This window comes from Rhodoferax sp. GW821-FHT07F03, assembly GCF_059418745.1.
The window spans coordinates 1-57,671 of the sequence record NZ_JBWKQM010000016.1; the positions used below are offsets into that span (position 1 = coordinate 1).

The window sequence follows — 57,671 nt, forward strand, 5'->3', positions numbered from 1 at the left end:
AGCTGGGCGGCTTGCACCACCAGGCCGGTGAAGGGGGTGCGGCTGCCGTCGGACAGGCTGGTCTGCAGGCTGGCGCGCTGGCCCAGCAGCTGGTCGGTGGCGATGTCGGCCTGGGTGCTCAGGGCGATGATGTCGCGGCTGCCTACGCTGTGCAGCGATTCGCTGGCCGCGAAGGCTTCTACCAGCAGGCTGGGGGTCTTACTGGAGGCGGCTTCTGGCGCACCCAGGGTCAACTCGTACAGGCGGCTCGTGCTGGTGAATGCTTGGAGCAGGGCGGTCAAATCGGTGGGCATGGGGTGGACGTGGACCTTGTGGAGGGCCGCAGTTTGCCGCGAAATGCGCCCCTATCCCGTGCTCCCAGGCAATTTACGAAAGCAGCTGTAACCGCTTGTCCCTAAAAAGGGGGAGGTCTGCGCTGTGGCGCTTTCGTTTCCGGGCGGGCATAGGCCGCCGCCTGCGCGCAGTTCAACTACCGGGGTTTTCGCTGGCGTGCCAGCCGCGCAGGGTTCGCTGCGATGCCCAGGCCATGGCGGCGAACAGTGCGATGCCGGTCAATGAGATCAACAGCAGGGCGGCAAACATGCGCGGGATGTTGAGCTGGAAGCCCGCCTGCAGGATTTGGTAGGCCAGGCCGCCGCCGGTGCCGCCGGTGCCGGCCACAAATTCGGCCACCACTGCGCCTATCAACGCCAGGCCGCTGGAGATGCGCAGCCCACCAAAAAAATACGGCAGGGCGCTGGGGATGCGCAGGCGGAACAGGGTCTTCCAGCGGCTGGCATGGTTCAGGCGGAAGTAGCTTTGCAGATCGGGGTCTATGCTGCGCAGGCCCAGCGTGGTGTTGCTGATGATGGGGAACAGGGCCACCAGTGTGGCGCACAACACCATGGACAGCGTGGGGTCCTTTACCCAGATGATGATCAGCGGCGCAATGGCCACGATGGGCGTGACCTGTAGCAGCACGGCGTACGGGAACAGCGCGGTCTCGATGGCCTTGTTCTGCACAAACACAAACGACACCAGCACGCCCAGCACGACGGCCATCAGGAAGGACAGCAGGGTGATCTTCAACGTGACCAGCAGGGCACCGAACAGTACGGCGCTATCGCTCACCAGGGTCTGCAGGGTCAGGAAGGGCGACGGTATCAGGTAGGGCGGCAGCTCCAGCCCCACCACCAGACCCTCCCACAGGGCCAGCACCAGGATGCCGATGATGCCGGGGTACGCAACGCGCTGCACGTTGGCGCGCATGAGCAGGGGCGTGGGTTTCATGCGGTCTCCTCGCTGGCGCGCAGCAGGCTGTGCTGCAGCTGCTGGGCATAGCGGCTGAATTGCGGACTGACCATGAAGTCCGCCTTGCGCGGGTAGGGCTCGTCGATGCGGAATTCCTCCACCACGCGGCCGGGCCGTGCCGCCATCATGACGACGCGGGTGGACAGGAACACGGCTTCGTGGATGGAGTGGGTGACGAACACCACGGTGAGCTTTTTCTTCTGCCACAGCTCCAGCAACTCGGCGTCCAGCTTGTGGCGGGTGATCTCGTCCAGCGCGCCAAAGGGCTCGTCCATCAGCAGCAAGTCGGGCTGGGTGGCCAGGCCGCGCGCGATGGACACGCGCATCTGCATGCCACCCGACAGCGTGCGCGGCAGTGCCTGCGCAAAGCCGCTGAGGCCGACCAAAGCGAGGGCGTCGTCTACCCGCTCTTGCGCCTGGGCGCGCGGCACGTCGGCCAGGTCCAGCGGCAGGCGCACATTGGTGGCCACGCTGGCCCAAGGCATCAGCGTGGGAGACTGGAACACAAAGGCCAGCTTGTGCGCGCTGCCGTGCATCTGGTCCACCGGCTTGCGCCACAGCAACAGGCGGCCATCGCTGGGCTGCAGCAGGCCGGCCACCATTTTCAGCAACGTGCTTTTGCCGCAGCCCGAGGGGCCAAGCAGGGTGACGAATTCACCCTCGGCCACGCTCAGCTGTACCGGCTGCAGGGCCCGCGTACCGTTCGGGTAGACCATCTCGGCGGACAACACTTCGATGGCCGGGATGGCGGGCGTGGGCACGGGTGGTGGCATGTTCGTCATGGTGGGGGCCTGGGGTACTACTGCTACGCCGCTTAGGGCATGACCTTCAGGTCTTTGACGAACTCGGTGGTGTAGGCCTTGGCCAGCGGCACCTTGGCTGGGTCCAGCAGCTTGGCGCCGACCAGGAAGTCGTAGCTGGCCTTGGCGCGCGCATCGGTGATCACGCCTATGCCCAGCGTGGCCGCGTCGCCACCGGTGACCAGGCCGGTTTCCTTCAGCTTGGCCACGCTGTAGCTCAGCTGGTCATCGGTCATGTCAGGGTTTTCTTTCTTGATCAGGGCGTTGCCCAGGGCGGGGTCTTTCAGGTAGTTCTTCCAGCCCTCGGCCGAACCTTTGACGAAGGCGGCCACGGCCTTGTTGCGGTCCTTCAGCGTCTTCTCCATGCAGGAGATGGTGGTGGAGTAAGCGGGGTAGCCAAAGTCGCTGAACAGCAGGGTGGTGGCCTTCACGCCGGCCTTCTGGATGGCATAGGGCTCGGAGGTCAGATAACCCTGCTGGGCCACGTTCTTGTCGGCCAGAAAGGGCTGGATGTTGAAGGTGTAGGGCCGTGTCTGCGCGTCAGTCAGGCCGTATTTGGCTTTGACCCAGGCCCAGTAGTCGCGGCCTGCGGTGGACGAGATCAGCAGGGTCTTGCCCTTCAGGTCTTCCATCTTTTTTACATCGTCATGGGCCACGAAGACCTGCGGGTTCTTCTGGAACATGGCGGCCACTGCCACGATAGGTACGCCGCTTTCGCGGATCTGCATGACCTGGAAGTCGCTGGAGGCCATCACGCAGTCGGCCTGGCCGGCGGCCATGATCTGGATCTGGTTGACCTGCGGGCCACCCATCTTGACGGTCACGTCCAGCCCGTATTTTTTGTAGGTGCCGTCGGCAATCGCCTGGTAGAAGCCGCCGTGCTCGGCCTGGGCAAACCAGTCGGTCATGTAGATGAACTTTTCGGTGCTCTGGGCCTGGGTCAGCCCGGGGGCGCAGGCGATGCAGGCCAGGGCGGTGGCGAATAAGCGGCTTAGGGCGGGTGGGTAGGTGCGGCGTGCGAGGGACATGGGTAAGACTCCGTCGTGGCAGTGGGTTGAGAAACCGGTACAAGCGTCATTCGCGCCAGAGACTGGACGGTTTGACCACTTGGACAAATTACGCAAAACATGTGCCAAGCCACCGCTGATGGCGTGCTACGCCTTCTTGGCGGCTTACAGCGCCGGTAGACCGCAGCCGAGCAAAACCAGGTTTACCAGCTCGTCGGCGATCTGCTCGCGCGGCAGGGCAGCGTTGGCCTCCAGCCCCAGCATCACCCGGGCCTGTACGCCATAGTCGGCATAGTGCTGGGTCATGGCCCAGATGTGCATCAGCAGCAGATGCGGGTCCATGCGGCGCATCAGGCCGCGGTCCATCCAGTGCTGGATGGCGGCGACTGCCTTGTTCGTGTCGCGCACCGCTATTGGCCAGTATTTCTCCAAATTGGTGCCACCGCTGAGCACCTCATTGGTGAACAGGCGCGACAGCTCGGGCTGGTCCAGCGCGTAATCGAGCTTGGTGCGGATGTAGTGGGCCAGGGTGTGGCGCGGGTCTTCGGTATGGTGGTCGAAGGTGAAGGCATCGGTCCATTTTTTCAACAGACCAAACAGCAGCTCTTCGTACAAATGCTCCTTGCCCTTGATGTAGTAGTGCAGCTGCTGCTTGGTGATGCCCGCGCGCTGGGCAATCATCTGGGTGGACACGCCTTTGAAGCCGTGCAGGCTGAACTCGGCAATCGCTGCCTCGCGGATCTGCGCCATGATTTGCGCGCGCCCGGGCCGGGCTGCGGAAGAGGGGGAGGAAGGTGGGCTCATGCGCGGATGACAGCTGTTGAAATCGGTTCGTTCAGGTGGGCCGAGTGTACGTAGGGCGCTGGCCGCAGCGGGGGCCAAATAAATGTGACTGATGAGTTTGACCAATTGGTCTGAAAGTTGCATGGCTGAAGTAAATTGCCCCAAGCCCTTGTTGCACAAAGGATGTAGACGCCCATGCCCAGCCCCACTCTGGCCACTTCTATCGCTGCTTCGTTGACGGCTTTCCTGGCCGATATTGCCGGCATTGAGCAGTCGCAGAACCCCGGCCTGCTTGGCACCAAGAGCAAGGATTACTTCTGGTACAGCCCCTTGCTTCAAGAGGCGCTGGGCGACAAGCTGGGCGAGGTCTGGGTCAAGCCCGCGAACGAGGTCGAGGTCATTCGCGTGGCCAGTGCGGCGGCGCGGCACCGCATCACGCTCACGCTGCGCGGCGGCGGCACTGGCAACTACGGCCAATGTGTGCCGCTGGAGGGTGGGGTGATTCTGGACATGACCGGGCTGAACCGCGTGCTGTCCATCCGCCCCGGCCAGGTGCAGTGCGAGGCCGGCATCCTGATCCTGGACCTGGAGCGGGCCGTGCATGCGGACCCTTGTGTGCCCGGCGGCCAGCAATTGCTGATGTACCCCAGCACGCGTGACATCGCCACCATTGGCGGCTTCATCGGCGGCGGCTACGGCGGCGTGGGCTCGGCGCGCAACGGCATCCTGAAAGACCCCGGCAACGTAACCCAGGTACGCGTGGTGACGGTGGAGGCCGAGCCCCGCGTCGTCACGCTGCAGGGCGCGGACATTCAAAAGGTGCACCACGCCTTTGGTACCAATGGCATCGTCACCACCCTCACGCTGGGCCTGCAGCCCGCCGTGGAATGGGTGCACCACATCGCCCTGTTTGAAAGCTATGGCCAGGCCCTGCGCATGGGTGTGGCCGCGACCGAAGCCCTGGCGCAGACCGTGCCGCTGGACGGCGGGCCACCCCAGGCCGATGTGCTGGACGCCTTTCTCATCACCGCGGTGGAGCGGCGCTTTGCCCCGTACTACGCCGAGGCCTTTGGCGCGCGTTTCCCGGCCGACCGGGACGCCGTGTTCTCCATGGTTCACCCCGACTACCTGGAGCGCTGGCGCGCCATGGTGGCGCAGCACGGTGGCGTGGAAACCATGGCCCTGACCGAAGAGGCGCTGACCGCGCAGAAGCTGATACCGGCATTTGAATGCGGCTGGAACCACACCACGCTGATGGCCTTGCGGCACGACCGCAGCTGGACCAATCTGCAAACCGTCCACGCCTGGCCGCTGGATGTGGCGTTGATCGAGCGCCAGATGCAGCACTGGGACAACGAGGTGCTGATGCACCACGAGTTTGGCCGCGACCGCCACGGCCCTGTGGTGTTCGGCCTGCCGCTGGTGGCCTACTTTGACCGCGAACGGCTGTACGAAATCATTGCCGAATTCGAGGCCGATGGCTGCGCGGTGTTTGACAACCACGTCTACACCATCGAAGACGGCGGCATGAAGGTCATCGACACGGCGCAGATCGACTTCAAGAAAGAAGCTGACCCGCATGGCCTGATGAACCCCGGCAAGACCCGTGGCTGGACGCCCGACATGGCGCGGGCCTGAGTACGTGTTCAATCGACAAAAGGGAATGTCTCTATGCAGCTGAAGTCAGCGTTCTGGGCCGATTTGACGACCCTCGATTTCGCGCACATCCAGGCCTCGGCCGATGTGGGTTCCGTGGTGGCGGTGCTGCCGGTGGCTGCCATTGAGCAGCACGGCCCGCACCTGCCGGTGAGCGTGGACACCACCATTGTGGACAGCGTGATCGCCTCCGCCGTGCCGCGCCTGCCCGCCGATCTGCCGGTGCTGTTCTTGCCCACCCAGCAGGTCGGCAAGAGCAACGAGCACCAGGCTTTTCCGGGCACGCTGACCTTGGGCGTGGAGACGCTGATCCGCGTCTGGATGGAGCTGGGCGACTGCGTGGCGCGCACCGGCATCCGCAAGCTGGTGCTGTTCAACTCGCACGGCGGGCAGATTACGGTGATGGACATCGTGGCGCGCGACCTGCGCGTGCGCCACGGCATGCAGGTGTTCAGCAGCAACTGGTTCAGCCTGCCGCTGCCGGCCGAGGTGGAGTCGCTGTTCAGCCCCGAGGAGCACCGCTTCGGCATCCACGCTGGCGACATGGAAACCTCCATGCTGCTGGCCACCCGCCCCGAATACGTGGACATGGCGCAGGCGCGCGACTTTGTCTCCAGCGCCCAGCAGCGCGCGCGTGATTACCCGCTGGTGGGCGATGGCCGCAGCGCCAAGCTGGCCTGGCAGATCCAGGACTACAACCCCATGGGCGCCGCCGGCAACGCCACGCTGGCCACGGCCGACAAGGGCTTGCGCGTGATCGAGGCCGCCGCCCAGCAGTTGGTGCGCATGCTGCAAGAGGTCTCCAGCCTGCCGCTGGACACCTTGCGCCCACAGCACGGCCTGCCGCTATAGCCCTATGCAGTTCCACAGCCTAGCCATCCCTTTGTGCCTGCGCGGCTTCGCGTCTGATACGCCCGCCGACCAGGCATTTGATATCACCCTCCAGGGCCCGGTAGTGGCTGCGATCACCCCGGTGGCCGGCCCGCCCCAGGGCATGTTGCTCAGCGCCTGCGTTGATGCCCATGTGCATCTGGATAAGAACTACGCGGTCGAGTCCGTAGGCGGCGCCGAGGGTGACCTGATGACCGCCATTACCCGCATGGGCCGCTTCATGGCAGACGAGGGTGTGGCCACGCTGCAGCCGCGCATGGAGCGTGCCCTGCAGGAGGCCTATGCCTGCGGCACCCGTGCCATGCGCACGCACCTGAACTGGGAGCAGGCCGCTGCGCCTGCCGCCTTGCCGGTGTTCGCCCAAGTGCAGGCTGCCTGGCGTGGCCGCGTCGATCTGCAATGGGTGTCGCTGACCCCGCTGGACTTGTTTGCCGATGCCGCCACGGGCGATGCCATCGCCCAGGCGGTGCGCGCGGGCGGCGGTGTGCTGGGCGCTTTTGTCTACCGCAATGCCGATTTGCAGGCCAAGCTGCAGCGCGTGTTCACACTGGCCCGGCAGTACGGCCTGGCGCTGGACTTCCATGTGGACGAAGGTCTGGACGCAGACGCCACCGGCTTGCACAGCATTGCGCAGCTCACGCTGGACTACGGTCTGCAGGGCCGGGTGGTGTGCGGCCATGTGTGTTCCTTGTCCGCCCAGCCCGTGGCCCAGGCGCAGGACACGCTCGCTCTGTGCGCCCAGGCCGGCATCCACATAGTGGCCCTGCCCACCACCAATCTGTACCTGCAAGGCGCCTGGGATGGCACGCCGGTGGAGCGCGGGATTACAAGGTTAAAAGAGGCTGCGGCGCACGGAATACCTGCGTGTATAGCTACAGATAACGTAGCAGACGCGTTTTACCCCTATGGCAGCTACGACCTGCTGGACAGCTTTGCCCTGGGTGTGCAGATGGCTCACCTGGCGCCGGCGCAGGACTGGCTGGCCAGCATCACCACCCACCCGGCCGCCGCCCTGGGCCTGGCCTGGGACGGCCGCATCGCCCCTGGCTGCCCGGCCGACCTGGTGGTGCTGGCCGCGCGCAGCGGCTACGAGCTGCTGACCCCGCGCGCGCGCCAGCGCACGGTGCTGCGTGGCGGGCAGGCGCTGGGCGGCTAAGGTTTTTTTCTTACCGGGTACTGGCCACCTGCCTGGCGATGGGCTGGTACCCGGTTTCTTCACCGCCTCGCCAGGCCTGGCCTGGGCCCCAGCTTGCTGGCCCAGCGTGAATGGTTATCTTGCCGTGCGCACCTTGGTTGTCCATTGCCACCCCAATCCGCAGAGCTTCAACACGGCTCTGTTCCATACCACCTGCCAGGCGCTGAGCGAGGCCGGTCACGAAATGCGCCGTACCGACCTGTATGCCGAGAACTTCCAGCCCGTCATGAGCTGCGAGGAGCGCGTGGCCTATCTGGATAACACCGGCCTGCTGCAGGCGCGGGTGGCCCAGCATGTGGACAACATCCGCTGGGCTGAGCACCTGGTGTTCGTCTTCCCTACCTGGTTTTACGGCCCGCCGGCCATGCTCAAGGGCTGGTTGGAGCGTGTCTGGCTGCCGGGCGTGGCCTTTTTGCCAGCCAAGTCCAGGGGGCTGCCGGCCCAGGCCGGCATGCGCCATATCCGCCGGCTGACAGTGGTGACCACCAGCGGCTCGCCACGCTGGTGGTTGTTCGCCATCGGCAACCCCGGGCGGCGCCTGTTTCTGCGTGGCCTGCGCGCCACCTTTGCCCTGCGCTGCCGCACCACCTGGCTGCAGATGTACAACATGAACCACGTCACCCGCGAGGACTGCAGCCGCTTTCTGCAGCGGGTGGCGCATACCTTGAGAGCCATGCCATGAGCAACACCTCTACATCCAGCCAACCCATAGGCCAGCCGCTGGCCAACTATGCCGCCTGCAAACGCGCGGGTGATTTCATCTTCATGAGCGGCGTGATCGCGGTGGACCCGGTGGCGCGCAAGGTGGTGTCCAGCTATGCCGACGTGCCGCCCGCCGTGCGCGCCCAACTCGGCGAAACCGGCCAGATGTCGGTGGACATCTTCGAGGCGCCCATCCTGACGCAGAGCTGGTTTGTGCTGGAGCGCATCCGCCAACTGATCGAGGCCGAGGGCGGGCAGATGTCCGACGTATTCAAGCTGGTGCAGTACTTCCGCGACCTGCGCGACTACCCCCACTACAACCGCGTGCGCAGCCGGTTTTTCACCGAGCCGCCGGTCAGCACCGTGGTGGAGGTGTCGCGCTTTTTGCCCAGCGACGCGGTGCTGGTGGAGGTGGAGGCCACGGCCTATTTGCCGCAGAAAAAATAATGAAAATAATGGTGTTTGCGCACATCCCGTATGCGCAGGTAGCTATTTAATTTATAGCTATTTGGCTGCTCTTGACCGCTGGGATGCGGGGCATCCTCCTACGGGCATGCACTTGTATGGCTGACGTACATCGGCCGCCAACAGGTCCAAGATGGACTCCATGGGCCGAGTCGGTCCTATGTGTTCCATTTCCCTAAGGAGTCAAGTATGCAAACCACATCCGATATCGACCAAGCCGTGGTTTCCACGCTCAACGAGCTGTTGGAGACATGTCGCGACGGTGAATACGGCTTTAACGCCTGTGCCAGTCGCACGTCAAACCCCGAGCTGAAAGCCATTTTTGAGCAGCGTTCCAAGGAGTGCACGTCGGCGGCGCTGGAGCTGTATGCGCAGGTGCTGGACCTCGGTGGCACGCCGGAAGAAGGCGGTACCGCCGGTGGTGCGGTGCAGCGGGGCTGGGCCGCTGTGCGTGGCCTGCTCAGCGGTAATAGCGACTACGCGATCCTGGACGAGTGCGAGCGCGGCGAGGACATGGCTCTGGCGCACTACCGCAAGGCCATGAAGCACGTGTTGCCGAACGACGTGCGCGTACTGGTTGAGCGCCAGATGAGGGGTACCCAGGCAAACCACGACCAGATCAAGGCCCTGCGCGACCAGTACAAGGAACGCGCCTAAGTTGGTTGGCTCAGGCTTGAGCGGGTAGTGACTGCGCAGCCGCCATGCCGCTGCGCACTGCGCCCTCTAGCGTTGCGGGGTAGGGCCCGTCCACGTAGTCGCCGCAGGCGTTCAGGCCAGGCGCAATATGTTGCGCCGGGCGTTGCAGACCGGGCGTGCAGGCAAAGGTGGCGCGCTTTTCCACCACGGTGCGCAGGGGGCGCAGATCGCGCAGACCCAGCTGCGCCTTGCCCTGGGCGATGACCGCATCCTCCAGCGCTTGCCGGTCGCCCTGGCTGGCGCTGGCCACAAAGGCCAGCAGGCCGGCCGGGCCGCCAAGCTGGCCGCGGTCAAACACAAACTGGGCAGGGTTTGAAGCATCGCCGCGCAGCGACAGCATGGGTTGGGCCAGCCGCGTGCCGCTATGGGCGTAGACGGTGGCTATCGCCTCAAACTGCAGGGCCTGGGTGTGCTGCAGCCAGGCATCGGCCGCTGTACCCGCGATACCGCTGGCCGCGACCAGGCGTGCGGCCTCCCAGGGTGGGCAAGCCAGCAGCAGGTGGTCGAAGGCGGCGCCATCCACCCACCATTGGCTGCCTTCGGGGGCAATGTGGTGCACGCGCTGCCCGGTTTTAACGCTGGCGCCATGCCGCTGCAGCCAGTCCACGGCGGGCAGGGGGAACAGGGCGCCCAGGTCCACCCGGGGCAGCAGCAGGTTCGATCCACCCGGTGCGCCAAACAGCGAATCCTTGATCACCCGCAGAAACACCTGGCCGCTGGATTGCGCGGCCGGGGTGTTGAGCGCGGCCACGCACAGCGGTTCGATCAGCTCGGCCGTGACGCGCGGCGTGAGTGGTGCGCACAGATCAGCCACCGACTGTTCTGCCCGGCAGCGGAAGCCGGTTAACTGCCAGCCTACGGCGGTACGCAGCAGAGTTGCCTTGTCGGCCCAGCCCCAGCCGCGTGCGCACAGGATGCCCGCCATGGCGTCGAAGGGCGCGGGCAGACTGGGCAGGCGCAGGCCCTGGCCGTCGGGGAACAGCAGGGTCAGCGGCAGGCGCAGCAGGGCTTGGTCAGCATCCACGCCCACGATTTCCATCAGCCGCAGGGTTTCGGCGTAAGCGCCAATGAGGATGTGTTGGCCATTGTCCAGGTCGTCCGGGTTTTCTGTGTCAAACAGGGCTCTGGCGCGCCCACCTAGTGCGCGAGATGCTTCGAAAACTGTAGCGTGGTGGCCCGCTTGGGTGGCGGTGACGGCGGCGGCCAAGCCGGCCCAGCCTGCGCCGACGATGGCGATCTTCACAGTCTAAAAGTCGGTAAAAGCTGCGCCTGGCCCATTCGCGAGATACCGCAGAACCGGCTTTGCCGGGCTGCTGGTATCGCCCCCTGCAAGGGGGTTGGAGGCCACACGCAGTGGGCAAGCCTGGGGGTGTTCATAGACTCATAATTTGTTGAGCGCCTGGACTTTCCACGCCAGCCATAGCTTGCGCAGCGGCGTCAGGCTGACGCGCTGGTGCAGCACCTGGAAGTTGTCGGCCTCGATCTCGCGCAGCAGGGTGCGGTAGATGCTGGCCATCATCAGGCCGGGCTTTTGGGCGCGGCGGTCGGCGGCGGGCAGCATGGCGAAGGCCTGTTCGTATAGGCCGTGGGCGCGTTCGGCCTGGAAGCGCATCAGGGCGACGAAGCGCTCGGAATAGGTGCGCTTGAGGATTTCATGCGCCTTCACGTCGAACTGCTGCAGCTCGTTCACCGGCAGGTAGATGCGGCCCATCAGGGCGTCTTCACCCACGTCGCGGATGATGTTGGTCATCTGGAAGGCCAGGCCCAGGGTGTGGGCGTACTGGGTGGTAGCGGGGTCGGTCTGGCCAAATATTTGCGCCGACACCTCACCCACCACGCCGGCCACCAGGTGGCAGTAGCGCTGCAGGCCGGGGAAGTCCAGGTAGCGGGTCTGCTCCAGGTCCATCTGGCAGCCATCGATGATGGCGTGCAAGTGGCGCGGTTCGATCTTGAACTCGGCCGCCAGCGGCATCAGGGCCTGCATCACCGGGTGGGTGGGTTTGCCGGCAAAGGCGCTGCTCACTTCGGTCTGCCACCAGGCCAGCTTGGTGGCGGCGACGCCGGGGTCGGTGGTTTCGTCGACCACATCATCCACCTCGCGGCAGAAGGCATAGAAAGCGGTGATGGCGGCCCGCCGCTGCTTAGGCAGGAACAGGAAGGCGTAATAAAAACTGCTGCCGGACGAGGCGGCTTTTTCTTGGACGTATTGCTCGGGGGTCATATATAGAGGCTGATTGTCACATCCAAACGGCGCGCCAGAGCATCAGCGGCACGTCCCAGCCGCTGACTTTCGGCCGGGTGTGGCGGGTGGCGAAACCCAGGGCCTCGATTTTGTCCAGGATGCGCAGGCCGCCTTGCACCACCAGGCGCAGCTCCCAGCCGGCACGGCCGGGCACGCGGTGCACCAGCGGGGCGCCGCTGGCCATCAGCGCGCGGGCCCAGGCCACGTTCTCGGCGGTCAGGGCGGTGAGCGCGGGGCTTTGCGGGTTTTGTTGCAGGGCTTGCGCGTCCACGCCGTGGTGCAGGCTGCGGTCTTGTGGCAGGTAGTAGCGGCCGCGCGGCAGGTCCAGGCTCAGGTCCTGCCAGAAGTTGATCAGCTGCAGGGCGTTGCAAATGGCATCGCTGTGCTGCAAGGAGGTGGCATCGTTCACACCATACAGATGCAGCAGCAGGCGGCCGACCGGGGCGGCGGAGCGCTGGCAGTAGTCCAGCAGCTCGGCGCGGTCGGCGTAGCCGGCCTGGTCGCGGGTCTTGATGACATCCTGGGTGAAGGCGCTGAGCAGGTCGGCCAGCAGCTGCTCGGGTAGGGCGAATTGCGCCATGGCGGCTTGCAGCGGTACAAACACCCGCTGCCAGCGTGGCGAGGGTGCGCGGCCCGCGGCCACGGCGGCCAGATCGGCGCGGTAGGCGGCCAGGTCGTCCAGGCGCTGCGGTGGCGGGGCCGTGCCTTCATCGGCGATGTCGTCGGCGGTGCGGGCGAACCAGTAGATCGCCGCGATGGGCGGACGCAGCCGGGCTGGGCACAGGATGGACGCTACGGGGAAGTTTTCGTAGTGGCTGGTGGTTTGTGGGGTAGCATTTTGGGATGGGTCTAGGGCTTTCACGGCCCGGATTGTCGCTTGACATGCTGGCCCCATTCCCATAAATTACTAACCAGTCAGTCAGTAATTCAATCCCCCGCAGTTTTCAGTAGGTTTGTTATGCCCCAGCATTCTTCTTCGTCGCATGTTTTGCGTCCGTCGTTCCGCATGGGCGCCATCTGGGTCGCTGCGGCCCTGCTGGTGGCTGCTTGCTCCAAGCCCCAGTCGGCGCCCGAGCCGGTGCGCGCCGTCAAGGTGATGACGGTGGCGCTGGGTGACATGGGGGCCCAGTTTGAATTCGCGGGCGAGGTGCGGCCGCAGGTGGAGTCGGTGCTGGGCTTTCGGGTGGCGGGCAAGATCCTCCAGCGCCAGGCCGAGCTGGGCCAGCGCGTAAAAGTGGGCCAGGTGTTGGCCCAGTTGGACCCGCAGGATTACAAGCTGGCGGCCGATGCCGCCCGCGCCCAGGTGGCTGCGGCCACCACCAACCGCGACCTGGCCAATGCCGACTACAAGCGCTACAAAGAGCTGAAGGACCAGAACTTCATCAGCAGCGCCGAGCTGGAGCGGCGCGACAGCACGCTCAAGGCTGCCCAGGCCCAGGTGGAGCAGGCCCAGGCGCAGCTATCTTCCCAGGGCAATCAGGCGGCCTACACCCGCCTGGTGTCGGATGTGGCTGGCGTGGTGACAGCGGTGTCTGCCGAGCCCGGCCAGGTGGTGGCCGGCGGCGCGCCGGTGCTGAAGGTGGCCCGGGACGGTGCGCGCGACGTGGTGTTCTCGGTGCCGGAGGACCGGGTTGCCAGCGTCAAGCTGGGCTCGGCCGTGGAGGTGCGGGTCTGGTCCTCAGACACCAAGCTGGCCGGTACGGTGCGTGAGGTGGCGGCCAGTGCCGATCCGGCGACCCGGACCTTCCTGGTCAAGGTGGCGATCGATGCGCAGACGGCGCCGCCCCTGGGTACCACGGTATCGGTGGTGCTGGCATCGCTGACCCGCGGTGGCGTGCCGGTGATCAAGCTGCCCACCAGCGCCCTCAAGCAGGAAGCCAATGGCAGCACGGCGGTCTGGGTGCTGGATACCGCCAGCATGACGGTGAAGTCGCAGCCCGTGGTGGTGGCCACGGCCGACGGTAACGAGGTGGTGCTGGCCAGCGGCCTGGCGCCGGGCATGCAGGTGGTGACGGCCGGTGTGCATGTGCTGGCCCCGGGGCAGAAGGTTTCGGTTTACGTGCCAAAAGAGCCTGTAGCGCAGGATATACGTGCGCAAGCAGCTATGAATTCTGCAGCAAGTGCAACTCCTGCGGCCCTGTCGGCTTCAGCGGCCAAGTGAGTTTTTAGATGACACAAGCCGACCATTCCACTCCGGCCAAGCCGGGCTTCAATCTTTCCAAATGGGCGCTGGAGCACGCGGCGCTGACCCGCTACCTGATGGTGGTGCTGATGGTGTTGGGCTTTGCCTCCTATTTCCAGCTGGGGCAAGATGAGGACCCGCCTTTTACTTTCCGTGCAATGGTGGTGCGCACCTATTGGCCCGGGGCGACGACCCAGCAGGTGGCCGAGCAGGTGACGGACAAGTTGGAGCGCACCCTGCAGGGGGTGCCGTATGCCGACAAGATTCGCAGCTATTCCAAGCCGGGCGAGTCGCAGATCATCTTTTATGTGAAGGAGGCAATCCGCGGCAATGACGTCACCAACAGCTGGTACGTCGTGCGCAAGATGATCGGCGACATGCGTTACACCTTGCCGCCCGGTGTGCAGGGGCCGTTTTTCAATGACGATTTTGGTGACGTGTATGGCGTGATTTACGCGCTGGAGTCGGACGGCTTCAGTAGCGCCGAGGTGAAGGATTTTGCCGACGATGTGCGCCAGCAACTGCTGCGCGTACCGGACGTGGCCAAGGTGGATCTCTTCGGTGTGCAGGATGAGAAGGTCTACATCGAGATATCCCAAAAGCGCCTGGCCCAGTTGGGGCTGGATTTGAACCAGGTGCTGGCCCAGCTGGGCCAGCAGAACGCGGTGGAGAGCGCCGGCACGGTACAGACCCCACTGGACGTGGTGCAGGTGCGCGTGGCCGGGCAGTTTGCATCGTTGGACCAGTTACGCGCCATGCCTATCCGGCCGGCCGTGGCGTCCGGTCGCCAGTTCCGCCTGGGGGATCTTGCCGATGTTCGTCGTGGCTATATAGATCCGCCGAGCGTCAAGGTGCGCCACCAGGGCAAGGAGGTGATTACCGTGGGTGTGTCCATGGCCAAGGGTGGGGACATCATTGCCATGGGCAAGGCCTTGGACCTTGCCGTCAAGAAGATTGGTGCAAATTTGCCCGCTGGCGTGTTGCTGGCCCAGGTGCAGGACCAACCCAAGACGGTGAGTACTTCGGTCAACGAGTTCATCCACGTATTGGTCGAAGCCGTGGTGATCGTGCTGGCGGTCAGCTTCATCAGCCTGGGCCTGCACAAGCGTCCTGGCAGCCACCCATTCTGGCGTAGCTACACCCTGGACATACGGCCAGGCCTGGTGGTGGCCATCACCATTCCGCTGGTGCTGGGCGTGACCTTTCTGGGCATGTGGTACTGGGGAATCGGTCTGCACAAGATTTCGCTGGGCTCGCTGATCATTGCGCTGGGTCTGCTGGTGGACGACGCCATCATTGCCGTGGAGATGATGGTGCGCAAGATGGAGGAGGGCTACGACAAGGTGCGCGCGGCCACCTTCGCGTACGAGATTACCGCCATGCCCATGCTGACAGGCACGTTGATTACGGCGGCCGGCTTTTTGCCCATTGGCATCGCCAAGTCCACCACGGGTGAATACACCTTTGCCATTTTTGCCGTGACCGTGCTGGCTTTGCTGATCAGCTGGGTGGTGTCGGTGTACTTCGTGCCCTACCTGGGGGTGTTGCTGCTCAAGGCCCCGCCGCATATCCAAGCTGCACAGTCGGGTGAGGAGCCTGTCGTTCATGAAACGTTCAACTCGCCCTTTTACAACCGTTTTCGCCGCCTGGTGCATTGGTGCGTGCTGCACCGCTGGCTCACGATCGCGGCCACCCTGCTGATTTTTGCCCTGGGTATTGTGGGCATGGGGCGGGTGCAACAGCAGTTCTTTCCGGATTCCAGCCGGCCGGAGATATTGATCGACATCTGGTTCCCCGAGGGCACCTCTTTCGCGGCCAACGAGGCGACCACCAAGCGCCTGGAAGCCCGTTTGCTCAAGGAGCCGGGTGTGAGCACGGTGACCGAATGGGTAGGTTCGGGCTTGCCGCGCTTCTTCTTGCCGCTGGACCAGATATTTCCCCAGACGAACGTGACGCAGTTCCTTCTTATGTCCAAGGACCTGCAGCAGCGCGAAATTCTGCGCGCCAAGCTGCCGGCTTTGCTGGCCGCCGAATTCCCGGAAGTCCGGGGCCGCACCAAGCTTTTGTCCACCGGCCCACCGGTGTCCTATCCGGTGCAGTTCCGAGTTGTCGGCGCCGACCCCAAGGTTTTGCGCCTGCGCGCGGACGAGGTCAAGGCGGTGATGCGCGAGAGCGCCAATACGCGCGGAGTGAATGACAACTGGAATGAGTCGGTCAAGGTCATGCGTTTGCAGATCGACCAGACCAAGGCTTTGGCGCTGGGTGTGAGCAGCCAGTCCATTGCGCAGGCAGCCAAGACCATTCTGAGCGGCACCACGGTCGGGCAGTTCCGTGAGGGTGACAAGCTGATCGACATTGTCATGCGCCAGCCCTTGGACGAGCGCAGCGTCATCACCGATATTGGCAATGCCTATTTGCCCACGGCGACGGGTCAATCCGTCCCCTTGCTACAGGTGGCCCAGCCCGTGTTCGATTGGGAGCCGGGTGTGATGTGGCGTGAAAACCGCGACTTCGCTATCACGGTGCAGGCAGATATCCCCGAGGGATTGCAGGGTGCCACGGTCACCAACGAGCTGCTGCCGGCATTGAAAAAGCTGGAAGCACAATGGGCGGCCAAGGGCTTGACTGCCTACCGCATTGAGGTGGCAGGTGCAGTGGAGGAGAGTAGCAAGGGCTCGGATTCCATCGTGGCGGGCGTCCCTGTCATGCTGTTTTTGACGTTTACCTTGCTCATGCTGCAACTGCAGAGCTTCAGCCGGGCCATGCTGGTGTTTTTGACCGGTCCGCTGGGCATTGCCGGCGTGGCGGGTGCGCTGCTGGCGCTGGGACGTCCTTTTGGCTTCGTGGCCTTGTTGGGCGTGATCGCGTTGATGGGCATGATCCAGCGAAATTCGGTGATTTTGATCGACCAGATCGAGCATGAGCGGGCCCGTGGCGTGCCGACCTGGGATGCGATCGTCGAGTCCGCCGTGGGGCGTCTGCGGCCAATTGTGCTGACCGCCGCAGCGGCCGTGCTGGCCATGATTCCGTTATCGCGCTCGGTGTTCTGGGGGCCCATGGCGGTCGCCATCATGGGCGGGTTGATTGTGGCAACGGTGCTGACCCTGCTGTCTTTGCCTGCCATGTATGCCGCCTGGTTCCGGGTGAAGCGCCCAGCAAGCCACGAAGGCCGCCCTTGAACCGCCCAACGGCGGTTTCCGGGGTACGCTAAAAATCGGGTTTGAAGCGCGCTAAAATAGAGGGCTGACCGATTTCCAGCAGACGGTTTTATGCGATGCGCTATTGGGTGCCTTGTTTAGTCGTCTGTTTAGTTCTGTATTTGCGCGGGTGGCGAAATTGGTAGACGCACCAGGTTTAGGTCCTGACGCCAGCAATGGTGTGGGGGTTCGAGTCCCCCCCCGCGCACCACACTTTTTTATACGAGACCCTGATGGCAGTTACTGTTGAAACCCTAGAAAAGCTGGAACGTAAGATTACGTTGTCCCTGCCAGTGGAAGTGATCCAGAACGAAGTGGCTACCCGTCTCAAGAAGATGGCGCGCACTGTCAAGATGGACGGCTTCCGTCCAGGCAAAGTGCCCATGAACGTGGTGGCGCAGCGCTATGGTTATTCCGTGCATTACGAAGTGATGAACGACAAGGTGGGCGAGGCTTTTGCTGTTGCTGCCAATGAAGCCAAGTTGCGTGTGGCCGGCCAGCCCCGTATCAGTGAAAACGAACAATCCCCCGAAGGTCAAATGGCTTTTGACGCCATCTTCGAAGTGTTCCCTGAAGTCAAGATCGGTGATCTGGCAACTGCCCAGGTGGAAAAGATTTCCGCCGTTGTGGACGACGGCGCGATCGACAAGACGGTTGAAATTCTGCGCAAACAGCGCCGCACCTTCGCACAGCGCGCGGCCGATGCCCCCGCTGAAGATGGTGACCGCGTGACTGTTGACTTCGAAGGCAAGATCGATGGCGAAACTTTCCAGGGCGGCAAGGCTGAAGCCTTCCAATTCCTGGTTGGCGAAGGCCAGATGCTGAAGGAATTCGAAGACGCCGTGCGTGGCATGAAGTCCGGTGAAAGCCGTACTTTCCCTCTGGCATTCCCTGCCGACTACCATGGCAAGGACGTGGCTGGCAAGCAAGCTGACTTCATGGTCACGGTCAACAAGATCGAAGCTGCCCACCTGCCAGAAGTGAATGAGGCTTTGGCTAAGTCGCTGGGCATCGCCGACGCCACCGTCGAAGGTCTGCGTGCCGATATCCGCAAGAACCTCGAGCGCGAAGTCAAGTTCCGCGTGTTGGCGCGCAACAAGCAAGCCGTGATGGATGCGCTGATTGCCAAGGCTGAACTCGATCTGCCAAACGCCAGCGTGCAGTCGGAACTGAACCGCATGGTCGAGTCCGCACGTGCTGACCTGAAGCAACGCGGCATCAAGGACGCTGACAAGGCGCCGATCCCTGATGACGTGTTCCGTCCCCAGGCGGAGCGTCGCGTGCGTCTGGGCCTGGTGGTTGCAGAACTGGTTCGCAGTAATGCTCTGCAAGCCACGACGGAACAAATCAAGGCCCATATCGAAGAGCTGGCTTCCAGCTACGAGAAGCCAGCCGATGTCGTGCGTTGGTACTACAGCGACAACCAGCGTCTGGCTGAAGTCGAAGCCATCGTGATTGAAAGCAATGTGACCGACTTCGTTCTGGGCAAGGCCCAGGTCGTTGACAAGGCCGTTGCATTTGACGAGCTGATGGGTCAGAACTAGTCTGCTGCCGGATTTGGTACAAAGAGGGCTTGTGTTTCTGGCGCAAGCCCTTATTTATTTGTGATGGCTCTTCAATAAGGTAAATACACCATGTTCATCCGTAATAGCACACAAGAAATTCAAGGCCTTGGCATGGTGCCCATGGTCATCGAGCAGTCGGGGCGTGGTGAACGTTCGTACGATATTTATTCGCGCCTGCTCAAGGAGCGCGTGATTTTCCTGGTCGGCCCGGTCAATGACCAGACCGCCAATCTGGTGGTGGCGCAGCTGCTGTTCCTGGAAAGTGAAAATCCCGACAAGGACATCTCGTTCTACATCAACTCGCCTGGCGGTTCCGTGACGGCTGGTATGGCGATTTACGACACCATGCAGTTCATCAAGCCTGATGTGTCCACTTTGTGCGTCGGCATGGCTGCCAGCATGGGCGCGTTCTTGCTGGCGGCTGGTGCCAAGGGTAAGCGTTTCTCCTTGCCAAATTCGCGTGTGATGATCCATCAACCTTCGGGCGGTGCGCAAGGTCAGGCCACTGATATCGAAATTCATGCGCGTGACATCTTGAAAACCCGGGACCAGTTGAACCGCATCCTGGCGGAGCGCACCGGTCAGCCCATCGAGAAGATCGAGCGCGACACGGAGCGTGACTACTTCATGTTTGCCGATGAAGCCAAGACCTATGGCTTGGTGGACGAGGTGATCAGCAAGCGGCCCTGAGCATAAAACAAGAGGCTTTGCGGCCCCTAACGGCGTTTTCTGGAAAAGAAAGCGCCGTTTTTATTTGGTTATCATTCAGCAACGACTGAAAAGGCATTTCTCCATGGCCGAAAAAAAAGGCTCCTCCAGCGAAAAAACTCTGTACTGCTCCTTCTGTGGCAAAAGCCAGCATGAAGTCAAGAAGCTGATCGCAGGACCGTCGGTATTCATTTGTGACGAATGTATCGACCTGTGCAACGACATCATCCGTGATGAGCTGCCCGCCGGGACCGAGTCTCGCGAGGCCGGAGCTGCGCTGCCTACGCCGCTGGATATCAAGAACAACCTTGATAACTATGTTATTGGCCAGAATGTTGCCAAGCGGACTTTGGCCGTTGCGGTTTACAACCATTACAAGCGCCTGCGCCACAAGGAAAGTGCCAAGAAGGACGATGTCGAGTTGGCCAAGAGCAATATTCTCCTGATAGGCCCTACGGGTTCCGGGAAGACCTTGCTGGCGCAAACATTGGCGCGCATGCTGGATGTGCCGTTTGTGATGGCGGACGCGACCACGCTGACGGAAGCCGGCTATGTGGGTGAAGACGTGGAAAACATCGTGGCCAAGCTGCTGCAAAGCTGCAACTACGAAGTTGAGCGTGCCCAGCGCGGCATTGTGTATATCGACGAAATCGACAAGATTTCACGAAAATCGGACAACCCCTCCATTACCCGAGACGTGTCTGGCGAAGGTGTGCAGCAGGCCTTGTTGAAACTCATCGAAGGTACGATGGCCAGTGTGCCCCCACAGGGTGGGCGCAAACATCCTAACCAGGATTTTTTGCAGGTCGATACGACCAATATTCTGTTTATTCTGGGTGGCGCTTTCTCTGGACTTGAAAAAGTCATTGGTAACCGCACCGAGTCCTCGGGTATTGGCTTTGGCGCTTCTGTCAAAAGCAAGGAGCAACGCAGCCTGACCGAGGTGTTTCGCGAGGTGGAGCCGGAGGATTTGATCAAGTTCGGTTTGATTCCCGAACTGGTCGGGCGTATGCCCGTGGTGGCTACCCTGGCGGAACTAAGTGAAGACGCGCTGGTTCAGATCCTGACGGAGCCCAAGAACGCTTTGGTGAAGCAATACAGCAAGTTGCTGGCCATGGAGGGTGTGGATTTGGAAATTCGCCCATCTGCCTTGAAGGCCATTGCCAAGAAGGCTCTGGCGCGCAAGACGGGGGCGCGTGGTTTGCGCTCGATACTGGAGCAGTCGCTCATCGATACGATGTTTGATTTGCCCACCAACCACAATGTGGACAAGGTTGTTGTGGATGAATCCACAATTGACGAGAACAAGCCGCCGCTCCTGGTGTACCGCGAAGCCGCGAAGAAGGCCTGAGTCGAAGTGTTGCATCCTGGGTGGATGCATTTTTTCTGCCCTGCTGCGGTTTAGGCGGCGAGGGTGGCTTGAAAACTGCCGCTAGAAGTCCATATTCAACAGGTTACATAAAGGATCTTCATGTCCGGACACATTTCCCTACCTGCCGAGCCGATCGACTTGCCCTTGCTGCCTTTGCGCGACGTGGTGGTCTTCCCTCATATGGTGATCCCTCTCTTTGTTGGGCGTCCCAAAAGTATCAAGGCGCTGGAAGCTGCGATGGAGGCCGAACGCCGCATCATGCTGGTGGCGCAGAAGGCTGCAGCGAAAGATGAGCCTTCTGTAGCTGACATGTTTGATGTGGGTTGCATTTCCACAATCTTGCAGATGCTGAAGCTTCCTGATGGCACGGTGAAAGTGCTGGTGGAAGGTCAGCAGCGTGCGACGGTAAATCGTATTGAAGATGGCGAGTCACATTTTGTGGCCAGCATCACGCCGGTGGTTGCGTCGGCGGTTGCACACAAAACGACGGAGATCGAGGCATTGCGCCGTGCTGTGATGCAGCAGTTCGACCAGTACGTCAAGCTCAATAAGAAGATTCCGCCCGAAATTCTGACGTCCATTTCCAGCATTGATGATCCAGGCCGTCTGGCGGACACCATTGCTGCGCATTTGCCGCTCAAGTTGGATAGCAAGCAGGTTGTGTTGGATTTGTCCGACGTGCGCGAACGCTTGGAAAACCTGTATGGTCAGCTTGAGCGTGAAGTGGATATTCTGAACGTTGACAAGAAGATCCGTGGCCGCGTCAAGCGTCAGATGGAGAAGAACCAACGCGACTTCTATTTGAATGAGCAGGTCAAGGCCATTCAAAAGGAGCTAGGCGAAGGGGAAGAGGGCGCAGACATCGACGAGATCGAAAAGAAGATCAAGCTGGCGAAAATGCCCAAGGAGGCATTGAAGAAGGCTGAGAGCGAGCTGAAAAAGCTCAAGCTGATGTCTCCCATGTCGGCTGAAGCGACGGTGGTGCGTAACTACATTGATGTACTGACCGCTTTACCTTGGAGCAAGAAGACCAAGATCAAGCACGATTTGCGTAATGCTGAAGAGGTATTGAACGAAGACCACTTCGGGTTGGACAAGGTCAAGGACCGCATCCTGGAATATTTAGCAGTGCAACAGCGCGTGGACAAAGTCAAGGCTCCGATCTTGTGCTTGGTTGGCCCTCCGGGTGTGGGCAAGACATCTTTGGGGCAATCGATCGCCAAGGCGACAGGGCGAAAGTATGTGCGAATGGCCTTGGGCGGCATGCGTGATGAAGCGGAGATTCGCGGTCATCGGCGCACCTATATCGGTGCACTGCCTGGTAAGGTTTTGCAAAGCCTGAACAAGATTGGTACGCGCAACCCGCTGTTTTTACTGGACGAAATCGACAAGCTGGGGACGGACTTCAGGGGTGATCCGTCCAGCGCCTTGCTCGAAGTGCTGGATCCGGAGCAAAACCATACCTTCGGCGACCACTATGTAGAGGTGGATTTCGATTTGAGCGATGTAATGTTTGTCGCAACGTCGAATTCCATGAATATTCCTTCGGCCTTGCTGGATCGTATGGAAGTCATCCGTCTTGCCGGATACACGGAAGACGAGAAGACGAATATTGCCGTCAAGTACCTGTTGCCCAAGCAGTTGAAGAACAATGGTTTGAAGGAAGAGGAGCTATTGCTCACGCCAGATGCCGTTCGTGACATCGTGCGTTATTACACCCGTGAAGCAGGCGTGCGTTCATTGGAACGCGAACTCTCCAAGATTTGCCGCAAGGTCGTCAAGGGGCTTCTGCTCAAGCAAATGACTGCGCAGGTCAAGGTGACGGCGGACAACCTGAATGAGTACCTGGGTGTGCAAAAGTACACCTATGGCCGTGCTGAAGAAAAGAACCAGATCGGTCAGGTCGTCGGCTTGGCGTGGACCGAGGTAGGTGGCGATTTGCTGACCATTGAAGCCGCTATCATGCCGGGCAAGGGCGTAATCACCCGTACCGGTTCGCTGGGCGATGTGATGAAAGAGTCGGTGGAGGCCGCTCGTACGGTGGTGCGTAGCCGGTCGAAGCGCCTGGGTATCAAGGATGAGGTGTTCGAGAAGAAGGACATCCATATCCATGTGCCTGATGGCGCAACGCCCAAGGATGGCCCTAGTGCGGGAGCTGCAATGACGACGGCTTTTGTGTCTGCATTGACGGGCATCCCGGTCCGTGGCGACGTTGCCATGACCGGTGAAATTACCTTGCGTGGCGAGGTTACTGCTATCGGAGGCCTGAAGGAAAAGCTGTTGGCTGCGCTGCGTGGTGGCATCAAGACGGTGTTAATTCCCGAGGAAAACGCCAAAGACTTGCAAGATATTCCGGCTAACGTAAAGAATGGGCTGGAGATCGTTCCCGTCAAATGGATTGACCAGGTTCTGGAGCTAGCATTGGAGCGCATGCCCCAGGCTTTGCCGGATGAAGAACCTGTGGCCGTGGCTCCTGCGCTGGAAGCTGCCGTAACACCTGTGGTGCCGGTCAAACACTAGACCGTTCAAGGCTGGCGGAGGCCCAGGTTTCCGCCAGTTTTGCACTTTCAAAGCGTGTGCCAATGCACGCTTAAAAAGCGGTTTTTGCGTTTTCAGGGATAATCGAGGTTTGCCCACGTCGCGTGGGTGCAATTTGCTATTGTTTGAATAGCTACTTACCTCTGGATTTGATGAGCGATACCCCCCTGGATTCTTTCTCGCAACTGCAGCTTGCAGAACCCTTGTCACGTGCTGTGGCCGACATGGGCTATACGTCGATGACGCCGATTCAGGCGCAAGCCATTCCTGTGGTTTTGCAGGGGCGCGATGTAATGGGAGCAGCCCAAACCGGAACCGGTAAAACGGCGGCGTTTTCGTTGCCCTTGCTGCAGCGCATGCTGAAGCATGAGAACCCGTCTACTTCGCCTGCACGCCATCCTGTGCGGGCCTTGGTCTTGCTGCCTACGCGCGAGCTCGCCGACCAGGTTGCCCAGGCCGTGAAGTCTTACGCCAAATATACGAATCTGCGTAGTGCGGTTGTATTTGGTGGCATGGACATGAAGCCGCAAACACTGGAATTGAAAAAAGGCGTAGAAATTCTGGTCGCGACCCCAGGCCGTTTGCTTGACCATATCGAGGCCAAGAATGCGGTTCTGAACCAGGTGGAATACGTGGTGCTGGACGAAGCCGACCGTATGCTGGATATCGGCTTCCTGCCGGATCTACAGCGTATCTTGAGCTATCTGCCTAAGCAGCGCACGACCTTGCTGTTTTCGGCAACGTTTTCTTCTGAAATTAAGCGTCTGGCCAGCAGTTATCTGCAGGACCCGGTCACTATTGAAGTGGCCCGCTCCAATGCCACGGCGTCGACCGTGGAGCAGCATTTCTACAGCATCAACGCAGACGATAAGCGCCGTGCCTTGCACCAGGTGTTAAAAACCCGCGGTATGAAGCAGGCCTTTGTCTTTGTGAACAGCAAGCTGGGCTGCGCGCGCCTGGCCCGTTCGCTGGAAAAGGAAGGCTTGAAGACTGCAGCCTTGCATGGCGACAAGAGTCAGGACGAACGCCTGAAAGCCCTGGACTCCTTCAAGAAGGGCGAAGTCGATTTGCTGGTCTGTACCGATGTGGCTGCGCGGGGTCTTGACATCAAGGATGTGCCTGCCGTGTTCAACTTTGATGTGCCTTTCAATGCCGAAGACTATGTGCACCGCATTGGCCGTACTGGTCGTGCAGGTGCATCGGGCCTGGCTGTGAGCTTTGTGTCTGGCAGCGATGCCCGTTTGGTGGCCGACATCGAAAAGCTGGTCAAGACCAAGATTGAACTCGAAGCTATCGAGTTTGAAGAAGACATTCCCAAAATCCGCGTGCAGGGTCGCATCAACGATGGTCGCCGTGCCTGGGGTGGTGATGATCCGCGGGATGTGATGGATACGCCGCGTCCGGCGCCGCGCGCACCCCGCCAAGCGGGAGCACCACGAGATCCATTTTTTGACCGCCCTTATGAGCAAACCGCTGCTAGCGATGCTGCTCCGTCCTGGGAAGCTGCGGCCAAACATGCGACCGTGCGGGGGATATCGGCCAATATCAAGCCCAAGCGTAAAGTCGCCGCCTTGTTCAAGGCGATAGACAACTCTATGTCGGCCTGAGTCTGCTTTCTTAGTTGCCGGGGCGCTGCGTTTGCTCGCAGCGTATTTGGATCAGCTGGTTGTCCGCCGTAGAGTTGCCTAGCTTCAGCGCACTTAGGCATCCTCCCCAAACGCAGCCCGTATCCAGCGACAACACGTCGCTGCGGTCCAGCCAGCCCAACGTGGACCAGTGGCCAAAAGCAACCGTGGTGTTTGCTGTGCGCCGTCCTGGCACGTCAAACCAGGGCATGTAGCCAGCTGGCGCTCCGCCTGCACCTTCTTTGCTTTCAAATTCCATCTGGCCGTCGGCCGAGCAAAAACGCAGCCGTGTGAGCGCATTCACGATGACGCGCAATCGATCCATACCTTGCAGGTCGTCGTTCCACTGGGCCGGCGTGTTGCCATACATCTGACCTAAAAATGTCACCAACTCCGGGCCTCGTAAAACGGCTTCCACTTCGGCGGCCAAAGCCAGGGTTTGATCTGCGCTCCATCCAGGTAGCACGCCGGCGTGCACCATCAGGATTTCTTGTCCTTGCAAGCGCTCCAGCATCGCGAGGCGCTGATGGCGTACCCAGTCGAGCAACGCGGGTCTGTCTGGCGCTTCAAGAATGCCCTGCAGGGTATCCTGGCGATGGGCAGGGCGCATACCGTATGCTGCGGCCAGCAAATGCAGATCATGGTTCCCCAGCAGGCAACGTGCGGCATCGCCGTAGCCCATCAAGCGCCGCAGCACCTGGGCCGAGGCGGGGCCTCGGTTCACCAGATCGCCCAGCAAGTAAAGGGTATCGCGGCTGGGGGAGAAATCCAGCCTGTCCAGCAAGCGTTGCAACGGGGCATCGCAGCCCTGGATGTCGCCAATCAAGTAAAGTGCCATCTCCTCATTCTCACATCTGATCCATGGATTTATTGTTGATCGTGCTGTTGACCTTGCTCAACGGCGTTTTTTCTATGTCTGAATTGGCCTTGGCGTCCAGCCGCAAGGCACGTCTGGCGGCGATGGCCGAGGCGGGGGACAAGGGAGCGCAGGCTGCGCTGGATTTGTTGGACAACCCCACGCAATTCCTGTCTTCGGTACAGGTCGGCATCACATCGATCGGCATGGTCAACGGTATTTTGGGTGAGGCCGCGTTCAGCGATGGCGTGTCGGCCTGGATCCAGCACTGGGGTGTGGCGGCACGGGCGGCGGATGTGTCTGCCACGGTGATTGTGGTGACGGTGATTACCTTTGTGACCATCGTGTTTGGTGAGTTGGTGCCAAAGCGCATTGGCCAGCTACATCCTGAACTGGTGGCGCGCTATGTGTCGCGGCCTATGGCGTGGGTGGCTACGGCTGCCAAGCCGTTTGTGCGTTTGCTGTCCTTCAGCACCCAGGCCGTGTTGAAGCTGCTGCGCATCGACAACGCAGCGGGCCGGTCCGTGACCGAAGAGGAAATCGTTGCCAGCCTGGAAGAGGGCGTGGACGCCGGCGTGATCGAAGAGCATGAGCATCTGATGGTGCAGAACGTGTTTCGCCTGGACGAGCGGCCGTTGACATCCCTGATGGTGCCGCGTACCGATGTGGAGTGGCTGGAAGCCACCCACAGCGTGGCGCAATGCCTGCAGATGGCTAGCAGTGGTGGCGACAAGGGGGCGCACTCCTGGTACCCGGTGTGCCGTGGTTCGTTGGACGATGTGGTGGGTGTGATCAGCGTGGCCCGTCTGCTGGAGCTGGGCGCCGACCAGGCCGGCCCGGTGGAGCCGCATGTACTGCCTGCAGCTTTCCTACCCGAAACCCTGAGTGGCATGGAACTGCTGGAGCAGTTCCGCGCCAAGTCGGGCCGCATGGTGTTCGTGGTGGATGAATACGGTGTGGTGCAGGGCTTGATGACTCCGCGCGACTTGTTGGAGGCGATCACCGGTGAGCTGCAGCCCGGTGCGCAGGCCGATGCCTGGGCCACGCAGCGCGAAGATGGCTCCTGGCTGCTGGACGGCCTGATGCCGGTAACGGAGCTGAAGGTGCGCCTGGACATCAAGGAGCTGCCCGACGAGGCGCGGGGCCGCTACAACACCGTGGCAGGCTTGCTGATGTCGGTGTCGGGCCGGATGCTGGCGACGGCGGAGCGTATCGAGTGCGCGGGCTGGCTGTTCGAAGTTGTGGACCTGGACGGCAAGCGCATAGACAAGGTGCTGGCTATGGCTATTGGGACTGCTGATCCAGCTTAGCCTGGCGCAGGCGGGCCATTTGCTCGTCTTCCATTTGGCGGCGTTTTTGCCGCTGCTTCTCCAGCTCTTCCGCGCGCAGCGCTTCGATTTCTTCTTCGGTCAGTGGTTTGTCGAAGGTCAGCTCCATGCCTGCGGCGGTAGCGGGTTCGCCGCGCGCGCTCTTCAGCTTCAGGTTCAGCCTTAGTTCGTTGGCTGAGTCGGCATTGCGGATGGCTTCTTCGTAGGAGATATCGCCTGCGTTGTACAGCTCGAACAGGGCCCAGTCGAAGGTGCGCATGCCCAGCTCGCGCGACTTGTCCATGATGCTTTTCAGGTCGCCAAACGCGCCCTTGAAAATACGGTCGGCCACGATGGGCGTGTTCAACAGTACCTCTACCGCAGCGCGGCGGCCCTTGCCGTCCTCCATGCGCACCAGGCGTTGCGACACGATGGCGCGCATATTCGCCGACAAATCCATCAGCAGTTGGTTGCGCCGTTCTTCGGGGAAGAAGTTGATGATGCGGTCCAGCGCCTGATTGGCATTGTTGGCGTGCAGCGTGGCTAGGCATAGGTGGCCAGTTTCGGCAAATGCAATCGCGTGCTCCATGGTCTGCGGGTCGCGGATTTCGCCGATCAGGATGACGTCAGGGGCCTGGCGTAGCGTGTTCTTCAGTGCGTGGTGCCAAGAATGCGTGTCCACGCCCACCTCGCGGTGGCTGACCAGCGACATCTTGGATGTGTGCACGTACTCCACCGGGTCTTCCACGGTGATGATGTGGCCGCCGGTGCTGGCATTGCGGTGGTCGATCATGGCGGCCAGCGAGGTGGATTTGCCCGAGCCCGTGCCACCCACCACCAGCACCAGCCCGCGCTTGTGCATGATGACTTCCTTCAGCACCTCGGGCAGGACCAGGCTGGCAAAGCTGGGGATTTCGGCCGCAATGGTGCGTATCACCATGCTGACGTTTTGCTGCTGCACGAAGACGTTGACGCGGAAGCGCGCCACACCGGTCAGAGCCATGGCGAAGTTGCACTCCATTTCCTTGGCGAACTCTTCGCGCTGGCGCTCGTTCATCATGGCATGGGCCAGCATGCGGGTGACGTCGCCGGCCAGCTTTTGGGCCGACAAGGCCTTCATCTGGCCGTGGGCCTTCATGCTCGGGGCGAAGTCGCAGGCGATAAACAGGTCCGAGCCACCCGCCTGGTGCATGGCAGTCAGCAGCTTATGCATATAGCTGCGGGCTTGGTCTTCGGTCAAAGCTGACATGGCGGGTCTCGGTTGGAAGTGGGTGCTATCTTTTAAATAGCTGCTAGCGCAGGTAATGTCTGCGCTAGAGGCCTATTCCTTATAAATTAAAAATAGGCCCGTATTCCGAGTGTCAGGCAACTACAACGGGGGCGCTGTCGCCGCGTGGTGCAATTTTGCCGATTTCAAACACCGCTTCACCCAGGCCGCGCAGGGTGGCTGCGGTGGCTGCGGCGTTTGCCGCGTCCACCACCACTACCATGCCGATGCCGTTGTTGAAGGTGCGGTTCATCTCAAAGTCGTCAATGCCGGCTGTCTTTTGCAGCCAGGCGAACAGCTCGGTTTGGGGCCAGCTGCCCTTCACCAGGTGGGCGGCCGTGCCTTCGGGTAGTACGCGGGGGATATTTTCCAGCAGGCCGCCACCGGTGATGTGGGCTAGGGCCTTGATCGGGTGCGCAGCCAGCGCGGCCAGCACGTTTTTCACATACAGGCGGGTGGGTTCCATCAGGGCTTGCTTGAAGGGCTTGCCGTCCAGCGTGGCGGGTGCGGTGTCGCCGGCGCGCTCGATGCACTTGCGCACCAGGCTGAAGCCATTGGAATGCACGCCGCTGCTGGCCAGGCCCAGTACCACGTCGCCGGGGGCGACTTCCTTGCCGGTCAGGATCTTCGACTTTTCGACGGCGCCGACAGCGAAGCCGGCCAGATCGTATTCGCCCGCCGGGTACATGCCGGGCATTTCAGCGGTTTCGCCGCCAATCAGCGCGCAGCCAGACAGCTCGCAACCCTTGGCGATGCCGCCGACCACGGCTGCAGCGGTATCCACATCCAGCTTGCCGCACGCAAAGTAGTCCAGGAAGAAAAGCGGCTCGGCGCCTTGCACCAGCACGTCGTTGACGCTCATGGCCACCAGGTCGATGCCCACGGTGTCGTGCATATTCCACTCGAACGCCAGGCGCAGCTTGGTGCCCACGCCGTCGGTGCCGCTGACCAGCACCGGCTCTTTGTAGCGCTTGGGTACTTCAAACAACGCGCCAAAGCCGCCAATCCCTGCCAGCACGCCTTCGCGCATGGTCTTTTTGGCCAGAGGCTTGATGCGCTCGACCAGGGCGTCGCCGGCGTCGATATCGACCCCTGCGTCCTTGTACGAGAGGGGAGAAGTGTGGGAAGTGGTCATGGTCGGAGCGTGTAGAAGAGGGCGAAAGATGCGGGCATTACTGCCCAGATAAGCGGGCCGACGGGATTTAGCCGTGTAGCCCTATAGAATTTGGGCAGATTTTAAGGGCTTGCGTGTGCATGTCCGCACAGCCGGCTTCCTGCGCCGCCCTCCTTTTCGACCCCAACCCACCTCCTGATGCAATTTACCCCCACCCAAATGCGCGGTTTCACCTGGATTTCCATTGCGCTGGGCATGGTGCTGGCCCTGTGGTTGCTGGGGCCGGTGTTGACGCCGTTCGCGGTGGCGGCGGTGTTGGCCTATGTGCTCACGCCGCTGGTGGATTCGTTGGACAGCCTGTGCCGGGGGCGAGTCCCGCGTTGGTTGGCGGTGACCGTCGTTGAGCTGGGTTTCGTGCTGGCCTTTTTGATGCTGGCGCTGCTGATCGTGCCGATTGTGCTCAAAGAGGCGCCTCTGATGCGCGAGCAGCTGCCGGGCCTGCTGGACGGCCTGGTGCGCTGGCTGCAGCCCTTGTTAGCCCAGCTGGGACTGAAGATATCGCTGGACCCGGCCAGCATCAAGGCCTTTGCCTTCAAGTACCTGAATGCCAATGTGGAGGAGGCGCTGGGCTCCCTGCTGTCTTCGCTCAAGCTAGGCGGCAGCGTGGCGCTGTCGGTCGTGGGGAATCTGCTGCTGATTCCCGCAGCCTTGTTTTACCTGCTGATGGATTGGGACCGTTTTGTGGCCCTGGTGGTGCAGTTCGTGCCTACCCGCCTGCGCGCGGGCTTTGACCGTTTTGTGGAAGAGGCCGACCAGGTGCTGGGCCAGTATCTGCGTGGTCAGTTGCTGGTGATGCTGATCATGGCGGTTTTCTACGCGGTAGGCCTGAGCCTGTTCGGTCTGGACCTGGGCGTGCCCATCGGCATCTTCACCGGCCTGGCCATGTTCGTACCTTACCTGGGGTTTGGTGTGGGCCTGGTGCTAGCCAGCCTGGCAGGGATATTGCAGTTTGCCTCCATCAAGGCGGTGGTCATGGTGGCTGTCGTATTTGGCTCCGGCCAGGTGCTGGAAAGCCTGTTCCTGACCCCTCGTCTGGTCGGTGAGCGGATAGGTCTGCATCCGCTGGCGGTGATTTTTGCCTTGCTGGCGTTTGGCGAGGTGTTCGGTTTTGTCGGCGTGCTGGTGGCTTTGCCTGTCAGTGCGGTGATGTTGGTGGGCATACGTCGTTTGCGCGTGCGCTACCTGGCCAGCCCGTTCTACCGGGGATGAGCATGCAGCAACTGGTATTGGACATCGGCTTGGCTACCAGTCCTACGCTGGGCAATTTCTTTGCCGGTCAGAACCAGGCTGCGCTGCAGCATGTGCAGCAGGCCGTGGTGGACGCCGGCCGTCCTTTGCAAACCTATCTGTGGGGCGAGCCCGCCACCGGCAAAACCTATTTGCTGCGCGCGGTGCGCGAGGCCTACCGCATGCAGGCCGCCCAGGTGGGCTGGCTGGACCCCAGCGTCTACGAACCGCCCGAGTTTGACGATAGCTGGGCGGCTGTGCTGCTGGACGACGTGCATCTGTACAACCCCGCTCAGCAGCATATGGCCTTCAAGTGGTTTGTGAATGCGCAGACCTGCAACTGCTGGGTGCTGGGTGCGGGTGATGTGCCACCGGCCGACCTGGCGCTGCGGGAAGACCTGCGTACCCGCTTGGGCGGCGGCCACGTGTTCGCGCTGCAAGTGCTGAGTGAAGACGAGCGCCGCGCCGTGCTGCGCCGCGAGGCACAGGCCCGCGGCCTGGTGCTCAGCGACGAGGTGGTGGACTTCATGTTGCGCCGCTTCAGCCGCGACCTGGGCAGCTTGATGCAGTTGCTGGAGCACCTGGACCGTTACGCGCTGCAGACCCAGCGCGCCATCACTATTCCTTTGGTCAAATCCATGCTGGAGACAATTTGAAAGAGCAACCTGTGAAACTGGCGCTGTTCGACCTCGACCACACGCTGATCCCTATGGATTCCGATTACGCCTGGGGCAGCTACACCACCGATATCGGTTGGACCGACCCTGTAGTGTTCAAGCAGCGCAACGACGACTTCTACGCCCACTATAAGGCCGGCACGCTGGATATCCACGAGTACGTGCTCTTTGCCACCGCGGCAGCTCGGCGCCAGGGTGCTACTAAATCCATAGCTGCCCACGCAGACTTCATGCGCACAGTCGTGCAGCCTTCCATTACGCCGCAGGCGCTGGACTTGCTTCAGCAGCACCGCGAGGCGGGTGCACAGCTGGTCATCGTCACCGCCACCAACGCCTTCGTCACCCGGCCTATCGCCCAGGCGCTGGGCGTCGAGGAGTTGATTGCGGTCGATCTGGAGCAGGACGCGAGCGGTTGGATCACCGGCAACATCCAGGGCGTGCCGTCCTTTCGCGAGGGCAAGATCACCCGCGTGGAACAATGGCTGGCCCAACGGGGCCTGGGCTGGCAGGATGTGGACGCCACCTTTTATTCCGACTCCATCAACGACCTGCCACTGCTGGAAAAAGTCCAGCATCCCGTCGCCACCAACCCCGACGCGCGTTTACGCGCAATTGCCCAGGAGCGCGGCTGGCGCATACTGGAGCTGTTTTCCTAATTCCCCATGATCAAGACATTTATCGACAAACTGCTGGGCAAAAAGCCCGCTGCGAAACAGCCGAAATTCGGCAAACGCGCTGAAATCCCAGTCACCGAGCACGGCATCAACCCCTCTTTGGTGGACGAGCGCGCCATCAATGTGGTCAGCACGCTTCAGGCGGCTGGCTTCGAGGCCTATATCGTCGGCGGCGCCGTGCGCGACCTGCTGGTGGGCCTGCGCCCCAAGGACTTTGACGTGGCCACCAATGCCACGCCCGAGCAGGTCAAGGGCCTGTTCCGCCGCGCCTTCATCATTGGCCGTCGCTTTCGCATCGTCCACGTGGTGTATGGGCGGGGTCGTGAAAACGAGGTCATCGAGGTTTCTACCTTCCGCGCCTATATGGACAACGCCGCCGCCGAGCAGGTGGCCGGCAACGAGCGCACCAGCAAGAGCGAGCTGGCGAACATGAAGCACGCGGTCGATTCCAGTGGCCGAGTGCTTCGCGACAACGTCTGGGGCCCGCAAGATGAAGACGCGGCCCGCCGCGACTTCACCATCAACGCCATGTACTACGACCCCAAGAGCCAGATCGTGGTGGACTACCACGGCGGCATCAAGGACACCAAGAACCGCGTCATCCGCATGATTGGCGACCCGGCCACCCGCTACCGCGAAGACCCGGTGCGCATCATTCGCGCCGTACGCTTCTCTGCCAAGTTGGGGGCCCTGGGTTTCACTATCGAGCCTAAAACCGCCGCGCCGCTGGTGCATTCGCAGAAGTTGCTGGCTGATGTGCCGCAAAGCCGCTTGTTCGATGAAATGCTCAAGCTGCTGCAAACTGGCCACGCCGTGGCCACCATCGCGCAGCTACGCAAGCTCGGTATGGCCACCGGTATCTATCCCTTGCTGGACGTGGTGGTGGAGCGCGCCGACCAGCCCTTTGTGCTGGCCGCGCTACAAGACACGGACCGCCGCGTAGGCGAGGGCAAGCCCGTCGCACCCTGCTTCCTGTTGGCGTGTGTGCTGTGGGCCGATGTGCGTGAGGGCTGGGCTGCCCGGACGGGCCGCCAGCCGCCCTTCGTGGCGCTGCAGGATGCTATTGAAGACGTGTTCAACGCCCGCATTGGTGACGTATCCGGTCGCGGCAAGCTGGCTGGTGACATGCGCGAGACCTGGCTGATGCAGCCGCGCTTTGAAAAGCGCGTGGGCAGCGGCCCCTACGGCATGATCGACCAGCCGCGCTTTCGGGCTGCCTTCGACTTCATGCGCTTGCGCGCCGATGCCGGCGAGGTGGATCAATCTATCGCCGATTGGTGGCAGGAGTTCACTACCGGCAGCGATGACCAGCGCGAAGACCTGCTGGCCCAGGCCCGCGAAGAGCAGGGCCGCCGCCAGAAGGTCGTGCGTGTACCCCGTGTGGTCTCACAGCCACGTGTGCCTGCAGACCAGCCAGCCGCCGTGGACGCGGCTTCTGAGTCTGACGTAGCAGCTGCCCCTAAGAAGCGCCGCCGCCGTCGCAAGCCCGGTGCGGGCGGTGCCGCACCCGCGGCCGGCTCCGATGCCTGAGCAGCTACGCGCACCAGTTACCGCCTACATCGCTCTCGGCGCCAACCTGGGGGATGCCGCGGGCACGCTATTGGCGGCCATGGATGCCATCCACGCGCTGCCGCAGACCCAGGTGGCGCAACGTTCCTCGCTGTACCGCACCGCCCCCGTGGACTCGGCTGGTCCAGATTATGTCAATGCGGTTGTTGAAGTAATAACGGGTTTGTGCGCGCCTGATCTGCTGGTGCAGCTACAGAAAATAGAGCAATCGGCAGGGCGCCTGCGCCCGTACCAGAACGCACCACGCACGCTGGACCTGGATATTCTGTTGTTTGGCGCAGCCCGAATCGAGAGCCCGGCGTTGACCGTGCCGCACCCGCGCATGTGGCAGCGTGCTTTTGTATTGCACCCTTTGGCGGAGATTGCACCCGCGCAAGTGGCGTTGGATCAGCTAGATACGGTGCACGATCAGGCTATAGAAAAACTATAAGAAAAGTGCCGCTGGCGCAAATTTATTCTGCGGTGCCAGCTATCTAAAATATAGCAGCCGTCAATACGCTTTTTTATCGTTCAGAACCACCAGCACGGTTTTGACGATGATCCACAAGTCAAATCCCAGAGACCAGTTGCGCAGGTACTCCAGGTCGTATTCGATGCGTTTTTCCATCTTGTCGATGGTTTCGGTCTCGCCCCGGTAGCCGCTAACCTGTGCCCAGCCCGTAATGCCGGGTTTGACCTTGTGCCGCACCATATAGCCCTTGACCAATTTGCGGTAGGTTTCGTTGTGGGCTACCGCATGGGGGCGAGGACCCACGATGCTCATCCGGCCCTGCAGCACATTGAAGAATTGGGGTAGTTCGTCGAGCGACGTTTTCCGCAAGATCGCCCCCAGCGGGGTGATGCGGCTATCGTTCTTTGTCGCTTGCTTGACCACGGAACCATTGTCTTCTGTCGTCATGGAGCGGAATTTGTAAACCAGAATTTCCTTCCCATCCAGCCCGTATCGACGTTGCTTGAAAATAATCGGGCCTGGCGACGTGAATTTGACAGCCAGACCCAGCAGTAAAAAGACAGGCGACGCGAGCAGCAGTATTAAAGCCGATAGCACGATATCCGATATACGCTTTACGATACCTGCCATGCCATTGAACGGTGTTTCGCATACTGCCATGACCGGCATGTGCCCCACATTGGTCAAACGACCTTGTATCAAGTCGGTCATGAAGATATCTGGTGCGAAGTAGATTGATGCCGTTGTGTCTTTCAGGTCATCTAGTAGCGCAAGGATACGAGGTTGCGAGGCCATTGGCAGAGCTAGATATAGAGCTTCTACCCTATTCTTATTCATATAGTCCGCCAGGTCGGCCATGCGGCCTAGCAGCGGGACATTGTCCAACTCGCCCATGCGATCAGGGCTGCGGTCATCAAAAAAACCCAGCACACGGGTATTGAGATAGGGGTTGGATTTGAATTCTCGCAGCAGCCGCAAACCGACCTCGTTTACGCCAGTGATGACAACCTGGCGCTGTCCACCTTTGGCCATGGCGTTAGGCAAAGTCCAGCGCAGAAAGAAATGGCAGCTTATTTGAACGAGGGGGGTCAGTAAGGCCCACGCAATCAGCACCGGGCGGGTAAAGCTCTTCATGTATCCCGTGGCAACACCAAATCCACCCAGGATTAGCAAGAACACGAGCCAACTGGTTAGTAGCTTGTGCAACATACGCCGAGGTGATTCGTGGAAGCCTATATTGCCAGGAAATGCTAGGGAAAACGCTATAACGCCCAGGATGATGTACTGCGCCGAAAACGGGTGCGAGTACCAAGCCAAGCAAGCCATCAATGTAACCAAAGTAACCAAAGGGTCCAGGAAGGCCTCGATGGTGCTGGTCAGGGTGAAGCTTGGTCTTAGGAAATTTTTGTGTTTGTCAAGAGCGTTTATCATGGAAAGCGGAGAAATGAAAACCTCTGAAGCAAAAAATGTGCACCAATGTACCAAGATATAGGGCTATAACGGATTGCAATGTGTGGGTAAATTGTCAGTATTTTTTACGTCGTAACAATATTACACACATTTTCGGTGGGAGTCAGGATACTATGTTGCGCTGCAGCATGTTGTTTTTGCTGAAACTTTAAAAGCCCCCTAAGGGTTTTCCATGTATTCGGCATGGATGTTGCAATCTTGCTTCTGTGTCAACAAACGAATGGTTGTCGTATGAAAAAACTGATCTACATTCTGGCAGCGCTGACGTTAGGTATTGCAAATGTGCAGACGGTATCTGCTGCATCTGCTAGGGATCCTGGTGTTCCTGTGACTGCAGCACAGGTAACTACTTTGGGTGTGGCAAAAGACACCGCGAGTATGGATGCATTGGTTCAGTCTTTGCAGCCAGCCGGTATGGTCAAAGTGGGTTTTGTTCCGAATTCACGTAGTCGTGTGAAGGACGGGGCTGCTGTCGGTGGGGTGGGCCAAGATGCCATATCGGAAGCCTCTACTCCCGAGCAACCGTCGGCCAATGATGGTCGAATGCTTGTGGCCGGGCTAGTGCTGATTGGAGTCATTGCTATTCGCCGCATCCGAGGGTAATGCGCGGTATGGCGTGCTGTTGCTCTCATTCTCTAATCGAACAAGGTTCTAGGACTGCAACTTTTTTGGGGCTTTATTTTTTAGCCTTGCATGGTTTTGTGGGGTGATTGTGCAGTTTAGTTCTAATATCCTTAAGTTCCTTACTGGTTTGTGCCTCATCCATTTCCCACGGGTAAGGTGAGATAAGCCCAATTTATATTGACCTCATAGTGAGTTGAAAAGTGTTCTGCACAGAAACCTCTTAGAGTGATATTTCCAGTAGTTTAATATTGAGTAAGTGTCGATGGTTGGCTATGCTTTCTGCATGATTGCCGGGAAGATGGCTAATGATATTGGTTGTAAAGATTTGCTTGTTTTTGGATAAGGTTTGATTGAGTTTTCCTGTGGTTTTGGGGAGAGTGTTTATCGTAGATTTTTTATGAATGGCTGAAGTGAATTTCGCTAATTTATGTCCAGGGGCTTGGTTGTCTTTGGCGAGGCGAGATTTTCTGCTGTCGCAATTTTTAATTTTTAACGGTTATCATTGTTCGTTTTTGTTGGCTGAGCGGTTGTTTTGCTTGGCCTATATACAGTTTATTTGCCAGAGTTCAAACAAGGGTCGTTTTCATGAAAATTACGGTCATCGGCACCGGTTATGTGGGGTTGGTGTCGGGTGCTTGCCTGGCAGACGTAGGTAACGATGTGTTGTGCTTGGATGTGGATCCAGTCAAGATCCGAATTTTGGAAGACGGGGGCATTCCGATACATGAACCTGGGTTGCAAGAGGTAGTGCGGCGCAATGTTGAGGCTGGGCGGCTTTCGTTTACCACCGACGTGCAACGTGCTGCACAGTTCGGTGTAATTCAGTTTATTGCAGTGGGAACGCCACCTGATGAAGATGGTTCTGCCGATTTGCAATATGTATTGGCTGCAGCGCGCAATATTGGTAAACACATGGATGGTTATCGCGTTATTGTTGATAAATCAACCGTGCCGGTTGGTACTGCCGACAAGGTGCGGGCCGCAGTGCATGCTGAACTGGCGCAACGAGATGGCAAGTTTGATTTCAGCGTGGTATCCAACCCAGAGTTTCTGAAGGAGGGAGCTGCGATTGAGGATTTCATGCGGCCTGACCGCATCGTAGTTGGTGCTGACGAAGAAAGTGCCATTGGGCTGATGAGGCAGCTTTACGGCCCTTTCCAGCGTAACCATGAAAAGCTGGTATTAATGGATGTTCGTTCTGCCGAACTTACAAAGTACGCCGCCAATGCCATGTTGGCGACGCGCATTAGTTTTATGAACGAGTTGGCTAATTTGTCAGAGGCACTTGGAGCTGACATCGAGTTGGTGCGTATGGGCATAGGCGGTGATCCTCGGATCGGAAGCCATTTTCTTTACTCCGGTTGTGGATATGGCGGTTCTTGTTTCCCTAAAGATGTCAAAGCGTTGATTCAGACCGCCGGCCAGAACGGCAAAATATTGCGGGTACTCAGTGCTGTGGAAGAGGCCAATGATGCACAAAAGCACGTGCTGGTGCAGAAGATCACACAGCGCTTTGGTGAGGATCTTTCAAGTCGCCGATTCGCGCTTTGGGGCCTGGCGTTTAAGCCTAATACGGACGATATGCGTGATGCACCAAGCCGTGTCATTGTGGCAGAACTCTTGCGGCGGGGCGCAACCGTTACTGCCTATGACCCAGTAGCAATGCCGGAGGCGGAGCGCATTTTTGGTGACGAGCCACGGCTGACCTTTGCGGGACGTCCAAAAAGTGCTTTAGATGGGGCTGACGCACTGGTTATCGTTACGGAGTGGAAAGAGTTTCGTAGTCCTGATTTCGATGCGATTAAAAGCCGTCTGCGCCAGCCTGTTGTTTTTGATGGGCGCAATCTGTATGCCCCGGCTCTGGTACGGGCATTGGGCATCGAGTATTTCAGCATTGGTCGAGCTTAAGTGCTGACGCAAGTCGAGCTACCTGTAGTTTTTGCAGCTTTACTTGAGGGTCCTGCTAATTTGATGCCATTATTTATCGGGCATGGTTAACTGTGATTTGTGCTCGAACAGCGTAACAGTTAGTCTTTGGTTGGCGGTTAAAGGGCTTGTATTACTTTCATACAATTAGCCTAGTGCAAATATTGTGCGCCACGGAAAAATGTGCAAAAGTTCTATTATTAAGCTGAACATTGATTGGGTAAATTTAATTGACATTGAATAAAAAATCACTATCCTGTGTTCGGTAAAATGCGAGAGAATGTGATTTTTTGATGGAATTTAATTAAATAAGTTTTTTTGAAAAACTAATATTTTTCAAATCAATATTATTGTTCAATTATTTGTTAATTTATGTTGCTTGGAAAAATCAAATAAAATATTATGATTCATCGCTTGGTTCGAATATTTTTGGTGTTTGTTGCTTTTTTCGCTATAAATGCCTTGGCACAACCAAAGCAGGAGTACACCCTGGGCGCCGGCGACACGATTCGTGTCCAAGTTTTTCAGAATCCGGATCTTACGATTGAAGCGCGTGTGTCTGAGGGCGGAAACATTAGTTTCCCATTAATTGGTGCGGTTCAATTAGGGGGGCTGCCAGTCGGTGCTGCTGAACGAAAAATTGCGGATGCGCTGATGCAAGGTGGCTTCGTGCGTAAACCCCAGGTCAACATCATCCTGCTGCAGTTGCGCGGTAGCCAAGTGACGGTATTGGGTCAAGTCGTTCGCCCTGGGCGTTTTCCGCTTGAAACATTCAATATGCGTGTTACTGATGTCCTTGCGGCAGCGGGAGGTGCAATACCGGGCGGCACAAATGCTTCTGGTGGAGACGATGTTGTTATCGTTACTGGCATGCGTGAAGGTAAGCCATTTCGTAAAGAGATAGATATACCTTTACTGTACTTAAATGATCAGTCGGAAAATAACATTTTGCTGATGGGGGGGGATGGTATATATGTTCCGCGGGCTCCAGTTTTTTATATCTACGGCGAAGCGCAGCGTTCAGGTGTTTACCGTATTGAGCGTGGCATGACGATAATGCAGGCGCTTGCTACCGGCGGTGGTCCCACTATGCGCGGTACAGAAAAGAGAATTCGCTTGCATCGAAAAAATGCAGCGGGTGCTACGGAAGAGATTTTTCCGCAGATGACCGATACAGTCATGCCAAACGACGTGATATACGTTCGTGAAAGCCTTTTTTAAAACGGTCATAGATCATGACGCCTCAGCTTTTTATTCTTATTCTGCGCGCTCGCTACAAGATAGCGCTGCTCACGTTAGTGTTGATCGTACTAACGACCTTTTTGGTTAGTATGTGGTTGCCAAAGCAATACATGGCAAGTACCTCCGTCGTGATTGATGTTAAGTCCCCGGACCCTGTGGCAGGTCTTGTTCTACCGGGCTTGACCCAACCTAGCTATATGGCCACACAGCTTGACATTATTAATAGTGATCGGGTGACACAGCGTGTAGTTAAGCTATTGCGTTTGGATGAGGATCCTGACATTAAAGCTGATTGGATGAAGGCTACTAAAGGTAAAGGCCAGCTGAGTTTATGGATTGCAGGTCGTTTGCAGCGCAAGTTAGATGTAAAGCCATCCAAGGAAAGCAATGTCATCAGTATTGGCTTCTCAGGCACTGATCCAGTCTATGTTGCAGCGGTAGCAAATGCTTATGCCCGTGCATATATTGATGTCAATCTTGATTTAAAAACTGAACCAGCACGCCAATACGCCAGCTGGTTTGAAGGTCAAGCCAAAACACTACGTGATCAGTTAGAGAAAGCACAGTCTGCCCTGACCGAATACCAGGAAAAGAATAATGTTCTGGCTATGGATGAACAGCGTGTTGATTATGAAAAATCAAAGTTGAGTGAGCTTTCTCAAGCATTGACTAATGTGCAGGCGCAAACTTCCGATAGCTCAAGCAAGCGTCTATCGACTAGGAGTTCAGACACGCTTTCTGATGTCATGCAGAGCCAAGTGATTATGAACCTCAAATCGGAAATCAATACGCTGGAAGCAAAATTGCAGGAAAGTAACGTCAACCTGGGTAAAAACCACCCGCAGACCCAGCGTACTGAATCTGAGTTGGCATCCTTGAAAGAAAAGCTGGCTGCGGAAACGCGACAAATATCAAGCAGCATCAATACCTCTTACCAAATAGGTAAACAAAGGGAAAAGGAGCTGATGGAGGCAATCGAGTCCCAGAAAAAACGTGTGATCGACCTAAGTCAGGAGCGGGACCAAATTACCGTATTAAGGCGAGAAGTCGAATCAGCCCAGCGCGCCTTTGATACGGTCAGTGCAAAATCCGTGCAAACCCGGATGGAGAGTCAAACAGTGCAGACAAACGTTGCCATTTTGACGCCAGCAGCTGAACCCACTGCTCCGTCTAAACCTAACATATTTATTAACGTCGCAGCCTCGGTTGTCATGGGAAGCATGCTGGGCTTAGGTATTGCTTTGCTGCAGGAGGTTATTAATCGTCGTGTACGTTCTGCTGAAGATTTGGCTGCGGTTACCAATCTGCCAGTTCTTGCATCTATTACATCGGTGGCGACACCTACCAGGTGGCGTGATCTACTGGATTTTTTCTTTCGGCGTAAAGCGCCTATTTCAGCTCGGGCGGTCTGAGTGCTGTTTAAAAAAGAATTATGAAAGCAATGGACGCACCTCTATATGCCAGCGCTGGAGCCTCGGGCACCAGTCGCTCAATTGGCGCAATCCTTGTAGATGCTGGTCGGCTTACACCTGAAAATGCTGAGCGCATCCTGCGTTTGCAAAAACAGCAGGGAAAGCGCTTCGGCGAGGCCGCCATCCAGCTTGGATTTTTAACGGAAGACGACATACGCTTTGCCTTGTCGCACCAGTTTGACTATTCTTACCTTCCCGCCCGCGACGCCAGTCTTGCTACAGAATTGGTGGCTGCGTATACGCCGTTCAGCAAAGTGGTTGAGCAGCTTCGGGCCTTGCGCAGCCAGCTGATGCTGCGCTGGTTTGATGCGGAAGCCCAGCGTAAGGCCCTGGCTATCGTCAGCCCGGGATCTGGAGATGGGCGCAGCTTTCTTGCAGCGAATCTAGCGATCGTTTTTTCTCAGCTCGGAGAGCGTACGCTGCTGATTGATGCAGACCTCCGCAAGCCACGACAGCATGAGCTATTTAGGCTGGGTAACGACGTAGGCCTTTCCAGCATGCTGGCCGGGCGTGCCAAAACGGAAGCAGTAGTCAAGATCCCATCATTGCTAGCACTGTCTGTGTTGCCCGCGGGGCCTATGCCACCCAATCCGCAGGAATTGTTGGGGAGGCCCATATTTTCTGAGCTGTTGCACTCATTGAGTGCCAGCTTTGACATTGTGATCATTGATACGCCCGCTGGCGCGGAGTTTGCCGATGCTCAGACTATTGCGGTACGTGCCGGCGCAGCCTTGCTCCTGGCCCGTGAAAACCGCACTTTGGTGCCGGAGGTGGCACAACTTATGCGCAGTTTGCAACAGTCAGGAGCCACCATTGTGGGCTCTGTCATCAACGATGTTTGAGTTGATGTTGTTGGTTGCCAGCTAGACATAAAACATTCCCGGATCTGTTTTGCAGGCGCTGCATACCGCATGGTTGGCGCCCATAGTTTTATTTGCAACGAGGAGTTTTAATTGAATACTAAAAAAATTGCTTTGATTACTGGTGTAACGGGCCAGGATGGTGCTTACCTTGCGGAATTCCTATTAAAAAAAGGCTATGAAGTTCACGGCATCAAGCGCCGTAGTTCGCTGTTCAATACTGATCGTATTGACCATCTGTACCAAGACCCGCATGACCAAGGGCGCAAATTTGTGCTGCACCATGGTGACTTGACTGACTCCACTAGTTTGGTGCGCATCATCCAGAAAGTGCAGCCCGACGAGATCTACAACCTGGCTGCGCAAAGCCATGTTGCAGTGTCATTCGAAGAGCCCGAGTACACCGCAAATGCAGACGGCATTGGCGCTCTGCGTATTCTCGAAGCTATGCGTATTTTGGGCCTGGAAAAGAAGACGCGTTTTTACCAAGCTTCAACCAGTGAACTTTATGGTCTGGTGCAAGAGATACCTCAAAAAGAAACTACCCCTTTCTATCCCCGCAGTCCCTATGCAGTAGCCAAACTCTATGCTTACTGGATCACGGTGAATTACCGCGAAGCCTACGGCATGTATGCCTGTAACGGCATCTTGTTCAACCACGAGAGCCCGGTGCGAGGCGAAACCTTCGTAACCCGCAAGATCACCCGAGCCATCTCTCGTATTGCACTCGGGCTGCAGGACAGCTTGTATCTGGGCAATATGAGTGCGTTGCGCGACTGGGGCCATGCGCGTGACTACGTGGAAATGCAGTGGTTGATGCTGCAGCAAGACAAACCTGAGGACTTTGTGATTGCGACCGGTGTGCAGTACAGCGTTCGCCAGTTCGTTGAATTCGCGGCCGCAGAATTGGGTATCACCATGCGTTTCGAAGGCGAAGGTGAAAATGAAGTTGGAATCGTTGCCAAGGTTGAAGGCGATAAAGCCAAGTGCAAGGAAGGCGATGTCATCGTCAAGGTTGATCCACGCTACTACCGCCCCACCGAAGTGGAAACTCTGCTTGGTGATGCCACCAAGGCCCGCGAAAAGCTGGATTGGACGCCTCAGACATCTTTGAAAGAATTGGTCAGTGAAATGGTGCAGTCCGACTACAGTGCCGCAAAGCGTGATGCGCTTGTCAAGTTGGCAGGCTTTAGCACCTACGATCACCACGAGTAATCGACCTTGATCTGCTAGAAGCGCCGGTGCTCGGCGCTTCTCGATATTCGATGCAGAAAATGGGCTCCACGAGACCGGAGGATGCCCAAAGATTTTCAAGTTTTAATGCAGCTTGTGCGAGAGTTAGACATCCGTCACAGGTATGGCGCGGGTGACGTGCTGCTTGCCATACAGGTTCAACATGGTCTGGCACGCACGCCTTACCGAACTCTCAAATCGAATCCCGCTGAGTTGAAACATGCGGAAGCCGAGTTTGTGTCAGATCTTTCTACAGTAGGTTGTGTTATGGATCGGCGTGAAGACTTGCTGATGCCGCATCAATACTTTTTTGACACGGCCCTTCACTTGAATAAGGATAGTCAAAAGGTCCGTACCGATCTTTTCATCCATGACTGGCAGCAAGTCCAAGAATCGAAACATTGCTATCAATAAACAACCCATCTTCATTATTTAATGAGTGCAAACCATGAATAACACCAAAATCTACGTTGCCGGGCATCGCGGCATGGTGGGGTCTGCGATCGTTCGTAAGCTCGAGTCCAAGGGCTATACCAACATCGTGACCCGCACCCACAAGGAACTTGACCTGCTGGACCAAGCTGCCGTGCGGGGTTTCATGCAGGCCGAGAAACCGGACTACATCTTCCTTGCCGCGGCCAAGGTTGGCGGCATCCACGCTAACAACATCTACCGCGCCGATTTCATCTATCAGAACCTGATGATTGAAGCCAACGTGATAGATGCCGCGCATGAGGCCGGCGTGGAGCGCATGCTGTCGCTGGGCTCAAGCTGCATTTATCCGCGCGACTGCCCGCAGCCGATCAAGGAAGAGTATTTGTTGACCGGCCCGTTGGAGTCGACTAACGAACCCTATGCGATTGCCAAGATCGCGGGTGTGAAGATGTGCGAGTCGTACAACCGGCAGTACGGCCGGCGCTACGTCAGCGCCATGCCGACAAACCTCTACGGCCCCAATGACAACTACGACCTGAATAACTCCCATGTGCTGCCTGCACTAATCCGTAAGGCGCATGAAGCTAAGTTGCGTGGCGAAACGCAGCTTGAAGTATGGGGCTCCGGAAAACCCATGCGTGAGTTCCTGCATGTGGACGACATGGCCGATGCCAGCGTGTTCCTCATGGAGCATGAAGACGTGAACGATGGCCTCTACAACGTGGGGACCGGTACCGATGTGACCATCCGCGAACTGGCGGAAACCATCAAGGCGGTCGTCGGATTCGAAGGCGAGCTGGCCTTCGACGCCTCCAAGCCAGACGGCACTCCGCGCAAACTGCTCGACGTATCGCGGCTCGGCGCGATGGGCTGGAAATCAAGCATCGATCTGAAGCGCGGCATTGAGATGACCTATCAGGATTTCAGTGCAAAAGCGGCTTAGCTGTATTCGCGCCGAATGTTGCGATCTTCATTTCGCTCGCATGTGCCATGCAGTCAGGGCGGCTCTTACAACCACCACCATATGGCAAGCTTATGAATGCTAGTTGGTCCAAGTACTTGCCCTTGACCATCCGCAGCAAGCTCGACGGTCGCCACGGCTTGCAAGCCATGCTGGGCAACAGCAGTTGGCTGTTTGCCGACAAGATATTGCGCATGGGTGTCGGGCTTCTGGTCGGCATCTGGATCGTGCGTTATCTGGGGCCGCTGCAACTCGGGCTGCTCAGTTATGCCGGCGCATTCGCCGGCCTGTTTGGTGCAGTGGCGACCTTGGGTCTGGACAACATAGTTGTCCGTGAACTGGTCAAGAATCCTGCGAGACAAAACGAACTGATGGGAAGTGCGTTTGTACTGAAGCTCGTGGGTGGGGCCGGCAGTCTTGCGCTCGCCGTGCTGGCGATCTCGCTGGTGCGGACCGGCGAAACCCTGACCTTGTGGCTTGTGGCGTTGACGGCTGCGGGGTTCATCTTTCAGTCTGTGAATGTGATTGACTTTTACTTTCAGGCGAAGGTGCAGTCCAAGTTCACCGTCTACGCGACGATGAGTGCCTTCTTGCTACTGACTTTGGCCAAGATCGTGATGCTGGTCGTGTCCGCGCCCTTGATTGCTTTCGGCTGGGCGGCCTTTGCTGAAGTAGTGCTGACCTCATGCTTCCTGGTGCTGGCTTATAAAACCAATCACCACAACATCCGCGAATGGCGATTTGACTGGCATGTGGCGCGAGAACTGTTGTCGCACAGCTGGCCACTGATTCTTTCAAGCTTTGCCATCATGATCTACATGCGCATCGATCAGGTCATGATCGGACAGATGCTGGGCGATCATGAAGTGGGCTTATTTGCCGCGGCGGTTCGAATCAGTGAAATGTGGTACTTCGTGCCCATGGCTATTGCCAGTTCGGTTTTTCCGACAATTGTGGCGAGTAAAAAGCTGGGCGACACGGTCTATTACGCGCGTCTTCAAAAATACTTTATCTTCATGCTTTGGCTGGCATTAAGTGTCGCGATCGCCATCACATTGTTGAAAGACATGATTATTGGCGTGCTGTATGGAAGTTCTTATGCAGGGTCGGCAAATGTTCTAGCTATCCATATTTGGGCCGGTGTTTTTGTTGCTCTAGGTGTTTCCGGTAGTAGCTGGTATATGGTCGAGAATTTACAAAAATATAGTTTTTATCGGACTTTGACTGGAGGTGTGACCAACGTGTTGCTTAACTTCTTATTTATACCGAAATACGGGATAGAAGGTACTGCAGTAGCGACGGTTATTTCACAGTCTTTGGCATCTTTCTTTTTTGACGCTTTAACAAAGAAAACAAGACCAATATTTTGGATAAAAGTCCAGGCTTTAAATCCATTTTTAATTTTCCGTAAAATATAGACCATATTATATAGATTTTAAATAATTATGGATAATAAAAATTATTTCTTTAATATTAAAGATATTACCCTTGCACCTATTGCATTATTTGTTTATGGTCGTCCATGGCATACGCAGCGGACAGTTGAAGCCCTTAGGCGAAATGGACTATCGGAGAGTAGTGACCTTTTTATTTTCTCCGATGCTCCGAAGAACGATAAAGCTATACAAGCAGTCAACGAAGTTAGGCGCTACATCAGAACGGTGAGTGGTTTCCGTTCAGTTCATATCGTGGAGCGAGAGAAAAATTGGGGACTTGCGAATTCTGTAGTCGATGGTGTGACGCAACTTTGTAAAGATTATGGGCGAGTAATTGTTGTTGAAGATGACCTTGAAACCTCTGAGGGTTTCTTGGCTTATATGAATTCCGCCTTAAGAAACTATGAAACAGAAGATAATGTTTATTCTATTTCTGGATACTCATTTACGTCAGATATGCAAGACGTTGACGCTAGTTATTTTTTAGGACTTGCTAGTTCATGGGGCTGGGCAACATGGGAAAGTAAATGGTCTTTTTTTGAAAGAAATAGTGCTCATTTAGAGCGTTGTCTTAAGGATAAAAAATTCCGAACTGCTTTTAATTACTCGGATTGTTATGATTACTCCGCGATGGCTGATACTCAAGTTGCAGGGAAATCTGATTCTTGGGCTATTTATTGGTATTTTTGTTTGTTTCAAAGATCTGGTTTAACTTTATTTCCAGGAAAAAGTTTGGTTCGAAATATTGGTAGAGATAATTCGGGAACTCATATTGGTGAGGCCGTGGAGGAGCATCCATTGGAAAATTTTCTTCCAACTTTGACGGATGAAATATTTGAGAAAAAAAATAATAGATTAATTATTCAAAAAATACTAAGTGCGGCGGCTAAGGCGCATCCGTATATGAAAAAAAGAAGTTTTATTGCTCGCGTTGTTAAGTCAATAAAATCAATTAAATCAAAAATATGAATATAAATTCATTTTTGAACAATGTATTCTGGAGAGTTTCATCTCGTTTTTTTTACAAATTTAAGAAGTTGAATTCTTTTGAAAAATATCGTCACTGTACTGTTGGGTTGGAAACTATTCTTCATGATGACTGTCGAATTAATAATTTACGAGAAGATAAGAATTTAATAGTAATCGGAAGTCGCACGCATATATCTTCACAGCTGGAGGTTTTTCCTCATGGCGGTCAAATTAGTATTGGAAATGATTGCTATCTTGGTGATCAAACAAGAATACAGTCAATGATTGGGATTGAAATTGGGAATCGAGTTATGATATCGCATTGCGTTAATATTCATGACAATGTCGCTCATTCCTTATCTGCAATGGAGCGACACACCCATTTTTTGAGCATAATTTCTACTGGGCATCCTGCTGATTTGAAAAATGTAACTGCAAAAAAAATAGTAATAGAAGATGATGTCTGGATTGGTTTCAACGCAACCATCTTAAAGGGTGTGGTAATCGGTCGAGGTGCCGTGGTGGGCGCTTGTTCGGTTGTAACGAAAGACGTTCCAGCATTCTCTGTTGTTGTTGGTAATCCGGCGCATATTATTGGCCAGTCTTACCCTTAGTCGTATTATGAAAACCGGCATAAAAACATACATTTGGCATAAATTGCCTGTGCGTATTAAATGTTGGGTGCAATCAAAAGGAATAAAAAAATATCTAAAAATTCAATCGAATTCATTTGTCCACTCAGGTGTGCAAATATTAGGTCTTGAGAATGTTGTTATTGGTGGAAATAGTTGTATTTGTGATGGGTCTTGGCTTAATGTAAATAATCGAGAAAGCGGAATTTCCATAAAAATTGGAAATAATTGCTTTGTAGGGCGGGATAATTTTTTTTCTTCTGGGGGAGTTATTGAGTTGAGTGACTATTGTTTGACTGCAATTGGTTGCCGATTTATATGTAGTTCCCATGTGATTGATGATCCTTCGCTTCCTTATATCGCATCCGGAACTACTACACATCAATCGATAAAATTGGGTGTAAATTGTTTTATTGGTGCAGATGTTTCCATATTGGGTAATGTCTCTGTTGGGCATGGCTCTGTGATTGGTGCAAATTCCGTAGTATTTAATAGCTTGCCTGCGTTTTCTGTGGCAATTGGAAATCCAGCAAAATTAATTAAAAGATATAGTTTTTCAAAGAAAAAATGGATGAACATCGAGGAATTAGGGGAGCATGATTTGGATGAAAATCCTAGTGAAATGGATTACCTTGAAATTTTGAAGAAAAATAAGAAAAAGGTAGAAATTCCTTGGATTGTCGCGGGCGCAGATTTAGGAAACTTGTAAATGAAAAATTCTGTTGTAGTTACTGGCGCTCACGGTTTTCTGGGTCGTCATGTGGCACGTCAATTTGCATCAGCAGGTTATTTGGTCATCGGTATGGGGCATGGCTCCTGGGATAGTGCGGAATCCCGCAGCTACGGCCTTACGTTCTGGCATACAGCGGACATCACTCTGGACGACCTAGTGACTTACGCCCGTGAGCCGGACGTCATCGTCCATTGCGCCGGCAGCGGCTCGGTGGCGTTCTCGATGACGCATCCACACCAGGATTTCAACCGCACGGTGTCCGCCACGGCAGCGGTGCTCGAATACATTCGCCTGCATTCGCCGCACACCGTGCTGGTGTATCCGTCCAGCGCGGCCGTCTATGGCGATGCCGACCGGCTGCCGATTCTCGAAACCGATGCCTCGCATCCGGCATCGCCCTATGGCGTTCACAAGCTCATGGCGGAGGATTTGTGTAGGTCTTATGCCGGCCACTTCGGTGTGGCGGTAGCGATCGTGCGTTTCTTCTCGGTTTATGGTGAAGGTCTGCAGAAGCAGCTGCTGTGGGACGCCTGCTCCAAGGCCGCGCGGGGCGACAGCAACTTCTTCGGCACAGGCGCGGAGTTGCGCGACTGGCTGCATGTAAGCGATGCCGCCAGTCTGCTTCTGGCGGCTGCGCGCCAGGCGGCGCCGTCCTGCCCGGTGGTAAATGGCGGCAGTGGTGAGGGTCTGGCCGTGCGTGAGGTATTGGAAGAGGTGTTCCGTACCTATGGCAACAACGCGGAGCTGGGTTTCAGCGGGACGCCGCGGCCGGGCGATCCGGTGGGCTACCACGCCGATGTCAACGCGGCCACGGCCTGGGACTGGAAACCCATGGTCGGGTGGCGCGACGGCATGGCCCGCTATGTGAACTGGTTCAAGGGGCGCCAACCATGATACGAGTCGGTTTTGTGATCGAGGGCCCGAGTTTTCTCGGCAGTGTCAACTATCTGCGAAATTTGTTTTCGGCGCTGGCCCAATTGCCCGGCAGGCAGGTGCAGCCGGTGCTTTTCGCGGGCACCAAGACACCCGAGAAGATGCTGGCCAATTTTCGCGATGCCGAAATCGTCAAGACCACCCTGCTGGATGAGGGCTACTTGGCGGCGCGGGTGCGTCGGCGATTGAATCTCCTGTTGCCAGGTCGAGACCCGTTGCTCGGCATGTTGCTGGCCCGCCATGGGGTCAAGGTTCTTTCTCATTCCGGACCTCTGCGCCACGGCGGGGTGAAAACCATCGCCTGGATTCCTGACTTCCAGCATGTCTACCTACCGGCCTTCTTCAACAAGCGGGAACATGCGATGCGCAATGAGGCTTTCAACCTCATCGCTCGCGATTGCGACTGCATCGTGCTCAGCAGCGAGGCCGCACGCAGCGATCTGGCGGCCTTTGCGCCGGCCGCCGTACCCAAGTCGCGCGTGCTGCGTTTTGTGCCGGCGGTGGATGCGTCGGCTGCCGTAATGCCGATTGAAGAGCTTCAAAAGAAGTACCAGTTTCGCGTGCCGTTTTTCTACGTGCCCAATCAATTCTGGATCCACAAGAACCACAAGCTCATTCTGGATGCTTTGATTGAGCTGAAGGCGAAGGGCGTTGAGGCGATGGTGGTGATGACCGGCAGCACTGAGGACTACCGGCACCCGAATCATTTCAGCGACCTGATGGTGCGGGTCGAACAAAGCGGCTTGGCGGATTCGTTCAAGGTGTTGGGCCTGGTTCCCTACGAGGACTTGCTGTCGCTGATGCACCATGCGCTGGCGATCATGAATCCCTCGCTATTCGAGGGCTGGAGTTCGAGCGTAGAAGAAGCAAAGGCGCTCGACAAGATGGTTTTGTTGTCCAATTTGCCAGTTCATCTGGAGCAAAATCCAGACAAGGGCATCTTTTTCGATCCTGCCAATGCGCATGATTTGGCTGAAAAAATGCAGTTGGCGATGGAAAAAGCCAAGCTGGCGCCGCCGGTTGGTACGGAGCCTGCTTTCTCGCCGTCTTACAAGGCCGCACGGCAGGATTTTGCAAAAACTTACGAAGAAATCGTCGTGCAATGCGTTGGCAACGTGAACTAAGGATAAGGTAGCTTTCATGTCGCAAATCAAAATTTCGGTGGTCACTGTCTGCTTCAATGCTGCAAAGAGCATCGAGCGGACGATTCAGTCCGTGATGTCCCAGCAGGACGCGAATGTGGAATACGTGGTGATAGATGGTGCTTCCACCGATAGCACTATGGCGATCGTCAACAAGTACGCTGAACGTATTAGCAAAATCGTCTCTGAAAAAGACGGCGGCATCTTCGATGCCATGAACAAGGGCATCGGCCTTGCGACTGGTGAAATCGTATATTTCCTGAATGCCGACGATTCGTTTGCTGATGATCGTGTGCTGGCCGACGTCGGCCGAGCGTTCGAGGAAGACACGTCGAGGACTTTTGTTTACGGCAATGTGATCCTTGAAGACGAGCCGGGTGGGCGGTTGAGTTTTCCGGCCCGTGCTTTCAAGAAGCGCTCGGTCTCGGAGTTTTTGCACAACTCGTTTTGCCACCAGGCCGTGTTCGTTCGGCGTTCGCTGTTTTCCCATTTGGGAATCTTTGACAAGGCCTACAAGTATTCCGCCGACTATGAGTGGATCATTCGTGCCTTCAAAAGAAATGGCGGCCGGGATTTCTATTTTCTCGAGCGCAACATTGCTTTCTACTCCTGCCTTGGGCGCAGCAACCAGCATGTTCGGGTCACGCGCAAGGAAGTCAACCGAATGCAGCGTAAGCATTTTGCTTCGCTTGAATATGCATGGTATTTTTTCCGCTATGTGTGGGTGCGCGGGCTGAAAAAGCGCTTGTTGAACGAATCGTATTGAAGCATTGAGAGAGACTTTCATGACACTTGCCAGCGCCACAGCAGAGTTGCAGGCTCCATTGCCGAAAGTCACGGTGATTACCGTGGTGCTCAATGCCGTGGACCTGATCGAGCGCACGCTGCAGAGCGTGATTAACCAGGACTATCCGAACCTCGAATACATCGTCGTTGATGGCCTTTCCACCGACGGCACGCTGGACGTGGTGGCCAAGTACCGCGATGGCATTACAACGCTGGTCAGCGGTAAAGACGGCGGCATCTACCAGGCCATGAACAAGGGGGCGGAGCTCGCGACCGGCGAGTGGATTTTGTTCCAGAATGCCGGCGACTTTTTCGTGGACGACAGCGTGATTTCGCGCTCCTTCCAGTCTTGCGACTGGAGGAGTTGCGATGTGATTTACGGCGACAGCATCTATGTGTACGAGGACTACCGCTGGGTCGAGCGCGCGGTGCCGGCGGCCACGATGGAGGACGGCCTGGGCTTCTGCCACCAGTCGTGCTTCGTACGTGCGTCCCTGCAAAAGGAATACGGCCTCGACGCCACTGAACGCGTGGCCGCCGACTACGACCTGGGCCTGCGCCTGTTGAAGGCCGGCAAGGTTTTCCAGTATGTCGATGTGATCATGACTGAGTTTCTGACCGGCGGGTATTCGGCGCTTGCGCCGCAGGACACGGTGCGCCTTCGGCATCGTGTCTACACCAAGTATTTCCCGCGCAGCAAGCTGGTGATGTATGCCAAGCTTTTAAGGTTGGCTGTCAAACACGGCTTGAAAGCGGTGTTTCCGAGCAAGGCGTGGGGCGTGCTCAAACGCCTTCGTGACCGTGGCAGGGCGCTGCCTGTGGCAGGCAGGTAAGTATGCTCAGGCCTGCGGCACTTTTTGGCGGCTTGGGTTGGATCGCCTTCTGCATCGTGATGGGCGTGGCTGCCGTTTTTTACGGGAGCTGGATAGACGAGAAGCTCATTCGGATCGTGCTTGCGCCGGCCGCGCTGTTTTTAATGTTCCTGTTTTTCGCGGATAAGGCCAAGTTATTTCTGTTGCTGATTCTGGTACGGGTTGGGATCGATCCGGTCATCGAAGCTACGCGAGACGGCACCTTAAGCGCGGGTGCCCTGATGAATCTGTTGGTGCTGTTGATCGCATTACTGCTGTTTGTAGAAAAGCCAAAGGTGGTGTCTTCCGTCGTGATTCCGATGTGGCTGCCGCTCGCATTGGTCATGGCTCTGGCAGCGGTGCGTGCGCCCGAGCTGGGTAAGGGTATCCGGGTGTTCCTTGGTTACATGACCAGCATCGCGGTTTTCATCGCGCCGTTCTATATCAAGCAGTGCCAGAAGGATCTGGGCTTCACGATCCGTATCGTCCTGCTGTCTTCCATTGTGCCGGCCTTCTATGGGTTCATTGATTACGCGCATGGCGGCATGGGCGGTGTGGATGGAAACCGCGTGAGAAGTGTGTTTTCTCATGCCAACATTTTTGCCTTTTACCTGCTAGTGGTGATCACGTTGGCCTTCTATATGGCCAAGAGCCAAGTGCTGAAGATCCCGCGCATCCAGCGCTGGATTCTGTTTGCCTATATCGGTGTGCTGTTAGTCGATTTGATGTTGACCAAGACCCGTAGCGCCTGGGCCGCCTGCGTAGTGGTGTTCCTGATGTACGGGCTGATTTTTGAGCGTCGCTACCTTGTCTATATGGTCATTGGCGGTATGCTGGCCATGCTTGTGCCCGACGTGCGGGACCGGCTGCTCGAACTGGATGCGGCCAAGGTCTACTGGACGAACAACATGCCGTCCAATTCCTATGAGTGGCGTCAGATGATCTGGGAGTCCGGTATCGGCTATATGAAGCTGTCGTCCTTCCCGCTCGGGTATGGCTCGCAGTCGTTTGCCTACTATTCGATCGATTTTTTCCCCCTGGCCAATGGCGGCAACTGGGGGGCGCACAATGTTTATGTGCAATGGCTGTTCGAGGCCGGCATAGTTGGTTTGCTGTGTGCGGCATGGTTGTACTTCAAAGTTTTCTCGATTCTGAAGCTGGGGATGAAGGGTGACAAGCTCGGCACGGTGATCGTGATCACCGTGGTGATCGAGTACCTGGTGGTCTCTTATTCGGACAACATGCTGGACTATCTGGCGTTCAATTGGTACTTCTGGTTCGTGATCGGTTCGGCTTGCTCGATCATCGTGCGTCAGCAGGCGGAAGAGAAGGCTCTACAGGCCTCGGAAGGCCTGCTGCCTGGTTCGTTGACAAATGAATCCGTCGCGCGGAAGTTTTCCGCGGAAAGGTCTTCAGTATGAATAGCGTTGCGAACTCGATCTTTCGGACCTGGAGCGTTCCGCTTCTGGTCGCGCAGTTGGCTCTGATTCCTTTACCTGGCCGTGCGCAAGTGGCTGGTAGTGTATTACTTACAGATGCCGTCTTTGCGCCGAGCAGCTTCTGGTATACGCCCATTCCGGCCAATGCCCCAGTGCATGCCAATTCGGCGGCTTTCGTGGAGTCTTTTCTGCGGCAGAAGAAGACCTATTACGGCACCGTGACGATCAATTTCGAATCCTGGGCCAGCCCTGTGTACGTGGTGGGGGCGAACGTTCCGACGCGCCGTGTCGATCAGTGGGTCTGCATGCCCAAGTTCGGGCTGGATCCAGGCTTGGTGCCACAGTGGGCCGAGGTTCCCTGGCCAGACTATGCGGTGCCTGCTGGCGGCAGCGATGCGGAAATGACGATCTACCAACCGTCGACGGACACCGTCTGGGAGTTCTGGCTGACCCGCAAGGTGGGAGACCAGTGGCAGGCCTGTTGGGGAGGGAGAATGCAAAACGCCTCAAAAACTGACGGGCGTTGGCCAGGGTATTACGGGACGACAGCCACCGGCTTACCTTTTCTCGGTGGACAGATCACTGCGGAAGAGTTGAGTCGTGGCGAAATTCGCCATGCTATCGGCATTGCCCTGCCGGAACTGGAGTCGGCCAACGTGATTTCGTGGCCGGCTAAAAGATCGGATGGCTCCAATCCCAAGAATGAACCGAACCGGATTCCGGAAGGTCTACGGTTCCGGCTGGATCCAAGCGTGAATGTTGACGCATTGCCCATGCGCCCGGCTGGGAAAGTGATTGCCAAGGCTGCGCAGAAATACGGCTTTGTGGTCTGGGATTACGCGGGTGCGATCGGTATCCGTGCGCAGAATCCGAAGTCCTACACTGCGGCCGGACTACCCAATCCTTATCCTGCGATTTTAAACAATGCACCAGCATGGGCCATCCTCGACGGCTTCCCATGGGAGAAGCTGCAATTCTTACCCCAAGACTACGGCAAGCCGTAAAGGGTAGTTGCTTGTATGTGCTGAAATATCTTGCTGAACATTGGCAAACTAGCGCACTAGGCATTTGCCTCCCATTTCTTTCTCAGCTTTAGCGCATCATTGCTGCGCGCGCGGCGCCACACCCGATTCGATCGCTGTGGACGAAGTTCAAACTGGAATTGACCCCGCAAAAATTGCCCGAGGCTCCGCCAACTTTTTACTGGCCTAAGTCGCATAGTTCGGTCTGCGATTCCGTACGACTGAATGAGCACCTTGATACATTTTTGTGGGACAGAAAAACGGTGACAACCGTTAAGCTGGGGCACGACCTGCTTAGGGGAGTTCACAGTGGTGAAAAGTCAAAAAATGGAATCAGGGTTCCGCGCGGATATCAATGGGCTTCGGGCCTGGGCTGTCGTCGCCGTTGTTCTGTACCACTTTGGCGTTCCAGGATTCGGCGGCGGCTTTGTAGGCGTTGATGTATTTTTCGTGATCTCTGGACTTTTGATGACGAAAATCGTCATTGACGGCCTCGAAGGAGATACATTTTCTGTACGCGCGTTCTATATGGCTAGGGTGCGCCGTATCGTTCCTGCGCTGATTGTTTTGTGTGCGGCACTTCTTGGCCTCGGCTGGTGGCTCATTCTTCCGACTGACTACCAGCGATTGGCATTGCATGTTGTTTCCAGTATCGCTTTTGTATCGAATATTGTTTTCTGGAAAGAGGCAGGCTATTTCGATGTCAACTCGCATGACAAATGGCTGTTGCACACATGGTCCCTCGCCGTTGAATGGCAGTTCTATCTAGTGCTGCCGGTCGTTTTACTTGGTCTCTGGAGATGGCGTCCCGGCCGTGGGCCGGCCACGTGGGCCTTGGGGATTGGACTCGTGATTTCATTTGGTTTGTGCATTGCTGTGACGCCGTCTAAACCCTCAACTGCTTTTTTTCTTCTACCCACTAGAGCGTGGGAAATGCTGGCAGGGGGATTTGTGTACTTAATGGCAAGCAGAGCGATGTTCGCCGTGAGCCATCGCCTGGCATTGGAGTTTTGCGGTTTTGGCTTAGTTGCGGCTTCCATCTTCAGTTTCGATGCACATTCAGCGTGGCCTGGATGGCGTGCATTACTGCCGGTACTGGGATCGGTCATGGTTCTGTTCGCTGCTCGCACCCAATCTATGTGGACTGGCAACACCATTGCCCAATGGTTAGGTAGCAGGTCTTATTCACTCTATTTGTGGCATTGGACAATGGTGTTGCGTTACGCTACGCAGAGCGCCAAAGTGATCCTTGGTTCGTGGTTGCTGGACTGGCATTAACGGGCTTGCTGGGGCATCTATCGTTCCATTTTGTCGAAACGCCCGCGCGGAGGTTTTTCAGTCGCCTTTCGTTCGGTATGGCCACCACGACTCTGGTTGCTACAGCAGCGATAGTGGCATTGGGAAGTGGGGCGGTGTTTGCCGAAAATGGTGTTTCAGGACGTTTTGACTCGACCATTGAGCTGACTAGCCAAGCAACATTAGACCGAAATCTTCGACGTGCCGACTGCCATGCCGGCAAGGGCGTGTCCTCGCCATCTTGTCTCTACGGAGGTGGTCCGCTGAAAGCAATCGTCCTAGGAGACAGCCATGCTGACGCAGTGATGTCGGCAGTTGCCGCCGCCGTGCCTTCCGTTACGCCAGGATCGGTGATGCAGTGGTCGTACAGCGCATGCCCGATTATTCAGGGAGCGCATCGAACGGAATTGGATCCGGACAACGAGTGCGCGGGCTTTGTGGATTGGGCATTGGCGCAATTAGAAAAAATACCGAGCGATATACCTGTGGTGGTGGTCAACCGTCACGGCCAATACGCCTTTGGGAAATTCATTGAAGGGCCTCGCAATGTACCCTGGGTTTACTTTTCACACCCTTACGAGACATCTGAGCTCTCTTTTCTGAAGGAATATGCGCAGCACTTGACTAGCACTGCCTGTATGCTGGCCAAACACCATTCGGTCTATTTAGTTAGACCAATACCGGAAATGAGCGTTGATGTCCCAGGCACTGCACGCGCAATGTTGTGGGGGCAACGCAAGGAGGTGATGATGTCACTGGCCGACTACCATCGGCGCAATGATTTTATCCTTGCAGCTCAAGATGCTGCACACGATCAATGCGGGGCCAGAATTTTGGATCCGCTTCCGTATTTGTGTTGGGCTGAAAGCTGCCATGGCAAGAAGGATGGTCGACCGCTCTATTACGACGACAACCACCTGAGCGAATATGGAAACAAGCTGCTTGTGCCAATGTTTACCAAGGTATTTGACGAGGCGAAGGGCACTCCCGATGGGGGCTAATCAACAGACGACGCTCATAATGCATTGAGCAGGCGAGCTTACTACGTGATTCGATTTGATTTAAATGATCATTTAGTTTTGTGGTTGACTATGGCGGGAAGGTGCTTAGGCTGTTTTATCGTTAACCCACGCTCGCACTTTTATCAGAAATGCGGGGTTTCCCACTACATACCGATGGAACAGGCGTCCTGGTTCCTGACTAAAGCGATACAGCCACTCCAGCCCTGCACGACGCATGACTTTAGGCGCCCGTTCAACCTTGCCGCCCAGGAAGTCAACGATGGCACCGCCGCACACAATCAGGGGCGAGCCCGGTGCGTGAGTCTTAAGTAACTGTGCTAGTTGTTCTTGTTTGGGCATTCCCATGCCCAACACGATCAAGTCAGGCTGGGTGCTGGAGGCCAGCGTTAAGTAGTGATTGAAGTTCTCGAAACCACCTTCACACGAGGTGATCCTGATACCAAATTCGCTTTCGCTTCGCAATTTGGCGGCCGTCAGGAAGGGCTCTTGTGTGCCCCAGAAAGCTACGCTGCGCCCCTTGAATGTAGACAATATTTTGGGAATGAAATCCGTACCGTTCATGTTCATACCCGGACCACATTGCGCGTGTTTGTAGAGCATGGCCATCCCAGACCCATCGCGCAGCAAGAGGTCCGCGTTGATAAGGGCGTCATAGAAAGCAGGATTGGAAGCACAGCAGTTCATTGCGTGCGCATTCACGAACGCGAGAACCTGGGGTTTACTGACGTTGGACAGGGACGCCAATAACGCCTGTTCATCTTTTGTTGTTTCAATCAAATGAATTTTTTCGATGAGTGATGTCCAACGCAACTTCCACATTATCCAAGCTCCATTAGGACTGATCGCGTTTGGAGCGAATCCAATCGACCTGTCGGTTCACAAAAAATTTGGCGTAAAGTGGGATCTTCCGGAGCGCGTAAATCGGGGCATAGGCTAGACGACCGAAGGTAAGGATCTTCCGGCCGAAGAAAGTCCATGCCAGCAGAATGGCTAGGCCGAGGCAGGCTAGCGTTAATCCCGCAAGCTGAAGTATTAGCGCTTCTCCAGAGATCAAATACACCACTGCACCGA

General features: G+C 57.2%; 51 protein-coding genes, 1 tRNA gene and 2 pseudogenes (1 of these 54 running past the window's edge). 40 read left to right on the plus strand and 14 right to left on the minus strand.

Annotated elements, in window-relative coordinates; genetic code table 11:
- From AC07R0_RS22125 to AC07R0_RS22145, 5 genes and pseudogenes are all read right to left on the minus strand, one after another.
- Positions 1-293 (minus strand): annotated as a pseudogene (locus tag AC07R0_RS22125) (type VI secretion system tip protein VgrG); the annotation flags it as partial.
- Positions 294-465: 172 nt separating this feature from the next.
- On the minus strand, positions 466-1,269 hold the full coding sequence (locus tag AC07R0_RS22130; protein WP_495106484.1) for an ABC transporter permease: 804 nt from the start codon (positions 1,267-1,269) through the stop codon (positions 466-468).
- Complete coding sequence (locus tag AC07R0_RS22135; RefSeq protein ID WP_495077455.1) at positions 1,266-2,063, minus strand: ABC transporter ATP-binding protein; 798 nt, start codon at positions 2,061-2,063, stop codon at positions 1,266-1,268. The genes AC07R0_RS22130 and AC07R0_RS22135 overlap by 4 nt, the downstream gene beginning before the upstream one ends.
- Before the next feature lie 41 nt (positions 2,064-2,104).
- Positions 2,105-3,118: an ABC transporter substrate-binding protein gene (locus AC07R0_RS22140; RefSeq protein ID WP_495077329.1), complete on the minus strand. Its 1,014-nt coding sequence runs from the start codon at positions 3,116-3,118 to the stop codon at positions 2,105-2,107.
- 144 nt (positions 3,119-3,262) lie between these two features.
- A complete protein-coding gene (locus AC07R0_RS22145; RefSeq protein WP_495106485.1) occupies positions 3,263-3,901 on the minus strand; it encodes a TetR/AcrR family transcriptional regulator in 639 nt (212 codons plus the stop codon).
- Between the two features lie 174 nt (positions 3,902-4,075).
- On the opposite strand from AC07R0_RS22145, the gene AC07R0_RS22150 reads away from it, so the two are divergent.
- From AC07R0_RS22150 to AC07R0_RS22175, 6 genes are all read left to right on the plus strand, one after another.
- A complete protein-coding gene (locus AC07R0_RS22150; RefSeq protein ID WP_495106486.1) occupies positions 4,076-5,518 on the plus strand; it encodes an FAD-binding oxidoreductase in 1,443 nt (480 codons plus the stop codon).
- 33 nt (positions 5,519-5,551) lie between these two features.
- On the plus strand, positions 5,552-6,388 hold the full coding sequence (locus AC07R0_RS22155; protein ID WP_495106487.1) for a creatininase family protein: 837 nt from the start codon (positions 5,552-5,554) through the stop codon (positions 6,386-6,388).
- Between the two features lie 4 nt (positions 6,389-6,392).
- A complete protein-coding gene (locus tag AC07R0_RS22160) occupies positions 6,393-7,583 on the plus strand; it encodes an amidohydrolase family protein (RefSeq protein WP_495106488.1) in 1,191 nt (396 codons plus the stop codon).
- A 106-nt stretch (positions 7,584-7,689) separates the two neighbouring features.
- On the plus strand, positions 7,690-8,304 hold the full coding sequence (locus AC07R0_RS22165; protein ID WP_495106489.1) for an NAD(P)H-dependent oxidoreductase: 615 nt from the start codon (positions 7,690-7,692) through the stop codon (positions 8,302-8,304).
- Positions 8,301-8,771, plus strand: a complete 471-nt coding sequence (locus tag AC07R0_RS22170; RefSeq protein WP_495106490.1) for a RidA family protein — start codon at positions 8,301-8,303, stop codon at positions 8,769-8,771. The genes AC07R0_RS22165 and AC07R0_RS22170 overlap by 4 nt, the downstream gene beginning before the upstream one ends.
- Before the next feature lie 207 nt (positions 8,772-8,978).
- On the plus strand, positions 8,979-9,446 hold the full coding sequence (locus tag AC07R0_RS22175; RefSeq protein ID WP_495077336.1) for a ferritin-like domain-containing protein: 468 nt from the start codon (positions 8,979-8,981) through the stop codon (positions 9,444-9,446).
- A gap of 10 nt (positions 9,447-9,456) precedes the next feature.
- Here the strand turns inward: AC07R0_RS22175 and hpnE are convergent, their stop codons facing one another.
- From hpnE to hpnC, 3 genes are all read right to left on the minus strand, one after another.
- On the minus strand, positions 9,457-10,728 hold the full coding sequence (gene hpnE, locus AC07R0_RS22180) for a hydroxysqualene dehydroxylase HpnE (protein ID WP_495106491.1): 1,272 nt from the start codon (positions 10,726-10,728) through the stop codon (positions 9,457-9,459).
- Between the two features lie 138 nt (positions 10,729-10,866).
- Positions 10,867-11,706 carry a presqualene diphosphate synthase HpnD gene (gene hpnD / locus AC07R0_RS22185; RefSeq protein ID WP_495077338.1) on the minus strand — a complete coding sequence of 280 codons (840 nt, stop codon included), beginning with the start codon at positions 11,704-11,706 and terminating at the stop codon, positions 10,867-10,869.
- Positions 11,707-11,722: 16 nt separating this feature from the next.
- Positions 11,723-12,589, minus strand: a complete 867-nt coding sequence (hpnC, locus tag AC07R0_RS22190) for a squalene synthase HpnC (protein WP_495106492.1) — start codon at positions 12,587-12,589, stop codon at positions 11,723-11,725.
- A 96-nt stretch (positions 12,590-12,685) separates the two neighbouring features.
- Here hpnC and AC07R0_RS22195 point away from each other — a divergent pair, with 96 nt between their 5' ends.
- The 8 genes from AC07R0_RS22195 (at position 12,686) to AC07R0_RS22230 (ending at position 24,896) form a co-directional block, all read left to right on the plus strand.
- Positions 12,686-13,888 (plus strand): efflux RND transporter periplasmic adaptor subunit, encoded by a 1,203-nt coding sequence (locus tag AC07R0_RS22195; protein WP_495106493.1) that lies wholly within the window; start codon positions 12,686-12,688, stop codon positions 13,886-13,888.
- 8 nt (positions 13,889-13,896) lie between these two features.
- Complete coding sequence (locus tag AC07R0_RS22200; protein ID WP_495106494.1) at positions 13,897-17,088, plus strand: efflux RND transporter permease subunit; 3,192 nt, start codon at positions 13,897-13,899, stop codon at positions 17,086-17,088.
- Between the two features lie 142 nt (positions 17,089-17,230).
- Positions 17,231-17,317 (plus strand) — tRNA-Leu (locus AC07R0_RS22205).
- 22 nt (positions 17,318-17,339) lie between these two features.
- Positions 17,340-18,650: a trigger factor gene (gene tig, locus AC07R0_RS22210; protein ID WP_495077342.1), complete on the plus strand. Its 1,311-nt coding sequence runs from the start codon at positions 17,340-17,342 to the stop codon at positions 18,648-18,650.
- A 90-nt stretch (positions 18,651-18,740) separates the two neighbouring features.
- Positions 18,741-19,361, plus strand: coding sequence for an ATP-dependent Clp endopeptidase proteolytic subunit ClpP (gene clpP / locus AC07R0_RS22215; RefSeq protein WP_490593529.1), 621 nt, complete (start codon positions 18,741-18,743; stop codon positions 19,359-19,361).
- A 103-nt stretch (positions 19,362-19,464) separates the two neighbouring features.
- Positions 19,465-20,730: an ATP-dependent Clp protease ATP-binding subunit ClpX gene (gene clpX, locus AC07R0_RS22220; RefSeq protein ID WP_495106495.1), complete on the plus strand. Its 1,266-nt coding sequence runs from the start codon at positions 19,465-19,467 to the stop codon at positions 20,728-20,730.
- Between the two features lie 120 nt (positions 20,731-20,850).
- Positions 20,851-23,271 (plus strand): endopeptidase La, encoded by a 2,421-nt coding sequence (lon, locus tag AC07R0_RS22225; protein WP_495077344.1) that lies wholly within the window; start codon positions 20,851-20,853, stop codon positions 23,269-23,271.
- A 170-nt stretch (positions 23,272-23,441) separates the two neighbouring features.
- Entirely contained in the window at positions 23,442-24,896 is a 1,455-nt protein-coding gene (locus AC07R0_RS22230) for a DEAD/DEAH box helicase (RefSeq protein ID WP_495106496.1), read from the plus strand.
- 10 nt (positions 24,897-24,906) lie between these two features.
- Here AC07R0_RS22230 and AC07R0_RS22235 read toward each other — a convergent pair whose 3' ends face one another.
- Positions 24,907-25,752: a symmetrical bis(5'-nucleosyl)-tetraphosphatase gene (locus AC07R0_RS22235; protein WP_495106497.1), complete on the minus strand. Its 846-nt coding sequence runs from the start codon at positions 25,750-25,752 to the stop codon at positions 24,907-24,909.
- Positions 25,753-25,775: 23 nt separating this feature from the next.
- Here AC07R0_RS22235 and AC07R0_RS22240 point away from each other — a divergent pair, with 23 nt between their 5' ends.
- Positions 25,776-27,080 (plus strand): hemolysin family protein, encoded by a 1,305-nt coding sequence (locus tag AC07R0_RS22240; RefSeq protein WP_495106498.1) that lies wholly within the window; start codon positions 25,776-25,778, stop codon positions 27,078-27,080.
- A gap of 121 nt (positions 27,081-27,201) precedes the next feature.
- Here the strand turns inward: AC07R0_RS22240 and AC07R0_RS22245 are convergent.
- Positions 27,202-28,317: pseudogene (locus tag AC07R0_RS22245) on the minus strand (PilT/PilU family type 4a pilus ATPase); the annotation flags it as partial.
- Positions 28,318-28,438: 121 nt separating this feature from the next.
- On the minus strand, positions 28,439-29,479 hold the full coding sequence (gene purM, locus AC07R0_RS22250; protein WP_495106499.1) for a phosphoribosylformylglycinamidine cyclo-ligase: 1,041 nt from the start codon (positions 29,477-29,479) through the stop codon (positions 28,439-28,441).
- Positions 29,480-29,656: 177 nt separating this feature from the next.
- Here purM and AC07R0_RS22255 point away from each other — a divergent pair, with 177 nt between their 5' ends.
- Genes AC07R0_RS22255 through folK form a run of 5 tightly spaced genes read left to right on the plus strand, consistent with a single transcriptional unit; the run spans position 29,657 to position 34,095 of the window.
- Positions 29,657-30,727: an AI-2E family transporter gene (locus AC07R0_RS22255; RefSeq protein WP_495106500.1), complete on the plus strand. Its 1,071-nt coding sequence runs from the start codon at positions 29,657-29,659 to the stop codon at positions 30,725-30,727.
- A gap of 2 nt (positions 30,728-30,729) precedes the next feature.
- Positions 30,730-31,401: a DnaA regulatory inactivator Hda gene (gene hda, locus AC07R0_RS22260; protein ID WP_495106501.1), complete on the plus strand. Its 672-nt coding sequence runs from the start codon at positions 30,730-30,732 to the stop codon at positions 31,399-31,401.
- An 11-nt stretch (positions 31,402-31,412) separates the two neighbouring features.
- Positions 31,413-32,078 carry a histidinol-phosphatase gene (locus tag AC07R0_RS22265; protein ID WP_495099620.1) on the plus strand — a complete coding sequence of 222 codons (666 nt, stop codon included), beginning with the start codon at positions 31,413-31,415 and terminating at the stop codon, positions 32,076-32,078.
- A gap of 6 nt (positions 32,079-32,084) precedes the next feature.
- On the plus strand, positions 32,085-33,626 hold the full coding sequence (pcnB, locus tag AC07R0_RS22270; RefSeq protein WP_495106502.1) for a polynucleotide adenylyltransferase PcnB: 1,542 nt from the start codon (positions 32,085-32,087) through the stop codon (positions 33,624-33,626).
- The gene (folK, locus tag AC07R0_RS22275) at positions 33,619-34,095 is read left to right on the plus strand and encodes a 2-amino-4-hydroxy-6-hydroxymethyldihydropteridine diphosphokinase (protein WP_495106503.1); all 477 of its coding nucleotides are present in this window, start codon (positions 33,619-33,621) and stop codon (positions 34,093-34,095) included. The genes pcnB and folK overlap by 8 nt, the downstream gene beginning before the upstream one ends.
- A 60-nt stretch (positions 34,096-34,155) precedes the next feature.
- On the opposite strand, the gene AC07R0_RS22280 is transcribed toward folK, so the two are convergent.
- On the minus strand, positions 34,156-35,547 hold the full coding sequence (locus tag AC07R0_RS22280; RefSeq protein ID WP_495106504.1) for an undecaprenyl-phosphate glucose phosphotransferase: 1,392 nt from the start codon (positions 35,545-35,547) through the stop codon (positions 34,156-34,158).
- A gap of 270 nt (positions 35,548-35,817) precedes the next feature.
- Here AC07R0_RS22280 and AC07R0_RS22285 point away from each other — a divergent pair, with 270 nt between their 5' ends.
- The 20 genes from AC07R0_RS22285 to AC07R0_RS22380 all read left to right on the plus strand — a co-directional run bounded on the left by AC07R0_RS22285 (position 35,818) and on the right by AC07R0_RS22380 (position 56,579).
- Positions 35,818-36,189 (plus strand): hypothetical protein, encoded by a 372-nt coding sequence (locus AC07R0_RS22285; protein ID WP_495106505.1) that lies wholly within the window; start codon positions 35,818-35,820, stop codon positions 36,187-36,189.
- Positions 36,190-36,795: 606 nt separating this feature from the next.
- The gene (locus AC07R0_RS22290; protein ID WP_495106506.1) at positions 36,796-38,118 is read left to right on the plus strand and encodes a UDP-glucose dehydrogenase family protein; all 1,323 of its coding nucleotides are present in this window, start codon (positions 36,796-36,798) and stop codon (positions 38,116-38,118) included.
- 420 nt (positions 38,119-38,538) lie between these two features.
- Positions 38,539-39,357, plus strand: coding sequence for a polysaccharide export protein EpsE (gene epsE / locus AC07R0_RS22295; RefSeq protein ID WP_495106507.1), 819 nt, complete (start codon positions 38,539-38,541; stop codon positions 39,355-39,357).
- 14 nt (positions 39,358-39,371) lie between these two features.
- On the plus strand, positions 39,372-40,790 hold the full coding sequence (epsF, locus tag AC07R0_RS22300; protein ID WP_495106508.1) for a chain length determinant protein EpsF: 1,419 nt from the start codon (positions 39,372-39,374) through the stop codon (positions 40,788-40,790).
- Between the two features lie 20 nt (positions 40,791-40,810).
- On the plus strand, positions 40,811-41,692 hold the full coding sequence (epsG, locus tag AC07R0_RS22305; RefSeq protein ID WP_495106509.1) for a chain length determinant protein tyrosine kinase EpsG: 882 nt from the start codon (positions 40,811-40,813) through the stop codon (positions 41,690-41,692).
- 111 nt (positions 41,693-41,803) lie between these two features.
- Positions 41,804-42,925: a GDP-mannose 4,6-dehydratase gene (gene gmd / locus AC07R0_RS22310; RefSeq protein WP_495106510.1), complete on the plus strand. Its 1,122-nt coding sequence runs from the start codon at positions 41,804-41,806 to the stop codon at positions 42,923-42,925.
- 81 nt (positions 42,926-43,006) lie between these two features.
- Positions 43,007-43,357, plus strand: coding sequence for a hypothetical protein (locus AC07R0_RS22315; RefSeq protein WP_495106511.1), 351 nt, complete (start codon positions 43,007-43,009; stop codon positions 43,355-43,357).
- 34 nt (positions 43,358-43,391) lie between these two features.
- A complete protein-coding gene (fcl, locus tag AC07R0_RS22320) occupies positions 43,392-44,321 on the plus strand; it encodes a GDP-L-fucose synthase (RefSeq protein WP_495106512.1) in 930 nt (309 codons plus the stop codon).
- Between the two features lie 122 nt (positions 44,322-44,443).
- Positions 44,444-45,757, plus strand: coding sequence for a flippase (locus tag AC07R0_RS22325; protein ID WP_495106513.1), 1,314 nt, complete (start codon positions 44,444-44,446; stop codon positions 45,755-45,757).
- A gap of 27 nt (positions 45,758-45,784) precedes the next feature.
- Positions 45,785-46,744, plus strand: coding sequence for a glycosyltransferase family protein (locus tag AC07R0_RS22330; RefSeq protein WP_495106514.1), 960 nt, complete (start codon positions 45,785-45,787; stop codon positions 46,742-46,744).
- Between the two features lie 68 nt (positions 46,745-46,812).
- Positions 46,813-47,358, plus strand: coding sequence for an acyltransferase (locus AC07R0_RS22335; protein ID WP_495106515.1), 546 nt, complete (start codon positions 46,813-46,815; stop codon positions 47,356-47,358).
- A 7-nt stretch (positions 47,359-47,365) separates the two neighbouring features.
- On the plus strand, positions 47,366-48,085 hold the full coding sequence (locus AC07R0_RS22340; protein WP_495106516.1) for an acyltransferase: 720 nt from the start codon (positions 47,366-47,368) through the stop codon (positions 48,083-48,085).
- The gene (locus AC07R0_RS22345; protein ID WP_495106517.1) at positions 48,086-49,003 is read left to right on the plus strand and encodes an NAD-dependent epimerase/dehydratase family protein; all 918 of its coding nucleotides are present in this window, start codon (positions 48,086-48,088) and stop codon (positions 49,001-49,003) included.
- A complete protein-coding gene (locus AC07R0_RS22350; protein ID WP_495106518.1) occupies positions 49,000-50,166 on the plus strand; it encodes a glycosyltransferase family 4 protein in 1,167 nt (388 codons plus the stop codon). The genes AC07R0_RS22345 and AC07R0_RS22350 overlap by 4 nt, the downstream gene beginning before the upstream one ends.
- 16 nt (positions 50,167-50,182) lie before the next feature.
- On the plus strand, positions 50,183-50,950 hold the full coding sequence (locus AC07R0_RS22355) for a glycosyltransferase family 2 protein (RefSeq protein WP_495106519.1): 768 nt from the start codon (positions 50,183-50,185) through the stop codon (positions 50,948-50,950).
- 19 nt (positions 50,951-50,969) lie between these two features.
- Positions 50,970-51,803 (plus strand): glycosyltransferase family 2 protein, encoded by an 834-nt coding sequence (locus AC07R0_RS22360; RefSeq protein ID WP_495106520.1) that lies wholly within the window; start codon positions 50,970-50,972, stop codon positions 51,801-51,803.
- A gap of 2 nt (positions 51,804-51,805) precedes the next feature.
- On the plus strand, positions 51,806-53,242 hold the full coding sequence (locus AC07R0_RS22365; protein WP_495106521.1) for an O-antigen ligase family protein: 1,437 nt from the start codon (positions 51,806-51,808) through the stop codon (positions 53,240-53,242).
- A complete protein-coding gene (locus AC07R0_RS22370; protein ID WP_495106522.1) occupies positions 53,239-54,264 on the plus strand; it encodes a DUF4124 domain-containing protein in 1,026 nt (341 codons plus the stop codon). Before AC07R0_RS22365 ends, AC07R0_RS22370 begins: the two co-directional genes overlap by 4 nt.
- 327 nt (positions 54,265-54,591) lie before the next feature.
- Positions 54,592-55,560 (plus strand): acyltransferase family protein, encoded by a 969-nt coding sequence (locus AC07R0_RS22375; protein ID WP_495106523.1) that lies wholly within the window; start codon positions 54,592-54,594, stop codon positions 55,558-55,560.
- Positions 55,561-55,637: 77 nt separating this feature from the next.
- Positions 55,638-56,579 carry an SGNH hydrolase domain-containing protein gene (locus AC07R0_RS22380; protein WP_495106524.1) on the plus strand — a complete coding sequence of 314 codons (942 nt, stop codon included), beginning with the start codon at positions 55,638-55,640 and terminating at the stop codon, positions 56,577-56,579.
- 105 nt (positions 56,580-56,684) lie between these two features.
- Here the strand turns inward: AC07R0_RS22380 and AC07R0_RS22385 are convergent, their stop codons facing one another.
- Both AC07R0_RS22385 and AC07R0_RS22390 read right to left on the minus strand, forming a co-directional pair.
- Positions 56,685-57,419: a WecB/TagA/CpsF family glycosyltransferase gene (locus AC07R0_RS22385; RefSeq protein ID WP_495106525.1), complete on the minus strand. Its 735-nt coding sequence runs from the start codon at positions 57,417-57,419 to the stop codon at positions 56,685-56,687.
- Positions 57,420-57,432: 13 nt separating this feature from the next.
- Positions 57,433-57,671, minus strand: the 3' portion of a protein-coding gene (locus tag AC07R0_RS22390; protein WP_495106526.1) for a glycosyltransferase family 2 protein. The gene runs 949 nt beyond the window's last position; only the last 239 of its 1,188 coding nucleotides appear in the window; its start codon lies beyond the right edge, outside the window — the gene reads right to left on this strand; it ends in the stop codon at positions 57,433-57,435.

What these genes read in the sequence shown, in the direction of transcription:
- epsE (WP_495106507.1), top strand. Translation starts at nt 38,539, where the DNA reads ATGATTCATCGCTTGGTTCGAATATTTTTGGTGTTTGTTGCTTTTTTC.
- folK (WP_495106503.1), top strand. Translation starts at nt 33,619, where the DNA reads ATGCCTGAGCAGCTACGCGCACCAGTTACCGCCTACATCGCTCTCGGC.
- AC07R0_RS22330 (WP_495106514.1), top strand. Translation starts at nt 45,785, where the DNA reads ATGGATAATAAAAATTATTTCTTTAATATTAAAGATATTACCCTTGCA.
- AC07R0_RS22200 (WP_495106494.1), top strand. Translation starts at nt 13,897, where the DNA reads ATGACACAAGCCGACCATTCCACTCCGGCCAAGCCGGGCTTCAATCTT.
- AC07R0_RS22170 (WP_495106490.1), top strand. Translation starts at nt 8,301, where the DNA reads ATGAGCAACACCTCTACATCCAGCCAACCCATAGGCCAGCCGCTGGCC.
- AC07R0_RS22155 (WP_495106487.1), top strand. Translation starts at nt 5,552, where the DNA reads ATGCAGCTGAAGTCAGCGTTCTGGGCCGATTTGACGACCCTCGATTTC.
- AC07R0_RS22135 (WP_495077455.1), bottom strand. Translation starts at nt 2,063, where the DNA reads ATGCCACCACCCGTGCCCACGCCCGCCATCCCGGCCATCGAAGTGTTG.
- AC07R0_RS22365 (WP_495106521.1), top strand. Translation starts at nt 51,806, where the DNA reads ATGCTCAGGCCTGCGGCACTTTTTGGCGGCTTGGGTTGGATCGCCTTC.
- hpnD (WP_495077338.1), bottom strand. Translation starts at nt 11,706, where the DNA reads ATGACCCCCGAGCAATACGTCCAAGAAAAAGCCGCCTCGTCCGGCAGC.
- AC07R0_RS22285 (WP_495106505.1), top strand. Translation starts at nt 35,818, where the DNA reads ATGAAAAAACTGATCTACATTCTGGCAGCGCTGACGTTAGGTATTGCA.
- lon (WP_495077344.1), top strand. Translation starts at nt 20,851, where the DNA reads ATGTCCGGACACATTTCCCTACCTGCCGAGCCGATCGACTTGCCCTTG.
- epsF (WP_495106508.1), top strand. Translation starts at nt 39,372, where the DNA reads ATGACGCCTCAGCTTTTTATTCTTATTCTGCGCGCTCGCTACAAGATA.
- AC07R0_RS22195 (WP_495106493.1), top strand. Translation starts at nt 12,686, where the DNA reads ATGCCCCAGCATTCTTCTTCGTCGCATGTTTTGCGTCCGTCGTTCCGC.
- AC07R0_RS22160 (WP_495106488.1), top strand. Translation starts at nt 6,393, where the DNA reads ATGCAGTTCCACAGCCTAGCCATCCCTTTGTGCCTGCGCGGCTTCGCG.
- AC07R0_RS22255 (WP_495106500.1), top strand. Translation starts at nt 29,657, where the DNA reads ATGCAATTTACCCCCACCCAAATGCGCGGTTTCACCTGGATTTCCATT.
- pcnB (WP_495106502.1), top strand. Translation starts at nt 32,085, where the DNA reads ATGATCAAGACATTTATCGACAAACTGCTGGGCAAAAAGCCCGCTGCG.
- AC07R0_RS22150 (WP_495106486.1), top strand. Translation starts at nt 4,076, where the DNA reads ATGCCCAGCCCCACTCTGGCCACTTCTATCGCTGCTTCGTTGACGGCT.
- AC07R0_RS22230 (WP_495106496.1), top strand. Translation starts at nt 23,442, where the DNA reads ATGAGCGATACCCCCCTGGATTCTTTCTCGCAACTGCAGCTTGCAGAA.
- clpX (WP_495106495.1), top strand. Translation starts at nt 19,465, where the DNA reads ATGGCCGAAAAAAAAGGCTCCTCCAGCGAAAAAACTCTGTACTGCTCC.
- AC07R0_RS22175 (WP_495077336.1), top strand. Translation starts at nt 8,979, where the DNA reads ATGCAAACCACATCCGATATCGACCAAGCCGTGGTTTCCACGCTCAAC.
- AC07R0_RS22380 (WP_495106524.1), top strand. Translation starts at nt 55,638, where the DNA reads ATGGCCACCACGACTCTGGTTGCTACAGCAGCGATAGTGGCATTGGGA.
- AC07R0_RS22235 (WP_495106497.1), bottom strand. Translation starts at nt 25,752, where the DNA reads ATGGCACTTTACTTGATTGGCGACATCCAGGGCTGCGATGCCCCGTTG.
- AC07R0_RS22350 (WP_495106518.1), top strand. Translation starts at nt 49,000, where the DNA reads ATGATACGAGTCGGTTTTGTGATCGAGGGCCCGAGTTTTCTCGGCAGT.
- AC07R0_RS22345 (WP_495106517.1), top strand. Translation starts at nt 48,086, where the DNA reads ATGAAAAATTCTGTTGTAGTTACTGGCGCTCACGGTTTTCTGGGTCGT.
- AC07R0_RS22140 (WP_495077329.1), bottom strand. Translation starts at nt 3,118, where the DNA reads ATGTCCCTCGCACGCCGCACCTACCCACCCGCCCTAAGCCGCTTATTC.
- AC07R0_RS22385 (WP_495106525.1), bottom strand. Translation starts at nt 57,419, where the DNA reads ATGTGGAAGTTGCGTTGGACATCACTCATCGAAAAAATTCATTTGATT.
- AC07R0_RS22315 (WP_495106511.1), top strand. Translation starts at nt 43,007, where the DNA reads ATGCCCAAAGATTTTCAAGTTTTAATGCAGCTTGTGCGAGAGTTAGAC.
- tig (WP_495077342.1), top strand. Translation starts at nt 17,340, where the DNA reads ATGGCAGTTACTGTTGAAACCCTAGAAAAGCTGGAACGTAAGATTACG.
- epsG (WP_495106509.1), top strand. Translation starts at nt 40,811, where the DNA reads ATGAAAGCAATGGACGCACCTCTATATGCCAGCGCTGGAGCCTCGGGC.
- purM (WP_495106499.1), bottom strand. Translation starts at nt 29,479, where the DNA reads ATGACCACTTCCCACACTTCTCCCCTCTCGTACAAGGACGCAGGGGTC.
- AC07R0_RS22370 (WP_495106522.1), top strand. Translation starts at nt 53,239, where the DNA reads ATGAATAGCGTTGCGAACTCGATCTTTCGGACCTGGAGCGTTCCGCTT.
- AC07R0_RS22340 (WP_495106516.1), top strand. Translation starts at nt 47,366, where the DNA reads ATGAAAACCGGCATAAAAACATACATTTGGCATAAATTGCCTGTGCGT.
- fcl (WP_495106512.1), top strand. Translation starts at nt 43,392, where the DNA reads ATGAATAACACCAAAATCTACGTTGCCGGGCATCGCGGCATGGTGGGG.
- clpP (WP_490593529.1), top strand. Translation starts at nt 18,741, where the DNA reads ATGTTCATCCGTAATAGCACACAAGAAATTCAAGGCCTTGGCATGGTG.
- AC07R0_RS22240 (WP_495106498.1), top strand. Translation starts at nt 25,776, where the DNA reads ATGGATTTATTGTTGATCGTGCTGTTGACCTTGCTCAACGGCGTTTTT.
- hda (WP_495106501.1), top strand. Translation starts at nt 30,730, where the DNA reads ATGCAGCAACTGGTATTGGACATCGGCTTGGCTACCAGTCCTACGCTG.
- AC07R0_RS22280 (WP_495106504.1), bottom strand. Translation starts at nt 35,547, where the DNA reads ATGATAAACGCTCTTGACAAACACAAAAATTTCCTAAGACCAAGCTTC.
- AC07R0_RS22145 (WP_495106485.1), bottom strand. Translation starts at nt 3,901, where the DNA reads ATGAGCCCACCTTCCTCCCCCTCTTCCGCAGCCCGGCCCGGGCGCGCG.
- AC07R0_RS22355 (WP_495106519.1), top strand. Translation starts at nt 50,183, where the DNA reads ATGTCGCAAATCAAAATTTCGGTGGTCACTGTCTGCTTCAATGCTGCA.
- AC07R0_RS22290 (WP_495106506.1), top strand. Translation starts at nt 36,796, where the DNA reads ATGAAAATTACGGTCATCGGCACCGGTTATGTGGGGTTGGTGTCGGGT.
- AC07R0_RS22360 (WP_495106520.1), top strand. Translation starts at nt 50,970, where the DNA reads ATGACACTTGCCAGCGCCACAGCAGAGTTGCAGGCTCCATTGCCGAAA.
- AC07R0_RS22130 (WP_495106484.1), bottom strand. Translation starts at nt 1,269, where the DNA reads ATGAAACCCACGCCCCTGCTCATGCGCGCCAACGTGCAGCGCGTTGCG.